Here is a 57,671-nt window from a genome sequence, read left to right as displayed (position 1 = left end):
ACCTCTGCGCCGATCACCAGGGCCACGCGGGCGCGTTTGGCTTGAATGAATGCGTCGGCAGTGGCCAGGGCATAGACAAAGCCGCTGCATACGGCCTGCACGTCGAAGGCAGCGCCGCCTTTAATCCCCAAACCCGCCTGCACCAGGCACGCGGTGCTTGGAAAGACGAAATCGGGCGTCGACGTCGCAACGATAATCAGGTCTATCTCATCGGCTGCGACACCCGCATCATCCAGCGCAGCCCGGGCGGCCCGGGTCGCCAGCAGGCTGGTTTTTTCTTCCGGCGCCGCGATATGGCGCTGCTTTATTCCGGTGCGCTCCACAATCCAGCTGTCCGAAGTCTCGATCTGTCGCGTCGCCAATTCAGCGGCAAGCTCATCATTGCTCACAACCCGCGAAGGCAGATAAGCCCCCGATCCAATTATCCTGGCATAAGACATACTCGATTCCATCTAGGCGCCCGGGTGAGGCGCAGGTTGGGGCGCGTCGTCAGAAACTTGCGTCGCTCGCACATCGGCCACCCGCAAGCTCTGGCGCAATTGATCAATTGCGCTGGTCGTACCCTGAAGCAGTCCATTTTGCACGGCTTCGTACGCGCGCTGCAAAGCACAGCCAAAGGCATAGACGTCGGCCGAGCCGTGGCTTTTAATGACAATCCCGCGCAAGCCCAGCAGGGCTGCGCCGTTATAGCGCCGATTATCGACACGCGCGCGAAAACGGTTCAGAACCGGCGTCGCCAGCAAACCGGTGGCCAGAGACAGCGGATCGCGCTTGAACTCCTGACGCATCATGCTGGCGACCATTTTGGCCAGGCCTTCGAGCGACTTGAGCACGACATTGCCTACGAATCCATCGCAGACCACGACATCAACCGTGCCCTTGCAAATATCGTCGCCTTCGACGTTGCCGTAGAAATTCAGGCCGCTGGCGCGCAAAAGCTCGGCCGCGTGCTTGACCACCTCGTTACCCTTGATGACCTCTTCGCCAATATTGAGCAGCCCTATGGTGGGCCTGTCGCGCCGGTCGACGGTCTGCGCCAGGGCGGCACCCATGATGGCGAACTGCAGCAAATGCTCGGCCGAGCAATCGACATTGGCCCCCAGATCGAGCATGATCGTGGCGCCACCGGTTTGATTGGGAATAGACGTGGCAATAGCCGGGCGGTCGATGCCGTCCAGCGTCTTCAAGACATAACGCGTAATGGCCATCCAGGCCCCGGTGTTGCCGGCCGAGATGCAGGCATCGGCCAGGCCGTCCTTGACCGCCCGTGCCGCCACCCGCATCGACGAATCTTTTTTGCGGCGCAACGCCACCTCGACCGAATCGTCCATGGCGACCACTTCGGACGCGGGCAGAATTTCACACCAATCACTCGCGCAACCCAGTTCCTTGAGTTTGGCGCCTATCGCCTGCGGGTCGCCCACCAGCAGAAAGCGGGTATCGGGACGCTTGACCGCGAATTGGCGGGCAGCCGGAATCGTGACCGCCAGGCCAATATCGCCACCCATGCAGTCGATAGCAATCCGAACCACAGATGTAGTCATTGAGGGCGTGCTTTACAGTCCAGACCGAACACGCAACGCAATTATTCGTCGTTCTTGGTCTTGAGAACTTTACGGCCGCGGTAAATTCCGTTGGGGCTGATGTGATGACGCAGATGCAGCTCGCCCGTGGTGGGCTCGACAGCCGTGGAAGGCGTAGTCAGAAAGTCGTGCGCACGATGCATGCCACGCTTAGACGGACTCTTTTTGTTTTGCTGGACGGCCATAATGACTCCTGAAAAGCGGGTCGCAATTGTAAGCGATAAATCCCGCCTGTTAGATTAAAAAACTCAATTCTTTTTTAGCTGACTCAGCACCGCGAACGGCGATGGCCTGCCGGCATCAGTATCGGACTCATCGTGCTGAACAATAAGGGGCGACACTGACGGACAAACATCGTGCTTGGGCACGTAGGGCAGGCTCAGGATGATTTCATCCTCAACCAGCGCCAGGACATCAAGGCGCGGCGAACCGACGATACGCTCGATGAAATCTTCGGGCTGTCCTTCAACAAGCACCGCATCATCTTCAAGGCCTGCCTCGGTATTCACCATCTGCAAGCGATTTTCGGCGTCTATCGGCCATGCAAAGGGCGCGAGGCAGCGCTGACACTCCAGCATGGGGCAAGCCTTGACACGTAAATGCAGATAACTGCGCCCAAACGAATCCTTTTCACCCCGCAGCGACCACGATACCGGGCTGTCATCCTGCTCGGGCAAATCCTCGGTCAGCCGCTCGCAATGCAGCAACGACGTCTGGCCGCTAACCTCCAGACCCGTTCGGGTCAGCTCAAACGTGTCCACATACTTGCCTGCATCCACGTTGGTCCCTCCGCAATTTTCACAACCGTTTCCCAAAACCCGTTTTCTACCAACCGCCTTTTCGCAGGCAGATGCCCGACCCCAAAAAGGACATATGCGGTTTCTTAAACAAGGAAAACATTAGATAATAACGCGTTCGGCAATTTTCAGTCAAACCAAACATCAGGTAAACACCTTAAACCATCAACCATGCGTCTTATTCTGGCCTCAAGCTCTTCCTACCGCCAAACCATGCTGGCGCGCCTGCGCATACCCTATACCGCCATTGCCCCCAATGTGGACGAAACGCCCTTCCCCGGGGAAAACCCCGCCGACCTTGCGCTACGGCTTTCAATTGCCAAGGCCAGCGCTGTCGCCGGCGACCATCCCAACGCCCTGGTCATTGGCTCGGACCAGGTCGCCACCATTAACGGCGAACCCATCGGCAAAGCCGGCAGCTTCGAGCGGGCGCAGATCCAATTGCGGCAGTTAAGCGGCCAGACCGTAGAATTCCACAGTGCCTTATGCGTTACCGACGGGCGACGCCGCGAAACCGCCGACGTGCTGACCTACTGCCAGTTCCGCACGCTGGACGACGTCGAAATCGACACCTATCTGCGCGTCGAGCAGCCCTACGATACCGCAGGCAGCGCCAAGGCCGAAAGTCTGGGGATCGCGCTGATGGAAAGCATGCATTCGGACGACCCGACGGCTATTATTGGCCTGCCGCTTATAGCCCTGTGCCGCATGTTGCGTTCGTTTGGGCTTAACCCTATAACTTCCTTAGAGATGCTGTGAAAACAAGCGGAATTTTACATTTGATCCCCGTCGGCATGGGCGACGCGGCACCGGATATCTGGCTGCCCCGCACGGTCCGCGAGCTGGCCGCACGCCTGGACACCTATATTGCGGAAAACGCCAAAACCGCGCGGGCCTTCCTGAAGCTGATCGGCACGCTGCGGCCGCTGCAGGAAATCACCATTCACACCCTTGACAGCCATGTCGATGCCCAGCAAATGCGCGCCTGGTTGACGCCGCTGCAAGAAGGTGGCGAAATCGGCCTGGTTTCCGAGGCCGGCTGCCCTGCCGTAGCCGATCCGGGCGCCAAAGTGGTGGCCATCGCCCATACCATGGGCCTGCAAGTCCACCCTTGGGTAGGCCCCTCGTCCATCCTTCTCGGACTCATGGCCAGCGGCCTGGACGGCCAGCGCTTTGCCTTCCATGGCTATGCCCCGGTCGAGCCGGCCGCGCGCGCCAGGCAACTCAAATCATGGGAGGTAGTCTCGCAGCAACAGACCCAAACCCAGATACTGATCGAAACGCCCTATCGCAACGCCGCCATGTTCGACACGCTCAGGCAAACGCTTAAAGGCAACACCCGTTTATGTGTAGCCCGTTCGCTCACGACAGCCGACGAATGGATACAGACTCATACCGTGGCCGAGTGGAAATCGCGGCCCGCCCCCGACCTGAACAAAATGCCCACCCTCTTCCTGTACCTGGCCGGCGTCTGACTGATATGCATAGGGATGTTGCCAGGGTCGATATGTGCGGCGATAGCGCCAGGGTTGAAAATGGCACCCACAAGGGGTGCCGCTACATTAACAACCGCATTCTTGCCCTCTTTACCGTCCTCGGCCTGACCACCCTGCTTGCGGCATGCAGCAGCTACGCCCCCGGCGGCTTGCGGATCGACCGCAGCATCCAGGCCAAGAGCCAGGACAGCCGGGTCGAACTGGTCGTGTTGCACTACACGGCCGCCGACCGCGCACAATCCCTGAAAATACTGTCCGAACAAAACGTCAGCAGCCACTACCTGATCACCGACGATGCCGTGCCTCACGTCTATCAACTGGTAGGTGAAGATCGCCGCGCCTGGCATGCGGGAATCAGCCAATGGTATGGCCGCAACAACCTCAACGCCGCCTCGATCGGCATCGAAATCGTCAATCAAGGCCCCGAGGGCGTACATTGGGCCGCGTACACACCGGCCCAGATCTCCACGGTTATCACCCTGCTGCGCGGCATTATCCAACGCCACCAGATCAAACCCTACAACGTCGTGGGCCACAGCGATATCGCCCCGCAACGCAAAACCGATCCAGGCCCCGCATTTCCCTGGAAACAACTCGCGCAAGCGGGCATCGGACGCTGGTACGACGAGGCCCAGGCGGGTCTGTACAAACGCCAATTCGAGCGCGAAGGCCTGCCTGACGTGTGCTGGTTTCAAAAAGAACTGGAACGCCTGGGCTACCAGACATCCACGAGCGGAGTGCTGGACCTAGCCACCAAAAATGTGATCGCGGCCTTTCAGATGCATTACCGACCCAGCCGTTACGATGGAATGCCCGACGCCGAAACAGCGGCTATTTTGAAGGCATTGCCTTAAGATTTGAAACGGCGTTGTTTAACCACATAAGCAACCCGGGCGAGCAATAGCGCCGCCACGATGACTCCATACACGTAGGGCTCGAAAAAATTGTTTTTGCCGGCCCGTATCAGCCAGAAATGCCATACCGACAGGGCCGCAACCGCGTATACGCTGCGGTGCAGAATCTGCCAGCGACGTCCCAGGCGCCGAATCCAGCCCTGCGTAGAGGTGAAGGCCAGCGCCAGCATGGGGATAAACGCCAGCATGCCGACGGTAACGAAGGTGCGCGCCAGCACGTCGTGCCACATCGAAACCAAAGACCAGTCGCGTTCCCAAAAGGCCCATCCCAAGAGGTGCAATACGGTGTAAAAAAAAGCAAACAAGCCCAGCATGCGGCGGCAACGCACCAGCGCGGGCTGGCCGATGAGCCGGCGCAAAGGTGTAACGGCCAAAGTCAGGCACAGCGCAACCAGGGCCCATACGCCCGATGAACGCACAAGGAATTCGGGAGGATTGGCGGTCAGCCCATCGTTCAGTCCCAAGGCTATCCATCGGAACACGGGATAAAGCGCCAGTAAAAAGATAAGAGGCTTGATGCGCCCGATCTGTTTGGCCGTCCAGGCAGGCGTCCGGGCGGGATTGGCACCCACAAGGGGCTGGACCGATTCTGCTCGGGTGGTGGTGGCACCCACAAGGGGTGCCGCTACATTAGCGGCCGGCACGTCTTTGTAGCGGCACCCCTTGTGGGTGCCATTTTCAGCATCGTGATCATGCGGCGGCACCCCTTGCGGGTGCCACACATCCGACGAAGAAGCCAACTGATCCGGTACGTTCATGGCATCGTTCAAAAGTATTTCTTCAGATCCATGCCCTGGTACATCGCAGCCACCTGTTCACCGTAGCCGTTGTACATCAAAGTATCGACCCGGGGAGCGAAAAAGCCGCTGCCTATGCGTCGCTCGGTCGCCTGGCTCCAGCGCGGATGAGGCACATTGGGGTTGACGTTGGCATAAAAGGCATATTCGGTGGGCGCGATCTTGGCCCAGCTCGTCATTGGCTGCTTTTCGGTCAGGCGAATCTTCACGATCGATTTACCCGACTTGAACCCGTACTTCCAGGGAATGGCCACACGCATGGGCGCCCCATTCTGATTCGGCAACACCTTGCCATACACCCCAAATACCAACATGGTGAGCGGGTTCATGGCCTCATCGATACGCAGGCCTTCTACATAAGGCCAATCGATGATCCGGTCTCCCAAGCCGGGCATATTGTCCGGCTGCACGGCCGTGACAAACTCAATATATTTGGCGCGGCTGGTAGGCTCGACCTGCTTGAGCAAGGTGGACAAGGAGTATCCCTCCCAGGGGATCACCATCGACCAGGCCTCGACACAACGCAGTCTGTAGACCCGCTCTTCCATAGGCGCGAGGCGGCGCAAATCGTCGATGTCGAAGGTACGGGGTTTAGCCACTTCGCCTTCGACGGCGACCGTCCACGGGCTGGTTTTCATGGCCCCCGCGTAGGTGGCAGGGTCGCTTTTGTCGGTGCCGAACTCGTAGAAATTATTGTAGGTAGAGATGTCTTTTTCGGCGGTAGGGTGTTCCATCACCTGATAGTCGGGATTGGGCTTGCCGGCAAACAGCCCCGACGCGGCCGGGGCCGCCATGGCAGGTAGCGACAAGCCACCTGCCCCCAGGGCTACCGCGCCCAGCCCAAGCTGCTGCATCCAGCGGCGGCGCGCCAGCCAGACCGACTCGGGAGTGATTTCTGAAGAGGCAATGGCGGGAGCTTTGAAATGGGACATGATATTCCTTGTAAACCCTTCCCTATTTGAGGTCTTCAGGACAGGGAAGTTCAAATCGTCTGTTGTTCAAATCTGTATCTTGTATCGATGGCAGCCACAAGGGCTGCCGCTACATGATTCACTGGCATGTATTTGTAGCGGCAGCCCTTGTGGCTGCCAAAATCATCGACAGCCGAGACGCCATCTACAAAATACCGTCCGAAATGTTATATAGACGTCAAATAGAACGTAATTATTCCCTCCCCAGGCAACAAACAGCACTTTTATTTCTTCTTGCTTCCTGTTTTTTCCCAACCAGTTCTATTTTTTACCCGATTTATTCCATATACGTTCGAAAGCGCCGATTGGATGCAGCCCGCCGATTACAGACAGCCCACCGCCTTAAACCCGATCGATCAGCCAGGTTCGCATTTCGCGGACACTGGACACCAATACAGTGGGCGCGGCCGCAACCAAGGTTTGTTTGTCATGCGCGCCATAGGTAACCGCCATGCTGTCAACGCCGGCATTGCTGGCCATCTGGACATCATGAACCGTATCGCCCACCATCACCAGTTGTTCCGGCGCCAGATCAAGCTCATGCATCAGCTCCAGCAACATGCCCGGATGCGGCTTGCTGAAGGACTCATCGGCGCAGCGGGTGGCGTCGAACTGATCGCGCAGGTTCAGGCTGTTTAGCGCTCGATCCAGCCCTGCACGACTTTTCCCCGTGGCCACCGCCAGCCGCACTCCGTGTGCCTTAAGCGCCACGAACAACGACGCAACGCCATCGAACAATTTAAGATCCGGATCGCGGCTAAGAAAGTGAATGCGATAACGCTGCAAAAATAGCGGCATTTTCTCCGGAGTTAGAGACGGAATGGCATGATACAGGGCGCCTTCCAGCGAAAGTCCTATTACCCAGCTCGCATCGGCCGCGGTCGGAACCGGCAGGCCCAGATCGGCGCACGAGGCCTGAATCGCGGCCACAATCGTGTGGGTGGAATCCATCACGGTCCCGTCCCAGTCAAATACAACGGCTGCATAACGCTTCACGAATGGTGCTCCAGCCAGTCCAGGATTTGCTCGCAGGCGGGCGGCAGTTCCGCCTGCAAAACCAGCCCTTCGCCTGACAGCGGGTGAGGTATTTCCAACAAGAAGGCGTGTAAAAACATACGATTGAACCCCAAACGCGTAAATCGGTCCCGCACCTCGTCGGTTCCATATTTATCGTCGCCCACAATAGGATGGCCGGCCGCGGCCAAATGTACACGAATCTGATGAGTGCGTCCGGTGCGCAGCTCCGCCTCCAGCAGGCTAAAGCGCCCATAGCGCTTTCGCAGGGTAATAATCGTATGGGCCTCTTTGCCCTCCCGATCGACCTTGACGCGCCGCTCGCCCGTGGCCGTCAGCCACTTGAGCAAAGGCTGGCGCAAATGCTGTTTGTCATTAACCCAGTCGCCCACGACCAGCGCCTGATAGTGCTTGCGGCCCCGCCCTTCCCGCATCATCTGGTGCAGGGCGAGCAAGGCGCGGCGCTGCTTGGCAACCATCAACAGGCCCGAGGTCTCACGATCCAGCCGATGCGCCAATTCCAGCGTGGCCCCGGGCCGGGCGGCGCGCAGTTGCTCTATGACCCCAAACGCCACGCCGCTGCCGCCATGAACCGCCACGCCGGCGGGTTTATTCACCACCAATAGGGACTCATCTTCGAAAATAATGGGAAATACGCCCGGCGGAACCGCCCGGGGCTCCCCGGCCTGCGGCAGACGCAAAGGCGGCACGCGTACCGTATCGCCCTGTGCAAGGCGGTAATCGGCACCGATGCGTCCCTTATTGACCCGTACTTCACCGCTACGCAGCGCCTTGTACAAATGGCTTTTAGGGACGCCTTTACACAGGCGCAGCAAGAAATTGTCGATCCGCTGCCCGGCCTGCTCGACGTCGATCTGTACAAAACGCACAGTGGGCGCAGGGTTTTTATTATTTTCAGGTTTGCGCATGGAGAAAAGCGGCATATAATCCGAAACAGCCTATAGAAGCTGGAAAATTGCCTGCGTAGAGATGCAGTGGATGCGCCTCCGTCTGGCATACAAGGACATATTGTACTGCCTGTATTTCAGCTTCTGGGTCATAAGGTCGCCGGGCTAATCCTGGTTTGCCAAAGCAGTGGTGTGGCACACAATTGCCCGCTGCTCACGCAAGCCGATTAACAACCGCGTGCGGCGCTAAAAGCTCTTGCAAGTCAAGTCATCGTTTAATTGCACCAGACGCGAACTTAATTTCCGCGTCTGCCGTTTCACAGCATCCCTTTCGTCAACCACTGATATTGTGCACCTGACCTCTCTGCTGACTGAACCGCGTGTCCACCGACACGTTGTGCCTACCTGACCTGTTGGTGGGTGCTACCTGACGTCGTCAGCCTAGTCCCCCTCGCATTGCTTGATCCAGCGCCACACACCGAGTGACCCGCGGTCGTGCGCCGATAAACGGCGCGCCATGACTACGGAGAAAAACACTCATGAAACGAATGTTGTTTAATGCAACGCATCAAGAAGAACTACGCGTTGCGATAGTCGACGGTCAAAAACTGATAGACCTCGACATCGAAGCCGCCGGCCGCGAACAGCGCAAAGGCAATATATATAAAGGGGTCATTACCCGCATCGAACCCGGGCTGGAAGCGTGTTTCGTCAATTACGGCGAAGACCGGCACGGCTTTTTGCCCTTCAAGGAAGTCGCCCGCAGCTACTTCAAAGAAGGCGTCGACGTGCGCACCGCACGCATACAGGACGCCTTGGCCGAAGGCCAGGAACTGATCATTCAGGTCGAAAAGGAAGAGCGCGGCAACAAAGGTGCGGCGCTCACCACCTTCATTTCACTGGCCGGCCGCTACCTGGTGCTGATGCCCAACAACCCTCGTGGAGGCGGCGTCTCGCGTCGGGTCGAAGGCGAAGAACGCCAGGAACTGCGCGACACGATGGACCAGCTTCAACTCCCCCCCGGGATGAGCATTATTGCCCGCACCGCCGGAATCGGGCGCAACGTGGAAGAGCTGCAATGGGACTTGTCCTATCTGATGCAACTCTGGAATGCGATTGACGCGGCCGCCCGCGAAAATTCGGCGCCCATCCTGATCTACCTTGAATCCAGCCTGGTCATACGCGCCATCCGCGATTACTACTCGCCCGAAATCGGCGAAATCCTGATCGACACCGACGATATCGCCGAGCAGGCCAAGGCCTTCATGAGCGTGGTCATGCCCGACAACGTTCAGTCCGTCAAGATTTACCGCGACGACGTCCCGCTGTTTTCACGCTTCCAGATCGAACACCAGATCGAAACGGCCTACTCCCGTACCGTAGAACTGCCTTCGGGCGGCTCGGTGGTCATCGACCATACCGAAGCCCTGGTGGCGGTGGACGTCAACTCGGCACGCTCTACCCGCGGCGCCGACATTGAAGAAACAGCGCTGCGCACCAACCTTGAAGCCGCCGACGAAGTGGCTCGCCAACTGCGCCTGCGCGACCTGGGCGGACTGATCGTCATCGATTTCATCGATATGGAAGAAGGCAAGAACCAGCGCGCCGTCGAACAGCGCCTGCGCGATGCCCTGCATTTCGACCGGGCGCGTGTCCAGATGGGCAAGATTTCCCGCTTCGGCCTTATGGAACTGTCCAGGCAGCGTCTACGCCCTGCGCTGAACGAAGGCTCGCACATTACCTGCCCTCGCTGCAACGGCACAGGTGTCATTCGCGACGCCGAGTCCAGCGCCCTGCACGTCCTGCGCCTGCTGCAGGAAGAGGCCATGAAAGAAAACACGGCGGCCCTGCATGCGCAAGTGCCGGTCGATGTGGCCACGTATCTGCTGAACGAAAAACGCGCCGATATCACCAAGATAGAGTCGCGCCTGAAGGTCAACCTGGTGCTGATACCCAACAAGTATCTGGAAACACCGCATCACCACATCGAGCGCCTGCGTCACGACGACCCGCGTCTGGAAGAAATCAAGACCAGCTTCGATCTGGCCCAAAGCCCCAGCACGGATGTCATCTGGGCACCCAAAGAGCACGAAGCCAAGGCACGCCCCGAAGCCCTGGTCAAAGGCATTACCCCCGCCCACCCGGCTCCGGTGTCACGCGCTGCAGCGCCCGCCGCAGCCGCGGCCACGACGGCCGCCGGCACAGGCTTGTTCCAGCGCTTCATGAACTGGATCACCCGTGGCTCGGAAAGCGCCGGCACGCCAGCCGCCCCCGAACCCGTGGCCGAAGCCACCGATAAACGCCCGCCAGCCGGTCGCAGCGGACGCAACCCGCGCCAGGGCGACAGACGCGAAGGGGGCGATCGCAATCGCCAGCGCCGCGGCCACAATCGCCGCCCCGAAAACCTTGAGGCCGGCAGCGAAGACACTCAACGCCCCCAGGCCAGGCACCAAACTCAACGCGTCCAGGCCAGCGAACCGGACACCGGCAGCCTCCGGCCCGAACAGAGCCCCGACGAATCTGCCGGCTCTGAAGCGCCCAGCAGCCATCGCAGCGGACGAAACCGCCGCGGGCGCAATCGCTCACGCGATGAACGGCCGACCGAAGACCAAGTGGTGAACAACGCGCTGGTCGACGGCGAGAGCCCAAGCGAGCAAGCTGCGCCGCCCGCAACCCAGCCCGTTGCGCGCACGGACGATGCCTCCGATGCCGCGACAACCTCGAGCGTTACGGCTCAAGCCGACGGCGAACAGCAAGATCCCGAGCGCAAACGCCGTCGCCGCCGCAGCCGTCGCGGTCGCCGCAATCCCGATACGGGCGTCGAATCGAGCAGCAACGACACGGCCGATACGGCGGATGACGCTGAACATCCGGCTACCTTCGTCTCGCACGAAACGCCCTCGTTCAATCCAGGCGCTCTACCGGCAGCCGCCACGACTCTTGGTGCATTTCCAGCCGTCGCCCAGGCGCCGGTCGATGTCGCAGCGGCCGAGCCTGCGGGAGAACCCGCCGACGAAAAAGAGTTGGCCCACGCGACTGTCGCCACACCGATTGAGTCGAACGAACGGCCCTCGCCAGCCATAGCCGAACCGGTAGCCGTATTCCACTCGGTCGAACCCGTGGCCGCCGTTTCGCACAACGCTCCTGACCAGGACAGCACCGTTAACGGCCATGTGCCAAGCAACGTCAATGCAGATCGCAATGCCCCAAGCCAAGCCGATAACGTCAACGTTGCCGCCACGGTCGAAGCAACCAGCGAGCTGCTCCACAATATCGTGGCCGGAGCCGGCATGGAATGGGTCGAAACAAAGGTCACTCATCAACCCCCAGCGCCCGTAGCCCCCGTTCACCTGGGACGCGCGCGCAAGCAATCAACCCGGGCCGCGGCAGAACCTTTGGAGCAGGTGGAAACGCACTAGGGGGTAGATGCCGGTAATGGCTGTAATGGCACCCACAAGGGGTGCCGCTACATGACAGGCACAAGGCCTGTCGCTACAAACTTCGCGGATCCGTATTTGTAGTGGCAGCCCTTGTGGCTGCCATTTGCATTTCCGAGACCCACGACGGCGCTTACACACACAAACCTTGCACGCGCCAACACTCGCTCATCCGCGCCGCGCCAGCCACACGAATCGCTCTGTCAGGCCCGCACCAAAGGCTCGGCCATATGGGCGGACAACGATATCGCCTGCCGGCCATCCCACCAGAATATGCGCCCGACCGGAACACGGCGGGCGATTTCTATGGCCTGCCCGGGATCGCTTTCAATGAAATGAGTATGGCCGTGCTCAAGCAGACAATCGGCCTTGTGCTCGGCTGTGCCCGCTGCGTCGTGGCGCCGTGGATCGCGCATAAGCAAAGGCCCCTGAAAACCATGGCGAGTCAGCCAGCCCTGAGTACGCGCCCGATCCTGTTCGGGCCGTCCGGTGATAACGGCCATCTGCGTCAGGTTGACCGGCGGCATCACGGCGCAAGGCGCCAAATCGTCGCGCAAAGCCAGCGCGATATCAAGCGTGGCCGGCTCATATAGCCGCGGCGGCAAATCCGGAGCAAGCACACCGTCCAGATCGACCGCCCAGGACGCATACTCAGACTCCGGACGATCGGGCCTGTTGCCGGTCGCCGCAAAGGCGGGCGTTACAGCCTCGCGTTCCCAGGGAAACCAGGCTCCGGCGCCCTTGGGCATCTCCTGGCCAAAATCGGGCCGGATTCGCGACTCGCTGTCGTAAGCCAAGGCGAATATCGCCACCTCGTACCCGGCCTTTAGCAAAAAGTCGCGGCAATCCACCAGCGTGGTGCCCCGCCCGGCCACATCCTCGACCAACAACACACGAACGCCGGCCGCGGGAGCCAGCGCAGTAAACCAATCCACGGCCCGCGCCGGCCGTGCATAACTGAGGGCGAACAAAGGCAAGGATAAAGCACCCGCCGCCATGATGGCGGGCGCAAGGCCGCCACGGGCAATGGCCACCACGGCATCAAAATGCATGGAGCGCCATTGAGGCACATGGCGCAGAACTTCAGCTTCAACGCGTGGGTAATCGTAGGGAAAAGCCGTACGCAAGGCTCAAGTCCTGCCTTTTAATTAATGTAGCGCCACCCCTTGTGGGTGGCAAAATTCCTGACAATCAAGACGGTATCTTGCATTGATGACAGACACAAGGCCTGTCACTACAGTCTGCCGCTACACCTGTCGCCACAAAAAAACAGACATCACGGCAATCCCGCCAATCAACGAACCTGCTAATTGGCCTTGGCGACGACATCCGCGGGCTGTTGGGTCAGGAGCGCCAGCAGATTCGCCAATTCGACGCGCATCTGGCGCCGATCGATCACCATGTCGATGGCACCCTTTTCGAGCAGAAACTCGGAACGCTGGAACCCCTCGGGCAGCTTTTCGCGCACGGTCTGCTCGATGACGCGCGGCCCGGCAAAGCCGATCAGCGCCTTGGGTTCGGCGATGATCACATCGCCCATAAAGGCAAAACTGGCAGATACCCCCCCCATAGTGGGGTCGGTCAAAATACTGATAAAGGGCAAACCCGCCGTCGACAGGCGGGTCAGCATGGCATTGGTCTTGGCCATTTGCAGCAATGAAAACAAACTTTCCTGCATGCGGGCTCCACCCGAGGCGGCCACACAAATAAACGGGGTGCGATTCTTGATGGCTTCTTGCGCTCCGCGCGCAAACCGCTCACCCACGACCGACCCCATCGACCCGCCCATGAAATCGAATTCGAAACAGGCCAGCACCACAGGTACCGCCAGAATGCTGCCGCTCATGACGACCATGGCTTCGGACTCTTCGGTGTGCTTGGACGCTTCGGCCACGCGCTCGGTATATTTGCGAGTGTCTTTGAACTTGAGCGGATCGCCCGGATAAATATCGCCCCCAATCTCGACCCGGCCTTCGGAATCGAGCAAAGAGGCAATACGCGCCCTGGAACCGATACGCATATGATGACTGCAATTGGGGCATACATGCAGCGAAGCGGCCAGATCTTCGTTATACAACACAGACTCGCAGGAGGGACACTTGACCCACAGGCCTTCGGGGACCCGGCGCGAGCTCGCATCCGTGCTGCGGTTGATGCGTGGAGGAAGAATTTTTTCGAGCCAGCTCATTGTTATAGTCCTTTGATAAGGTTCGACTTCTGATCGAAGCTGTTGTTCTTATGCCTTGGGGGCCTATCCTTAAGCCTGATCCAGCGCATGGCGTATGCCGGCAAGCCAGGCCTTCGCCGCCGTTATGGCGGCCGCGTCGCTGTATTCATTCAAGGCCTGGACGCTCTGCGCAGCCTGATGGGCGGGCGTAGCTGCCGCAACGGCGGCCTCGATGGTTTCAATCAGTTTGCTTCCTATGACGACGGCATCCGCCACCCCGACCAGACGCCGCGCGCTCTGTGCGTCGCGTATGCCAAAACCCACGCCAACCGGCAGCGACACGTGACGGCGGATTTCGGCCACATGGCGCGCCACGTCGTCGCAATCGAGATGGCCGGCGCCGGTGACGCCTTTCAGCGACACATAATACACATAGCCGCGCGCCACCCGGGCCACGTTCTTGATGCGCTCCTCGCTCGAGGTGGGTGCCAGCAGAAAAATCGGCGCTATGCCCGCCGCGTCCAGCGCGGTCGCGAACTCGCCGATCTCTTCGGGAGGGTAATCCACGACCAGCACGCCGTCCACACCGGCTTTCTGCGCCGCCGCGGCAAATTCCAACTGACCCATGCGCTCGATGGGGTTGGCATAGCCCATCAGCACCACGGGCGTGCGTGTATCGCCGCGCCGGAACTCGGCCACCATTTCCAGCACCTGGCGCAGGCCCACGCCGCGCGCGATCGCGCGGTCGCCGGCGCGTTGGATCACCGGACCGTCGGCCATAGGATCGGAAAACGGCACACCCAGCTCGACCACATCCGCCCCCGCCTCCACCAGGGCGTGCATCAGGCGCGGCGTGGCCACCACCGACGGGTCGCCGGCAGTAATGTACGGAATCAGGGCTGTATGCCCGGCCCGCCTGGCAAAGGCGGCTTGCAATCGATCAATCGGGGAATTCATTGTGTAGCGTCCTTCCTTCTTACAGGCTTATACCGCTAAAGTCGGCGACCGTATGCATGTCTTTGTCGCCACGCCCCGATAAATTAACCAAAATGATTTTGTCTTTGGCCAGCCCGGGCGCCATGCGCACAGCGTGGGCTATGGCGTGCGCCGACTCCAGCGCCGGCATAATGCCTTCGGTGCGGCAGCAATCGTGAAACGCCGCCAGCGCCTCATCGTCGGTCACGCCGACATACTGCGCACGGCCGCTATCTTTCAGCCAGGCGTGTTCGGGCCCTACGCCCGGGTAATCAAGCCCGGCCGAAATCGAATGGGTCTCCGTGATCTGGCCGTTCTCATCCTGCATGACATACGTTCGGTTGCCATGCAGTACGCCCACGACGCCGGCGTTCAGCGACGCGGCGTGGCGCCCCGTCTCCAAACCCTCGCCGGCGGCTTCAACGCCTATCAACTGGACGTCCTGGTGCTCGATGTAGGGATAAAAAATACCCATGGCGTTGGAGCCGCCGCCGACCGAGGCCACCACGTAATCGGGCTGCCGGCCCACATTGACCGGCATTTGCTCCAGGCACTCGGTGCCTATGACTGATTGGAAATCGCGCACCATCATGGGATAGGGATGAGGCCCGGCCACCGTGCCGATAATATAAAACGTGTTTTCGACATTGGTGACCCAGTCGCGCATGGCTTCATTGAGCGCATCTTTAAGCGTACGCGAGCCGGACTCGACCGGCACGACCGTGGCCCCCAGCAACTTCATGCGATACATATTGGACGCTTGACGGCGCACGTCTTCGCTACCCATGTAAACCACGCATTCGAGGCCGTAGCGCGCCGCAACGGTGGCGGTCGCCACGCCATGCTGGCCTGCGCCTGTCTCGGCAATGATGCGCGGCTTGCCCATGCGCCGCGCAAGCAGTATCTGCCCTATGCAATTGTTGATTTTGTGCGCGCCCGTGTGATTCAAGTCTTCGCGCTTGAACCAGATTTGCGCTCCCCCCAGCTTTTCGGACCAGCGCCGCGCATGGTAAACGGGGCTGGGGCGCCCCACAAAATGCTTCAGCTCGTAGGCGAATTCGTTCTGAAAATCGGGATCGACCCGATACTTGTCGTAGGCCTCGCGCAATTCGTCGAGGGCATGCACCAGGGTTTCAGCGACAAAAGAACCACCGTACCGGCCAAAGTGCCCCTGGCTATCGGGCAAACTGTATGATTTCAAAGGAGTGCTCTCTTATACGGCATGTTCCGGCGCAGGCCGGCCACAAGTCTCAAATTTAATCGACTATTTTAACAGCGCCGCACCGGCTGTCGCCGCCGGCCCTATTACAAGCCCCAAACCGGCCCGGGCGGCAGGCAGGAAATCTCAATGCCGGCTCGCCGTCACACCCGGGATCTCGTTCAAGGCGGTCAACGCGCGGGCAATCTGTTCGCCGTTTTTCACCTCAATGGTGAAAATCATATGAGCCAGCGAGCGGCGGCTCTGCGTATTGACGCCCACCACGCTTAGCCGCAGACGGGCGAAAACCTCCGACAGATCACGCAACAGCCCGGGAGACTCCTGCCCCCGTATGCTGATATCGACCGGGTACACCGCATCGCCCGTATCGCCCCAGTCCACGTCGATCACACGCTCGGGCTGGCCTACGGCCAACGCAGCGTAAGACGGACAATCATGCCGATGTATGGAAACGCCGCGCCCGCGCGTCACGAATCCGGCGATCCGGTCTGGAGGCGCAGGCCGGCAGCAGCGCGCCAATTGCGTCATGAGGGAATCGACCCCCACCACTAGGACTCCACTCTTGCCGGTTTTAATCGCACTGGCCGCACCGCTGGCCGCCACCACGCGTGCGGCGGGTACCGCAGGCTCAGTTGCCGGCGCCCTGAGCACATAGTCGATCTGGCGCAGGCTGAACTCTTCCTTGGCCACGGCAATATACAGATCGTCGGCCTGGGCGAAATCCAGCTGCTGCGCCAGATGCTCCAGATTGATGGCCGTCTTGCCCAGGCGCTGCAACTCCTTTTCAACCAGGGCCTGGCCGGCGGCGATACGCTGTTGCAGCTCGACGGCGTTGAACCAAGCGCGCACCTTGGCGCGCGAACGCGGGCTGGCCAGAAACCCCAACTGCGGATTGAGCCAATCGCGCGAAGGCCCCCCCGCCTTGGCGGCAATGATTTCCACGGTTTGCCCGGTGGACAGCCGTGTCAGCAAAGGCACCATTTGCCCGTCCACCCGGGCGCCGCGGCAGCGATGCCCCAGATCCGTATGCAGGTAATACGCAAAATCGACCGGCGTAGCGCCCACGGGCAACTCAATGACCCGCGCCTGCGGCGTCATGACATAGATGTGATCGGCCGACGCATCGGGTGCGGCGGACGTGGGTGCCGGCGCCGATGAGTCCTCTTTGTCCCAAGCCAGCAATTGACGCATCCAGGCCAGCTTTTTATCGTAGCCGCCGGCGGCCACCTGCTCGCCACCGCGGGCGCCCGCCTCTTTGTAGCGCCAGTGAGCCGCCATCCCGTATTCGGCAAACTGATGCATTTCGCGGGTGCGAATCTGGATTTCAAAAGGCTTGCCCTCCGCATCGGCCACGACCGTATGCAGGGAACGATAGCCATTGGGCTTGGGGCGCGAGATGTAATCGTCGAACTCGTCCGACACAGGTGCCCACAACGCATGGGCCATGGCCAGAACCGCATAGCAGTTGCGCTCATCCTCGACGATAACCCGCAGGGCGCGCAGGTCGAACAGGCGGTTGAACGTCAGATGCTTGTTCTGCATCTTGTTCCAGATACTATAAATATGCTTGGGCCGCCCCGACACCTGCGCGGCAATATGCGAGTCTTTCAGGGCAGCCTGCAACTGCGCCACCGCATCGGCAATAAAGGCTTCCCGCTGCACCCGTTTTTCTTCAAGCTGGCGGGCGATCGTTTTATAGGTATCGGGCTCCAGGAAGCGGAATGCCAGATCTTCCATCTCCCATTTAAGCTGCCATATCCCCAGACGATTGGCCAGCGGCGTATACAGCTCCATGGTTTCACGCGCAAACGCCGGCGGGCACGGCGTTTTCGAGCTGGCGTGCCAGCGCAGGGACTGCAAACGCGAGGCCAGGCGCATCAACACAATGCGCAGATCGGCCGCCATGGCCAACAGCATCTTGCGCTGCATTTCCTTCTGGTCGCCGCCCGCCGCCGAGGTGTCGCTCGATTGGCCGGCCAGATGGCCCAGGCGCAGCAGTGCGCGCGTACCCTGCACCAACGACACCACCTCGGCGCCGAAAGCCTTGAGTAAAGGATCCTGCCTGGCGCCGGCCGCCGGCGCCTCGACCGGCACGACAGTAAGCAGCGCGCTGGCGCGGGTCACCGCGTCGGTGCCCATTTCGGAAAGCAAACGCACCACAGCCGCGCTATGTTCAGCCAAGGGCTCGCCGGTGCTGGCGTGCAGCCCCTTGAGCGGCTCCCGCACCCAGGCCACGGCCCGCTCGATCAGCGCCCGCCCGGACTCGTCCAGATCGGCGCAAACCTGCCCCCGCCAGCCCGCGTCAAAAGGCGGCGTATCGTCAGCAAAAGAAGCAATCGTAGACATGGCAGGTACTGCGCACACCGATAAAAACCAGGAAGATCGTCCGTCGTCCGCAGTGAACGACGGCAATCCGGCCCATTACAACGCCGCTGTCACCACAATTTCGACCTTGTAGTCAGGGGTGGCCAGACGCGCCTCAATCGTCGCGCGCGCAGGGGTATGCCCGGCCGGCACCCACGCGTCCCAGGCCTTGTTCATCTCGGCGAATTCAGCAATATTGGCCACAAAAATCTGCGCACGCAAAATACGCGTCTTGTCGGTGCCCGCCTCGGCCAGCAAGCGATCGATCGTCGCCAGAATCTGCCGGGTCTGGCCCTGCGCATCCAGCGTGTGATCATCGGCCACTTGCCCGGCCAAATACGCAATCCCGTTGAAAATAGTCATGTCCGACATGCGTTTGCCGACATTTATGCGTTTGATATCGCTCATTGTGCACTCCGTTATAGGTTAAGAAATCGAATCAAGCGGGGGGCAGTTTAAACACTTGCCGCAAATAAGCCAGGTAAGCCGCATCGTCGCACATTGTTTTTTCCGGCGCATCCGACACCTTGGCAACAGGCTGGTCGTTGCAACGAACCATCTTCATGACGATCTGCAAGGGCTCGTGCCCCAAATCGTTGGTCAGGTTGGTGCCTATCCCGAACGACACCTTGCAACGGCCGGCAAAGCGGCGCGCCAGCTCGATCGCGCGCGGAATGGTCAGACTGTCGGAAAAGACCAGGGTCTTGGTGCGCGGATCGGCCCGATTCGCCGCATAATGGGCCAGCAGCCGTTCGCCCCAGACGAAAGGATCGCCCGAATCGTGGCGTGCGCCATCGAAGAGCTTGCAAAAATACATATCGAAATCGCGCAAAAACGCATCCATGCCATAAACATCCGACAGCGCAATGCCCAGATCGCCGCGATACTCCTTGGCCCATATCTCCAGCGCAAAAACCTGCGAGTCACGCAACCTGGGGCCCAGCGCCTGGCACGCCTGCAGATACTCATGACCCATCGTGCCAAGCGGCGTCACACCATGGAGCATCGCCAGCCAGACATTGCTGGTACCGGCAAAATTCGGCCCCATCTGCGCCCTCATGGTAGTCATGACCTCTTCGTGCCACTGCTTCGAGAAGCGGCGACGCGTACCGTATTCAGCCACGCGGAACTCCGCCATCGCCGGATCATCAGTCACCAGATGCATCTTGGACTGCAAGCGTTTACGCCCCTCCACCCAATCGGGCTGCCGGCATTCATTACGAAAATACACCTCGTTGACAATCGCCAGAACCGGTATTTCGAACAATATCGTGTGCAGCCACGGCCCTTTAACGCAGATATCGATCTCGCCAGGCACCGCGCTCTCGGACACCACAATGCACTTCTCAGGCAAATGGAACAACCCGAGAAAATCGACAAAATCGCTTTTGATAAAGCGCAGCCCACGCAGATATTTTTGCTCTTCGTCGGTAAAGCGAAGCTGGCACAAACTATGTATCTCGGCGCGGATTTCATCCAGATAGATCGCAAGATTAATGCCGGGATTGCGGCACTTGTAGCGATACTCGACCTGAGCAGCCGGAAAGTGATGCAACACCACCTGCATCATGGAAAACTTATAGAGATCGGTGTCGAGTAACGATGTGATTATCATTGGGATGCAAGAGACGTTTTAGCTACCATAGCACACCACAGCCCCCCATTGCCCGTAGGCGCCTGGCCGTTTGAGCTCCAGCGCCCACAAGAGGGCCGCCACATTATCGAATGGGCGACCACAAGGGTCGCCCCCACAAACGCGACAGGTACGTTCTGTTTCTGTAGTGGCAGCCCTTGTGGCTGCCATCGGTGTCCTAAAAATACCGCGACGGTTCTCAACGATTTGGCAGCCACAAGGGCTGCCACTACATGCCACGAACGTCAGCGACGAACATCCACCACTCGAGCGTCGTGGCCGGTTAAGGTGGGGCGGGCGACTTGGGCACGCCGCGCGCAGGGCCGGTTTCGGGGAGGCAAGGCGTGCGCTGTTTGAGCAGGACGCTTGCGAATAGCCCAGTGGGCTATTCGCCCTGCGAGTTCGCACGCCGCCCCGAAGCCGGCCCTGCGCGCGGGGAGTCATGGCGCAGCCATGACCGTGCCCGTCGGAGCCCGAACCGCCTTAATCGGCCACGGCGCGGGGCTAGAAGGTTTTATGCGGCATAGAGCGGCACAAAAGAATGCCACGTGCAGCGAATGCCACCCACAAGGGGTGGCGCTACAGGGTGGCGCTACAGGGTGGCGCTACAGGATGCCCGCCCGAGAGCCAAAGACCAGCCGCGCAGGCTGGTCAATCCCAGCCCTGTCCCGCTAATTGGGTAAAATCGTTCTGTAGCGCAATACGTTCACATTGCGAAGATCGAAGCGAGAGCCCTGAATGACCCATGTCGTCACCGAAAACTGTATCAAATGCAAATACACCGACTGCGTCGACGTATGTCCGGTAGACTGCTTTCGCGAAGGCCCCAACTACTTGATGATAGACCCCGACGAATGCATAGACTGCGCCGTCTGCGTACCCGAATGCCCCGCCAATGCCATCTTCGCAGAAGAAGACGTACCCCAGGACCAACTGGACTTCATCCAGATGAATGCCGACCTCTCTCCCGGCCTGCCCACCATCAACCGCTCCAAAAAACCACCCGAAGACGCCGACCAATGGAATGGCGTCGAAGCCAAATTGAAATATCTCGAGCGCTGATTCCAACATCCGGGCAACACTCCAAAAACAGAATGTTGCAGCGCCGCAACACATCCATTTAGCCAATCGCCCATTCGTGCACGGCCCCCTTCGAGGGATTTCCATACCAGGGAGCCACTAGCAATTCTGCCAATTCTGTGATTAGCTAATAACCATATGGCCTTTGTAACCTTATTTTAAGGAGGTCAGATTCTGTTTCCAGGTCAGATCCGCATCGATCCAGGCCGGCGGCAGATAAAAGCAAAATTCGCGAGAGGGGCCTCATTCATGTCCATGCTGTATCAGTTACACGAACTTCAACGATCCTTTCTGACGCCATTGGCAGCATTCACCAGCACCGGCTCGCAACTGTTTTCACACCCCTACAGCCCCTTTGCCTACATGCCGCTATCGCGGCAGCTTGCTGCAAGCTACGAGTTCGTGCACCGCTTGGGCAAAGATTACGAAAAACCACAATGGGGTATCGACTCGACGCAAATCGCGAATCGAACCGTACCCATCGCCATCCACACGGCGATCAACAAACCCTTTTGCCAGCTCGTGCACTTCCAGCGCCAGCTTCCCGCCAAAACCCGGCCAGACCCGACAGTGCTGCTGGTAGCGCCGCTTTCAGGACACCATTCCACACTGCTGCGCGACACCGTGCGCGCGCTGCTGCCCGAGCATAACGTATACATAACGGATTGGGTCGACGCCCGTATGGTGCCGACCACAGCAGGCCCCTTCCACCTGAACGACTACGTCAAGTATGTGCAGGAGTTCATCCGCTTCCTGGGGCCCGACGTTCACGTCATTTCAGTTTGCCAGCCCACCGTGCCCGTCCTGGCGGCCATTTCGCTTATGGCCACCAACAACGATCCTTGCCTGCCGCGCAGCATGGTCATGATGGGAGGCCCCATCGACCCACGCCAATCGCCCACGCAAGTCAATCGCCTGGCCACCACTCATCCTTACTCATGGTTCGAGGACAACCTGATTCAACATGTGCCCACCCGCTTCCCGGGCTCCGGACGGCTCGTTTATCCAGGATTCTTGCAACATGCCGGATTCATGGCCATGAACCCTGACCGGCATCTGCGCTCGCACTACGAGTTTTACCAGCATCTGGTCCGGGGCGACGACAGCGACGCCGAGGCGCACCGTCGCTTTTACGACGAATACAACGCCGTCATGGACATGCCCGCCGAGTTTTATCTGGACACCATCAAAACCGTTTTCCAGGAGCACCAATTACCATCGGGCACCTGGGAAATCGACGGCCAGCGCGTCAATCCGGCCGACATCGGCACCGTGGCCCTGCTGACCATCGAAGGCGAGCTCGACGACATCTCGGGCCAGGGGCAAACACGCGCCGCGCTGACCCTGTGCCGCGGCATCAGCCGCGATCGCAAGCAACACTACACGGCTCCAGCCTGCGGCCACTACGGTATTTTCTCGGGACGCCGCTGGCGCGAAACGATATGTCCTAAAATAGCAACGTTCATACGCCAATCGGCGTAGTCGCTTGCGTTTGGCTTCACCCCGTTCAGGAGCCTTTCGCGGCTCCTGATTTCATTTATGCCCGCATTGTCACTCACCGACCGTATCGACGCCCTCCTGCCCCAAACCCAGTGCACCAAGTGCGGCTACGATGCCTGCCGCCCGTACGCCGAGGCGATGGCGCGGGATCACGAAGCCATTAATCGCTGTCCGCCGGGCGGCGCTGCGGGCATCGCGGCCCTGGCGGAGCTGCTCGACCAGCCCATCGCCTTGCTCGATCCCGATTGCGGCACGCATCAGCCACTTCAGGTGGCGGTCATCGACGAAGCCCATTGCATAGGCTGCACGCTATGCATCCAGGCCTGCCCGGTCGATGCCATCGTAGGCGCCAACAAGCAGATGCATACGGTCATCCCCGACCTGTGCACCGGCTGCGACCTATGCGTGGCGCCCTGCCCGGTAGACTGCATCACCATGGTGCCGACCGGCCACGACTGGACTCCCGCGCTTGCGGGCGCGGCCCGCATCCACTACCGGCAACGACAGTCCCGCCTGATGACCCGGCACCACGAAAACTCAACACTGGCCGCCAGAACTCTGGCCAACAAGGCGGAGCTGGCAAGCGCCGCGCAAAACGATGCCCCTGCCAAACAGCGGCTTATCGCCGACGTGCTCGCCCGCGCCCGCGCCCGCCGCAACAAGGCCACATCATGAACGCAACCGCATGAACGCCACCAAACGCGCCGAAATCTTCGCCCGTCTGCAGGCGGCCAATCCGCAACCCACCACCGAGCTGCGTTACGGCACCACGTTTCAGCTACTGATTGCGGTGATGCTCTCGGCACAAGCCACCGACAAATCGGTGAACCTGGCAACGCAACGTTTTTTTCCCGATCATGGCACTCCTGCGGGCTTGCTGGCGCTGGGGCAAGAGGCATTGAGCGAGCACATCAAAACAATAGGCCTGTACCGCACTAAAGCCAGCAACGTCATCAAGACCTGCGAGATTCTGCTGGCGCAGCACCATGGCGAAGTCCCCCATGATCGCGCCGCGCTCCAGGCGCTGCCGGGGGTCGGACGCAAAACCGCCAACGTCGTGCTCAACACCGCTTTCGGCGAACCGATGATTGCCGTCGATACCCATATTTTCAGGGTCGCCAACCGAACCGGCCTGGCGCCGGGTAAAAATGTGCTCCAGGTAGAACTCAAGCTGCAGCGGGTTGTGCCGCAGGCCTATCTTGTCAACGCGCATCACTGGCTGATTTTGCACGGACGGTACATTTGTACCGCACGCAAGCCAAAGTGCCCGCAATGCGCCCTGGCCGACCTGTGCGAATACAAACACAAAACGCCCGCTTAGGGGTTTTCCATAATCCTATGTACTATGTAAAACCCGCATGGTGTTTTGCCTGAGACCGTCGCATACTTGCAGAATCTAAAAATAGCTTTCAACCAAACTGACGGGCATGAGCGAATACATTCTAGAAACCAAAAACCTGGTCAAAGAATTCCGGGGGTTTGTCGCGGTAAGCGACATCAATCTGCAGGTAAAGCGCGGCCATATCCATGCGCTTATCGGCCCCAACGGTGCCGGCAAAACCACGTGCTTCAACCTGCTGACCAAATTTCTTACCCCGACGTCGGGCAAAATCATTTTCTCCGATGTCGAAATCACACACGAGCATCCCGCCCAGATCGCGCGTCGCGGCATCATTCGTTCATTCCAGATTTCCGCCGTATTTCCGCAACTTACCTTGCTCGAGAACGTGCGCATCGGATTGCAGCGTGCAACCGGCCTGTCCTTTCACTTCTGGCGCAGCGACCGCGCGCTCGATCGTCTGAACGACCAGGCCATGGCGCTGCTCGAACAGGTCGACCTGGCCAAATACGCCGGCGAACACACCGTCAACCTGCCCTATGGCCGCAAACGGGCGCTTGAAATCGCCACCACCCTGGCCATGGAACCCGAACTGATGCTGCTCGACGAGCCCACGCAAGGAATGGGTCACGAAGATGTCGACCGCGTCACGCAACTCATCAAAAAAGTCAGTGCCGGGCGCACGATTCTTATGGTTGAACACAATATGAATGTCGTCGCTTCCATTGCCGACAAAATCACCGTGCTGGCGCGTGGCGCGGTATTGGCCGAAGGAAGCTATCAAGAGGTCTCGCACGATGCGGCGGTCATGCAAGCTTACATGGGCACGACCACGGGCGAGCTCGAAGGAGCCCACGCATGAGCACCCACGCGCTTGAAATTTCCGATCTACAAGCGTGGTATGGCGAGTCCCACGTTCTGCATGGCGTAAACCTTACGGTGTCCCAAGGCGAAGTCGTCACCCTGCTGGGCCGCAACGGCTCCGGGCGCACGACCACGCTGCGCGCCATGCTGGGCCTGACCGGCTCGCGCCAAGGCTCCATCCGCATCCACGGCACCGAATCCATTCATTTGCCCACCTACAAAATCGCCCATCTCGGTATCGGCTATTGCCCCGAAGAGCGCGGCATTTTCGCTGGCCTCTCGTGCGAAGAAAATCTGCTGCTGCCGCCCACAGTTGGAGACACGCTGGGCGGCGGGATGTCGCTGGCCGAGATCTACGAAATGTTTCCCAATCTGCAAGAGCGCAAGTATTCGCCCGGTACACGGCTTTCAGGCGGCGAACAACAAATGCTGGCCGTTGCCCGCATCCTGCGCACCGGCGCCAATATGCTGCTGCTCGACGAAATCTCCGAGGGGCTGGCGCCCGTCATCGTGCAGGCGCTTGCCCGCATGATCACAACCCTCAAGGCAAAAGGCTACACCATTATCATGGTCGAACAGAACTTCCACTTTGCAGCGCCTCTTGCCGACCGCTTTTACGTTATGGAACACGGCCAGATCGTGGAACAATTTAGCGCGGCTGAATTACCAGCCAAGCAAGAAGTGCTTAATACGCTGCTAGGCGTTTAAACACCTATTTCCACCGGAGAACCCGGTAAACCACACAAAGGAGAGCCATTAATGAAACTGCGCACACTATCCGCAGCCCTCGCCGTAGCCGGACTAAGCTTCACCGGGTTAAGTCACGCCGCCGGAATTTCCGACAACGTTATACGCATCGGCTTTATTACCGACATGTCGGGCGTTTATTCCGACATCGACGGCAAAGCCGGCGCCGACGCCATCCGCATGGCCATCGCCGATGCAGGCGGTGAAATCAACGGCAAAAAAATCGAACTGCTGGTCGCCGACCACCAGAACAAGGCTGATGTGGGTTCGGCTCGTGCACGCCAATGGTTCGACGAACAGCATCTCGACATGCTGGTGGGCGGCACCAATTCCGGCGTGAACCTGGCCATGGCCCCCGTTGCCGCCGAAAAGCACAAACCCATGTTCGCCGTCGGGCCAGGCTCGTCCAACATGACCAACTCCGGCTGCACTCCCTACAGCATCCACTACGGCTACGACACGGTGGCGCTCGCGCGCGGCACAGCGCCGACCATGGTCAAACAGGGCGGCAACACCTGGTACTTCCTGACTGCCGACTACGCTTTCGGCCACTCCCTGCAGCGTGACGCCACCAAAGTCGTCGATGCAGCGGGCGGCAAGGTCGTCGGCAGCGTCAACGTACCGCTAAGCGCCACCGACTTCTCGTCATTCCTGCTTCAGGCTCAAGCGTCCAAGGCAAAAGTACTGGCCCTCGCCAACGCCGGCGGCGACTTCATCAATTCGGTCAAGGCCGCCAAAGAATTCGGCATTACCAAAACCATGAAACTGGCCGGCTTGCTGGTGTTCATCAACGACATCCACGCCCTGGGCCTGCAGGCCACGCAAGGGCTGTACCTGACCAGCGCCTGGTACTGGAACAAAGACGACGCGTCGCGCAAATGGGCCCGGCGTTTCTTCGCACAACAAAAACGCATGCCTTCGTACCTGCAGGCCGGCGACTACTCCGCGGTATCGTTCTACCTGAAAGCCGTCAAGGCTACGGGCACCGACGACGGCGACACCATCATGAAATGGGTCAAGTCGCATAAAGTCAACGACTTCTTCGCCGGCAGCAATGGCTATGTGCGCGAAGACGGCACGCTGATGCACGATATGTATTTGATGCAAGTCAAAACACCCGCTGAATCCAAAGAACCCTGGGATTACGTCAAGCTGGTCAAAACCCTGCCCGCCGACCAAGTCTATAATTCGTTGGCTGACTCGACCTGCAAGTTCGTTAAAAAATAAAACCTTGTTATAAAAGATCTGCGACCTGCCAAGCAGGCTGCAGGTCTTTTATTACCTGAAGCACACTACATTTTGTCATGGATTTTCAAGAAATATGACTGAAATATTCGGCATGCCTATTCAAGCACTGATGGGTCAGCTGTTGCTGGGCTTGGTGAACGGCTCATTCTATGCAGTGCTTTCTTTGGGCCTCGCAGTCATATTCGGTCTGCTCAACGTCATCAATTTTGCACACGGCGCCTTCTACATGCTGGGCGCCTTCGTCGCGTGGATGGGCCTGCAATATTTCGGGCTCAATTACTGGGTCATGCTGATTCTGTCGCCCGTCGTGGTCGGACTCTTCGGCATTATCACCGAACGCCTGCTCCTCAAGCACCTGTACAAGCTCGATCCCCTGTACGGCCTTTTACTCACTTTTGGCTTGGTCCTGCTTATCGAAGGCTTGTTCCGCAGCCTTTATGGCGTATCGGGCCAACCCTACAACACGCCCGACATTCTGCAAGGCGCCGTCAACCTTGGTTTTATGTACCTGCCCATTTATCGCGGCTGGGTCGTCGTTGCCTCCGTAATCGTCTGCCTTGCCACCTGGTTCATGATCGAAAAAACCCGCCTCGGGGCTTTATTGCGAGCGGGAACCGAGAACCCGAAACTGGTGGAAGCCTTTGGCGTAAACGTCCCGTTGATGATCACGCTCACGTTCGGCTTTGGCGTGGGCCTGGCCGGCTTTGCGGGGGTGCTGGCTGCACCGATCCTGCAAGTGTCGCCACTTATGGGCTCGAACCTCATCATCGTCGTATTTGCGGTGGTGGTCATCGGCGGCATGGGGTCCATATTGGGCTCGATCGTCACCGGCCTGGGGCTGGGCGTCATTGAAGGCTTTACCAAAGTGTTCTGGCCACAGGCCTCGAACACCGTGGTATTTATCATCATGGTCATCGTTTTGTTGCTGCGTCCAGCCGGCTTATTCGGGAAAGAAAAATGAAGCGTCAAGTCATCGCCTACGTGCTGGCAGTCATTGTCATTGCGCTGCTGCCCGCAATGGGGGCCTATCCCATCTTCGTCATGAATGTCATGTGCTACGCCTTGTTCGCCTGCGCATTCAACCTCCTGATCGGCTATACCGGCCTGCTGTCGTTTGGCCATGCCGCGTTCCTGGGCGGAGCGGCCTACGCCACCGGCCTGTCTCTGGCCACATGGGGCTGGTCGACCTTGGGCGGCTTGTTATTCGGTACGGTCATAGCGGCCATCATGGGCCTGATCATGGGCGTGTTGGCCATTCGCCGCAGCGGCATCTACTTCGCCATGATTACGCTGGCCATGGCGCAAATGGTTTTCTTCTTCTTTCTGCAGGCGCATTTCACCGGCGGCGAAGACGGCCTGCAAGGCATCCCCAGAGGCCATATGTTCGGGCTCGATCTGAGCAACGACCTTAACCTCTATTATGTTGTCATGGTGATTTTCGTTGGCGGCTATGCCCTGATCTGGCGCACCGTCAACTCGCCGTTCGGCCAGGTGCTCAAAGCCATACGCGAAAACGAGCCGCGCGCTATCTCGCTGGGCTATAACGTTGATAATTTCAAGCTGCTGGCCTTCGTGCTGTCCGCTACGCTGGCCGGGCTGGCAGGCGCGACCAAATCGCTGGTATTCGTTTCGGCGACCCTTTCGGACGCAACCTGGCAGATGTCGGGCCTGGTCATCCTCATGACGCTGATAGGCGGCCTGGGCACGCTTACCGGCCCGGTCGTTGGGGCGTTCATCGTGGTGCTGCTTGAAAACAAGGTAGGTGAGTTGGGGCGCTTCCTGGCTCAAACCACCGGCATGACCGGGTTCCGCGTACTGGGCGAGTCGGTCACCATCGTCATCGGCCTGATCTTCATCATCTGCGTCATGTCTTTCCGGCGCGGCATCATAGGCGAGATCATCCACCATTTCCGGCCCAGAAAAGCCGACGCGACGTAACAGCGCCACGCTTTTGTAGCGGCACCCCTTGTGGGTGCCATCGTCACCGCGACCAAACAATCTTCGACAGAACTGCTCAATTTGACGCGGCGTGGGCGGTTAAGGTAGATCGGGCTCCGACGTGCACGGTTCTGGCTGCGCCAGAACTTCCCGCGCGGATGAACTGCTTTGGGGCGGTGCGCAAACTCGCAACATGACCCGTCCACTGGACGGGTCAAAACCGTTGCTCAAACAGTGCGCCCCTTGCCTCCCCAAAGCAGCTCATCCGCGCGGCGTGCCCAAGTCGCCCGCTCTACCTTAACCACCCACGCCGCTCGCGTAGTTGATGTTGCGACCATCGCCAATGTAGAGGCGCCACTCGTGGGCGCCGTTAGCGCGCTATAGACACCATCTTGACCTTAACGATTTTGGCAGCCACAAGGAGTGCCGCTACACACCCACCGGTTTCTTATCGGCGCGGCCCAGCCCCAGATAGCTTTCGATCACGCGGGGGTTGCCGATCAGTGCCGCCGAAGGGCCTTCGAGCACCACCTCGCCGGTCTCCAGGACATAGCCGTAATCGGCCACCTGCAAGGCCGTGCGGGCGTTTTGCTCGACCAGCAAAATAGACACGCCGGTGCGCCGCAGACGCGAAATAATCTGGAAAATTTCCCGCACAATACGCGGCGCCAGCCCCAGGCTGGGCTCGTCGAGCATCAAGAGTTGCGGCTGCGCCATCAACGCGCGACCCACCGCCAGCATCTGCCGCTCACCGCCCGACAAGGTGCCCGCCTCCTGCGTCCTGCGCTCGCGCAAACGCGGGAACAAATCGTAAACTTCCTCGATCTTCGCCTTCCAGCCGGATTTGCCGGCGCGGTAGAGCCTGAATCCGCCCAAGAGCAAATTATCTTCCACCGACATGCTGCCAAACAGCTCGCGCCGCTCGGGCACCAGAGACATGCCGCCTCCCACGCGCCGTTCTACCTGCCAGGAACCCACCTCCGATCCCAGGTACTGAATCGAACCCGTACAATGCCCCGTGAGCGGCAACGAACCCATAATTGAATTGAGTAAAGTCGACTTGCCCGCGCCATTGCCGCCAATGACCGTCACGATACTGCCCCGGGCAACCCGGATGCGCGCTCCCGCAACGGCCGTTACCTTGCCGTACTTGGCCGACAGATCGGCAACCTGCAACACCATTTCTTCAGACGGGTTCATGCCGCGGCCCCCGCCAAGGGCTCGCCCACTGGGCCATCGAGCTCCAGATCATCATCGATGCCCCCAAGATAGGCCTCGAGCACCGCCGGATTCTGCTGCACCTCGGCCGGCAGGCCTTCGGCCAGCTTGATGCCAAAATCCATGACCACCAGGTGGTCGGTCAGATTCATGACAAAATCCATATCGTGTTCCACCAGCAAAATACTCATGCCCTCGGAGCGCAGCTGGCCCAGCACTTTGGCCAGTTCCTGTTTCTCTTTGTAGCGTAAGCCGGCGGCGGGCTCATCAAGCAGCAACAGCACGGGATCGGCCGCCAGTGCGCGCGCAATTTCCAGAATGCGCTGCTGCCCCAGGGCCAGATTGCCGGCCTGCTCGTAGAGATAATCGCCCAACCCCACACGCTGCAGTTGAGTGGCCGCTTCGTGCAGCAACGCGGCTTCGCCACGACGCTCGAGATGCAACGCCGAGGATAGAACACCGATACGGCTGCGCAGATGCGCGCCCAGCGCCACGTTTTCAAGCACCGTCATGGTGGGCAGTATCTGCACGTGCTGGAACGTGCGCCCGACACCCAGCCGGGCGATTTCGCGCGACAGCAGATGGTCGATCCGGCCCCCCAGGAAATTGACCTTGCCGCTCGTCATCGGCAAGACTCCCGTAATCAGATTGAAGGTCGTACTTTTGCCGGCGCCGTTAGGCCCGATGAGGCCCATGATCTCACCCGCGCGCAGCGCGAAGCTGATGTCATTGACGGCGACCAGGCCGCCGAATTCCTTGCGTATCCCTTCCACTTCGAGCACCAAGGAGCCTCTATCTGGCCTGGCGCGCTGTACAAGCGGCTGCGTGGCGGGCGGCGGTGCTCTGCGGCGCAGCGGCGCCTTGCCCGTCAGCGAGTCCCACCAGGACGCCAGCACCGGCCAGACGCCGTTGCGGGCATACTGCAGCACCAGAATCATCAGCACGCCAAAAACAATCAGTTCGAAATTGGCGCTGGTGTTGAGCAGGTGCGGCAACACGTTCTGGATCTGATCTTTAAGCGTCAGGATCAGACCCGACCCCAGCACCGCGCCCCATACGCTGCCGGCTCCGCCGACCACGGCCATGAAGAGAAATTCAATGCCGTAATTCAGGCCAAACGGGCTGGGGCTGACGGCGCGTTGCATATGTGCGTACAACCATCCCGAAACGCTGGCCAACAACGCCGCGTAGACAAAGATGATTACCTTGTATGACACCATATTGATGCCGAACGACTCCGCCATCCCGCCGCCGCTTCGAAGCGCACGAATGGCGCGGCCGGGCCGCGAATCGAGCAAATTGCGGGTCGCCCACATCGACAAGAGCAAAATCACCCATATCAGGTAATAAATATGCCGGCCGCTGCCCAACGATATGCCCAGAAAATCGATCGGAGCAATGCCGACGATACCGTCGTACTGCCCTAGAAACCCAAGGTTGCCAAACAGGTAATACAGCGACAGGCACCAGGCAATCGTGCCCAAAGGCAGGTAGTGGCCCGAAAGCCTCATGGTGATCACTCCCAGCACATAGGCCACCAGGAATGTCAGCACTAGGCCGATAACCAACGTCAACCAGGGCGACAGCCCCAGCGCCGTGGACATCCACGCCGTCGTATAAGCGCCTATCCCCACAAACGCCGCCTGGCCAAACGACGTCAGGCCGCCCACGCCGGTCAACAGCACCAGCCCCAGCACAACCATGCTTGTCAGGCCAATATAGTTGAGCTGGGTAATCCAGAATTCCGGGGTGGCCGACAGCATAGGCAAAATCGCCAATACCAGCAAAACCACGGAAAGCGCAAGCCGGTTCATCATGGCCTTATTCCTCCTCGTCGACGTGATGTGCGCTAAACGAACGCCACATCAGCACAGGAATAATCAGCGTAAACACGAAAACCTCTTTGTAGGCGCTGGCCCAGAAAGACGAGAACGACTCAATAATTCCCACAAACAGGGCGCCCACTGCAGCCAGCGGGTAGCTGACCATCCCACCGACAATGGCCGCTACAAAGCCTTTCAGCCCGATGATGAACCCTGTGTCGTAGTAAATCGTCGTGACCGGCGCAATAAGCATGCCCGACAAGGCTCCGATCGCCGCAGCCAGCGTAAACGTGAGACTACCCGACATATTGGTGCTGATGCCCACCAAACGGGCACCGCGGCGATTGACGGCCGTTGCACGCAGCGCCCGGCCATACAGGGTTTTGCCGAAAAAAAGCCATAAAGCCACAATCAGCACGGCGCAAGTGCCCAGTACAAAAAAGGTTTGCGCCGACCAGCTCACTACGCCCAGGTGCACGTCGCCAGTGACAAAAGGCGGCGTGCGCCAGCCCTCGGGGCCGAAGAAAACCAGCGCCAGGCCCGTCATGGCGAAATGGACCGCGACCGCAATAATCAGCAGCACCAGCACGCTGGCCTCGGCCACCGGCTGATACACCAGACGATAGATCATGGGCCCCAGAGGAACCACCAGAATCATGGCAAAAATGACATTGACCCACAGCGGGGTCGTGGGGCTCACGATAAAGGGCGCGATGAAATACAAGGCCAGCGGCAGCGCCACCGCCCACAGCAAGGTCTTGGGCACGCTCGCCCAATTGTGGCTGCGCAGCGCAACAGCGAACTCCACCACAAAGGTCAGGATGCCTACGATCAGCAACAGGTTCACGGTGCCCGGCACCTTGCCGTTAACCAGGAAAGCCAGCGTCAAGGCTCCAAAGGCCACAAACTCGCCCTGTGGGATGAAAATGACGCGCGTCACCACAAACACCAGCACCAGCGCCAGCGCCAGCAGGCCATAAATCGCGCCATTCACCACGCCGTCCTGCAACAGGATCAGTACTATCGTCGAATCCATCTAGGAAAACACCATCGATTAGAGTTCAGGAAAAACGTGCGCCGCACACATCAAAATTGATGACAATAAATACCGGCCTCGGGGGCCGGTGCTCGTGGACCGAAAGCAACTGGCCGGCGCCACGGCCGGCCTGTGCTGCGAACATTACAGATCGGGCTGATAGGTCCATTTGCCGTTGACGACTTTCACCATGACACGGGCGCGATTGTCGAAGCCCGCATGATCGGTGGGACTCATGTTGAACACGCCTTGCGAAGCAGCCAAGTTCTTGATTTTTTCAAGCGAATCGCGCAGAGCCGCACGGAATTCAGGCGTGCCCGGCTTGGCGCCGGTCTTGAGTGCGCCCGGAATGGCGGCGGCAACCAAATGGCCAGCGTCCCACATATGGCCGCCAAAAGTGTTCATCGAACCGGCGCCGTACTTGCCGTCGTAGAGCTTCTCGTAGGTAAGCGCGCTTTTCTTGACCGGATTGCTGTCGGGCAGTTGATCGGCCACCAACAACGGGCCGGCGGGAAGAATCATGCCTTCGCAATCTTTACCGCAAACACGCAACACGTCATTATTGGCGGCGCCGTGCGTTTGATAAATAATGCCCTTATAGCCGCGACTTTTCAGCTCACGCTGCGGCAACGCGGTAGGAGTGCCCGCGCCCGCGATCAGGATGGCGTCGGGCTTGCCGGCCATCATTTTCAGAACCTGGCCGGTCACGCTGGTGTCGGAGCGGCCATATTTTTCAACGTTCGTAATCTTGATGCCCTTGGCCTGGGCTTCCGCCTTCATGACATTGAGCCAGCCTTCGCCATAAGCGTCGGAAAAACCGATGAAGCCCAAGGTTTTGACGTGCTGCTTGACCATCGCATCACCCAGGGCCGAAGCCATCAACTGATCGTTTTGCGGCGTCTTGAAAACCCATTTGCGAGCCCCCTCCTGGGGCTCGACGATTTTGGCGCTGGCCCCCAATCCGATCATGGGCGTTTTGGTTTCGCCCGCCACATCCACCATGGCCAGGCAGCTGGGGGTGACAGACGAACCAAGCACCACGTCGACTTTATCGTCGGTGATGAGTTTGCGCATGTTCTTGACGGCGCGAGTGGTGTCGGTGCCATCGTCGAGCACGATGTATTCGATTTTCTCGCCCGCGACTTCGGTCGGCAGCAAGGCGACCGTATTGCGCTCGGGGATGCCCAGCGAGGCTGCCGGACCGGTGCTGGAGACCGTAATCCCGACCTTGATCTGCGCCGAACTGATTAAAGGCAGAGCAAGCGCCACCGCCCCGACCAGAATCGAAAGCCGAAATGACTGACTGATGTTCATCGTTGTCTCCAGGTAAAACACCGTGCAGGCACGGCGCCAATGTTGGGTCGAAAAAAATTATACAAAAATCGATGAGTATAAGAAATTAATGTATCACATTAAATCTGCCGGAAAACCGATATTCCCCATCGATGGTTTAAGCTTCCAGCAATTTTACGACTAAGCAGACGATTATCGATAGAAATAGATACAAAGTCTTTAAGGGGATTCCCTGTATCGGGCCGCCGAAAACGCGTTGAGCTGTTAAAAAGGCGTTTGGGCCGCCTATTGCAGACCTTACCCGGTGAAAGCGTCGGCCGCGGAATGGCGGGGAACCATACCTGCATATAAAAGTCGATTAACATAGCAGATACCGGGAATGATGGGGTGGATGTAGTTATGCAGAAATGGCACCCACAAGGGGTGCCGCTACAGAAGAAACGGTCCCGCCGCTAAAACGGTCCCGCCGCTAATGTAGTGGCAGCCCTTGTGGCTGCCAGGTCGCACGTATAACGGACCTATAACGACGCCCCATACCGGCGCCAGATTGACAAAGGATGTCTATCGAACCATACAATTCGATATTCCTTTTTCTTGTACATAAACAGGAACTTGCCGTGAACACAGTAAACAAAACCGACGCGCAGTGGCGCGCGGAGCTTAGCCCGGAAGAATACCAGGTGGCCCGGCTAAAAAGCACCGAGCGTCCATTTACCGGGCGCTACTGGAACACCACCGAACCCGGCATATACCGTTGCGTGGGTTGCGGCACCGCTTTGTTCGCGTCCGACACGAAGTTCGACGCGGGCTGCGGGTGGCCCAGCTATTTCGAAGCGATCGATCCGGCGCAGGTGCGCGAAGAAGTCGATACCAGCCTGGGCATGGTGCGCACCGAAGTCTTGTGCAATGTCTGCAATTCGCACCTGGGCCATGTGTTTCCCGATGGCCCGCCGCCCACCGGCCGACGCTACTGCATTAACTCGGTCTCCCTTAAATTTGAACCTGCCGCATGAAGAAATTCCTGTTCGACCTGTTTCCGCTCATTCTTTTTTTTGTAGCGTTCAAATTTGCGGATATCTACACGGCCACGGCGGTAGCCATCATCGCTGCAGTCGTTCAATTCATTTGGCTCAAGGTCACGGGCAAGACAATTGAAGCGACCCACTGGATCAACTTGTCGGTTATCGTGATCTTCGGCGGCGCCACTCTGTTCTTCCACAACGACGTGTTCATCAAATGGAAGCCTACGGTTTTATATTGGCTATTTGGCGGTATCTTGTTGGTGGGCAAATGGGTCTTCAAGCGCAACCTCATGCGCAAGGTGCTGGGCGCGCAAATCCAAATGCCCGAAGCTATCTGGGACAAGCTCAACCTGAGCTGGGCCGGTTTTTTCGCTGTATCGGGAGCCTTGAACCTGTATGTGGCGTTTTCGGGCCAATTCACCGAGTCGCAATGGGTCAATTTCAAGGTATTCGGGCTTATGGCGCTGCTGCTCGTCTTTGCCATCGCCCAGTCCATCTGGCTTAGCCGCTACATGAAAGACGAGATTGGTCAGACGGGGGTTTTATCCAGCCCGGGGGAACCAAAGGAACCCAGTTAATGTCTATTGACCGTACGGAACTGATCCGGGAACGTTTGTCTGCCTTGTCGCCTACCCAGCTTGATATCATCGACGAATCCCATCTGCACGCGGGGCACGAAGGCGCCAAAGGCGGGGCTGGCCATTACCGGATTATTATCTCCTCGTCACAATTCAACGGCTTGGCACCGCTGGCCCGCCACCGGCTCGTGTATGATCGCTTGCACGATTTAATCCCCTACCCCATTCATGCGCTGGCAATTGTCGCCAGCGCAGTTAAATAAAGGAATTACATGAAACGAATCGCCGTATTAGCCGCAGCATGCGTTATTGCGGTCCCTGCTTTTGCGCAAAACGTAGCTACTGTCAATGGCCAGGCCATTACCCAAGGCAGTCTGGACCAGTTCGTCGCCCTGATGGTCAAGCAAGGCACCAAAGACACGCCCGAACTGCGCGCCCAAGTCAAGCAGGAAATGATCAACCGCGCCGTGGCCATCCAGGCTGCGGAAAAAGCAGGTATCGATAAACAGGCCGACATAAAGCAAGAAATCGACCTGTCGCGCCAAAGCATATTGGTGCGCGCACTGATGGCCGATTACCTCGCCAAGCACCCTATCACCGATGCCAATGTGCAGACCGAGTACGACAAGATCAAAAGCGAACAGGCCGGCAAGCAGGAATATAAGCTGCGCCACATCCTGGTCAAGGATGAAAAAACCGCGACCGATCTAACCGCTAAAATCAAAAGCAAGAAAATCAGCTTCGAGACCGCCGCCAAGCAAAAGTCCATCGACCCGGGTAGCGGCAAGAATGGCGGCGAACTGGGCTGGGCGCCGGCCACCAATTACGTGCCCGAGTTTGCGCAGGCCGTGGAAAGCCTGAAAAAAGGCCAGATGACCGACAAGCCGGTGCAAACACAATTCGGCTGGCACATCATCCAGGTCGAAGATACGCGCCCCATGAAGTTCCCTGAACTCAAGGACGTAAAGCCGCAAATCGAGCAAATGCTGCGTCAGCAGGCCTTGGCCACCTATCAGCAAGAATTGCTGAAATCGGCCGTCATCAAGTAAGGCTCCCCGCCGATGTAGCGGCAGCCCTTGTGGCTGCCATGTTCGATTTTCCACAAACCTATGGCACCCACAAGGGGTGCCGCTACAAATAACGTACCTCTCGCTCATGTAGCGGCACCCCTTGTGGGTGCCATTTTCACCTCAAAATTAACCAGCTTCCAGCAGGGCAATCAACCCGGCTTCGTCGATCACGGCAACGCCCAGTTCCTGCGCCTTGGTGAGTTTGCTGCCGGCGTCGGCGCCGGCCACCACATAGCTGGTTTTTTTCGATACCGAAGCGCTCACCTTGCCGCCCGCGGCCAATATACGTCGCGCCGCCTCGTCGCGCGACCAGTTGGGCAGGGCACCGGTGAGCACCAGCGTTTTGCCGTTAAGGCGCCGCCCTGTGGGCTCATCCACCGGCAGTGCCTCGACCCCGGCTGTAGCCAAGGCATCAATAATTTCACGATTGTGGGGTTCGGCAAAGAACCGTGCAATGGAATGCGCCACGACGGGTCCCACGTCGTGCACCGCCAGCAGACTGTCCTCATCGGCCGCCATAATCGCCTGCATCGAACCGAAATGACGCGCCGCATCGCGCGCAGTCGTCTCGCCCACATGGCGTATTCCCAAAGCAAACAGTAAACGGCCCAGTGCCGGTTTGCGCGCCCTGTCGATGGCCTCGACCAGATTCTGCGCCGACTTGCGGCCCATCCTGTCGTAGTCGGCCAGCTCATCGGCGTTCAGCGCAAACAAATCGGCCAGGGACTTGATGCGGCCGCTGTCAACCAATTGATCGACCAGTTTTTCGCCCAGGCCCTCAATGTCGAGCGCCTTGCGGCTGGCGGCGTGCAAAATGCTTTGCTTGCGCTGGGCCGCGCAAAACAGGCCGCCGGTGCAGCGCGACGCGGCTTCGTCCTCAAGGCGCTCGACGGCCGAGCCGCAAACCGGACAGTTTTTGGGCATGATAAAAGGCGTTGTTCCAGATGGGCGCTGCTCCAGCACCGGCCCCACCACCTCGGGTATCACATCGCCCGCACGCCGCACAACCACCGTGTCGCCCACTCGTACATCCTTGCGGCGCACCTCATCCTCGTTATGCAAAGTGGCATTGGCGACGGTTACGCCGCCTACAAACACAGGCTTTAAGCGAGCCACAGGCGTAATCGCTCCCGTGCGGCCGACCTGCACATCGATGCCCAGCAAAATCGTGGTTTCTTCCTGCGCCGGGAATTTATGGGCTACGGCAAAGCGCGGAGCCCGCGCTACATAGCCCAACACTTCCTGCGCCGCCAGCGAATTGACTTTGTACACGACCCCATCGATATCGAAAGGCAAATCGGCGCGCCGCACGCCCACATCCCGATAAAACTCCAGCAAGCCTTCGGCGCCTTTCAGAACCCGCCTGGACTGATTCACCGGCAGGCCCATGCGTTCGAACCAGTCAAGCATCTGGGCATGTGTCGCACAGGGAACCGCGTGCGAGGCCTCGCCGGACGGCTTCGTCAGGCTGCGCCCGGCGCCCTTGATTTCACCCCAGCCATACGCAAAAAACCGCAGTGGCCGGGTCGAGGTAATGCCCGAATCGAGTTGCCGCAGGCTGCCCGCGGCGGCATTGCGCGGATTCACAAAGATTTTCTCGCCGCGCTCTTGTTGCGCCTGATTAAGCCGCTCGAAATCGCGCCGATTGATCAGTACCTCGCCGCGCACCTCGAGCACCTCGGGATACGCCCCGGTCAGCATCAGGGGCACCGAACGAAGGGTGCGGATATTGTGGGTGACATCTTCGCCCGTGCGCCCATCGCCGCGCGTGGCGGCCTGAACGAATCTGCCCTCTTCATAGCGCAGGCTGATCGCCAAGCCATCGAACTTGAATTCCGCCTCGTACTCGGCCAGGTCGACCGCGCCCAGCAGGCCAGCCTCGCGCAGGGTATCGCACACGCGCTTGTCGAAGGCCAGGACATCTTCCGGCTCGAACGCGTTGCCCAGCGACAGCATCGGCTGCGCGTGCCGCACCGTCGCAAAGGCCGCCAGAGGCGCTGCCCCAACTCGCTGCGAGGGTGATTCCGGCACGAGAAGATCGGGGTGATCCCGTTCGATTTCCAGCAGCCTGGCCATCAGGCGATCATACTGAGCGTCCGAAACAATGGGGTCATCGAGCACATGGTAACGACGATTGTGCTCGGCAATGGACAAACGCAGGGCCGCAAGTTCTTCGCGCAGCGCTTCATCGGGACCCGAACCGGTCACGAAAACACCCTTAGCGTACGCTCGGCTCCTGCGGGAAAACCGGCTTGTTCAAGCTTGCGATAGAGTTCAAGCAATTGGGTATCGATCGCCTGATCGGACCCTTCGGCCACCGGCCGTCCCTGATCATCGACCAACACCGCCTGCAAGCGGCCGGACAAATCGCGCCCAACGCTCACCATCCGGCTAAACGCCTGTTCATCGGCCGGGCTATTGGGTAAATCGAGCAGTAAATCAATACGATCAACACCCGCCGATTGCACTTCCCCCGCATGCACGCCGTCGAGCAGCAGCGTGAAACGGGGAACGCCAGACTCGGCCATCCAGGCCAGCTGCGTTCCATAGGCGAGGAACCCCGCACTCTTGACCGCCTGGACCACCTCGGGCACCGGCTTGGTGCCGCCCAGACGCAGGGCCAGGCCCACCTGGGCATCCAGGCCCGCGCACAATTCATCCAATTGTTTGGCGCGGCTCATGACCGGCGCCTGTTCGGGCCCCTCGACCGAGCCTTCGAAGCGCTCGGCCAGGCTTTGCGCAATCGTCCACAAATGCGACCATTCGATATCGGTCAACGGCCCGCTGCGATTAGCCAGCAAAACCGCCAACTGCATGGACACATAGGATTCATCCAGCCGCAATTGGGCTCGATGCCCGCCGCCCTCGGCTTCGGCAAAAATCCGTACCGGCTTGCTGCCGACCTTGTGTATGTCCTGAACCGCCGCATACAGCTGATCGCTGGGCACCGGCTGGTGAAAACCGATATCGATGACGACCTCACAGGCGGGGTCGACTTCGGCCGCATCGTCGGCGGGCGCTGCACGATCGGCGCCTTCTGCGCTATACAACCCCAGCCCCGGCTCACGCCGCCCGCCGGCGCCCTGCACGCCCCCCATCAGCGGATCTTCCTGCGCCTCGGGAAAGTGTTCCTGCATTTTCTGCCGGATCCGGCGATCCTGCCACCAATTGAAGACCAGCACGACCAAAATCAGCACTATGCCCAGGGAGATCAATCCGATTTGCAAATCACTCATAGTTAACCCCGTTGCATCTGTTCATCTCTGTAGTGACACCCCTTGTGGGTGTCATTTTTATCTCTAGATACCTGTCTTGTTTATCTAGATTATGGCACCCACAAGGGGTGCCGCTACAATCATGGCGCCACAAAACTCCAACACTTATGCCTCGGCCAACTGCAGCGCCGATTCGATATCGACGGCGACAATTCGGGAGACGCCCTGTTCCTGCATGGTCACGCCCACCAATTGCTTGGCCATCTGCATGGCAATTTTATTGTGGGAAATAAATAAAAACTGAGTCTGCTCACTCATGTTACTCACCAAATTGGCATAGCGCTCGGTATTGGCATCGTCCAGCGGCGCATCGACCTCGTCGAGCAGGCAAAACGGCGCCGGGTTCAATTTGAACAAGGCAAACACCAGTGCCGTGGCGGTCAGGGCCTTTTCGCCTCCCGACAGCAAATGAATGGTGCTGTTGCGCTTGCCAGGCGGCTGCGCCATGATCAGCACGCCCGCATCGAGAATTTCGTCGCCCGTAATCGAAAGGCTGGCCTCGCCGCCGCCAAACAGGCTGGGGAACAGTTCGCCGAAATGCGTATTGACCGTATCGAACGTCGTCTGCAGCAGCGTGCGCGTTTCACGGTCGATTTTACGGATGGCGTCTTCCAGCGTTTCCATTGCCGTCTGCAGATCCAGATATTGGGAATCCAGAAAGCCCTTGCGCTCGCGCGCCGCATCGAGTTCGTCGAGCGCAGCCAGGTTGACCGAGCCCAAGCCTTCGATCTGCCGCGAAATCCGCTGTACCTCGGATTGCAGCCAGTTGGGACGGCGCCACTCTTCGGGCCGATCGGCCAAGGCAGCGCGCAACTGTTCGCGATCGGCCTCATGCGCATCGAGCTGCTCGGCGAACTGCGCGACAGCGAGCCGCGCGGCCTGCTCTTGCAACTGCAATTCGGTAATGCGCGCACGGCGCGGCTCGAGCAAACGTTCTTGGGTGATCCGGTCTTCATCGGCGGCGCGCAACAAGGCGGCCAGGTTATCCAGTTCCGTACGCGCCAGATTCAGCGCATTTTCGCGCTCGGCCCGCTGTTCCAGGGCCTCTTGCAAACCGGCCTGCGAGGCCGATGCGTCAAGCTCGAACAGCTCGCCCTGCAATCCTTCAAGCTCGTCCGTGCCGCGCCGCGCCTGTTCCGCCGCCAATTGCATATTGCGCGTCAGATCGGCAATGCGGCCCAGCAGCGTGCGCTCGGCGAATTCGGATTCCTGCACCGTGCGCTCCAGTTCGCGCAACTGTCCACGCGCCTGTTCGGCCTGGCGCGCCAATTCTTCGCCGGAAATTTCCGCGTCGGAAAATACGGACTGATGCTCCCCCAGTTCGATATCCAGTGTCTCGAAACGCGCCTCCGCCTCTTCCTTACCGGCGCGCACTTCTTCCTGCTGCAACACAACTTCGGCCAGATCTTCGCTCAGGCGCGCAGCCCGCTCGCCCGATTGCTGTGCGAGTTGCTGCAGGCGGGAGTGTTCAAGTTGTACATCGTGCAAACGCCGAGTCAGCTCGGCCACGCGCAGGCGCGCCGCGGGCATGGCTTGCGACACCTGCTGCCAGGCCGTTTCGGCGCGCGCCACATCGCCCAGAACCTGATCGGCAATCAACTGCCGGGCCTTGATTTCACGCTGCAGGTTTTCAATTTCCCGCTGCCGCGCCAGCATGCCGGCCTGTTCGGAATCGGGCGCATAAAAACGCACGCTGTGGCGATCCACAAGATGCCCCGCCTGCACAACAAAAAGCCCGCCCTCGGGCAGGGCGGCGCGCTGCGCCAGCGATGCGGCCAGATCGGCCACCACATAGACGCCGCGCAGCCAGTCGGCCAGCAAGGCGCGCAAATCGGGGTCGCTAATGCGCAACAAAGACGCCAAGGGGGTCAAGCCCGGCGCAGCGGACGGGCCAGGGCCCGCCGCCGGCATCTGGTAAAACGCCAGGCGCGCCGGCGGCGCATCGGCCGCAAAAGCACGCGCATGTTCAAGCTGGCGCACTTCCAGCGCCGTCATGCGTTCGCGCAATATCGCCTCAAGCGCGGTTTCCCAGCCCGATTCGATTTGCAACTTCTGCCACAAGCGCCCCAGGCTGGATAATTCGTGCTTGGCCAGCCAAGGCTCCAGAGCGCCCTGCCTTTGCACGTCTTGTTGCAAGGTGCCAAGCGCCGTCAGGCGCGCTTCGAGCCGCGCCAGATTCTGGGCCTCTTGCGCAGAGGCCGCATGGGCGGTCCGGCGTTCATCATCAAGCCCGGGCAAACGTTCCTCAAGCTCCAGCAACTGCGCCTGCGATTCCTCGACCTGCGCACCGATAATTCCCAACTCGGCCGCCAATTGCTCAAGCCTGGCGGGGTCGGGCGCATTCAGTTCGCGCATTTCCTGGGTCAGGCGTTCGTGACGCAACTCAAGCGCCTGCAATCGGTGATCGGCGTCACGCTGCGTCTGTGCCGTCAGGGCCAGATTCTGCTCGACTCGCGCCAGCGCAACGCGCATGGCGTCGCGCGCGCCGGCCGCGTCGCGCACCCGGGCTTCAATGTCGGGCAGATGCGCCTGCGCGTCCTCGGCGCGGGCTCGGGCCTCGGATATCTGTTGCGCATTCGCCTCGATATCGGCCTGCGCCTGGGCAATCTGACCGGCACAGTGGGTTTGCTGATCGCCCCATTCCTGTATTTGCTGCTGAAGCTGGGTACGGCGCAACTGCAGGCGGTTGCGCGAATCCACCACATGGCGTATTTCAGCCTCGAGCCGGCTGACCTGGGCCCCTGCTTCAAACAGCAGGCCCTGCGCGGCATGCACCGCATCGCCCGCCGCATAATGCGCCTGGCGGCGCGACTCGAGCGCAGATTCGCCCGCACGCAGGCCGGCCAAGGCTTCATCCAGTTCGGCTTGCGCCTGGGTAATGGCCAGTTGCTTTTTCTGCTGGTCTTCATCGGCGCTTTCTTCCCGCAACAGCCACAGGGCATGCTGCTTCTGTTCGCCGTCTTCCTGCAAGGCACGGTATTGCTGCGCCACCTCGGCTTGCGCGCCCAGTTTCTCCAACTGCGAACTCAGTTCGCGCAGGATGTCGTCCACGCGGGTCAGGTTCTCGCGGGTATCGCCCAGCCGGTTTTCGGTTTCGCGGCGCCGCTCTTTGTAGCGCGATACCCCGGCCGCCTCTTCCAGGAAAACCCGCAATTCCTCGGGGCGGGCCTCGATCAGCCGATTGATCATGCCCTGGCCAATAATGGCATAACCACGGACACCCAGGCCCGTACCCATGAAAATATCGTGAATATCCCGGCGCCGCACCTGTTGACCATTGATCAGGTAACTGCTCGCCCCATCACGCGTAAGCACCCGCCGCACGGCGATTTCCGCATAAGCGCTCCATTGGCCCGCCGCGCGCCCTTCGGAATTATCGAATACCAGCTCGACCGAGGCGCGGGCGGCCGCTTTGCGATGGCTCGACCCGTTAAAAATAACGTCCTGCATCGATTCGCCGCGCAGCTCCGACGCCTTGGATTCACCCAGCACCCAGCGCACAGCGTCGATGATGTTGGATTTGCCGCAGCCGTTGGGGCCCACCACCCCCACCAACCGGCTAGGCGTGGGGATAACGGTCGGTTCGACAAAGGATTTAAAACCGGAGAGCTTTATCTGGGTCAAACGCACGATAGACGAGGTATAAAAAGAGACGGACATATCCGCCACGCCTACAGCTATTGCGCGGCTACGAAAACAACCCGACCGGAGCCGTTAGTACAAACGGGCGGTCGGCTGCCTATGATAACGCAGCCCCGCGGGCATCCCTACCCGAAATAACCCAGAAATCGCTTCAACCACATAAAATTCCATATAAACCCAAGGCTGACGCTATACTCGCTAACAATTTTTGCGGTTACCGTTACTAATCCGTTGAACGAGACACTCGATTGAAAAAAGGCTTTTATCTGGTCATGGTAGCCCAGGCGCTATCGTCCGTCGCCGACAATGCATTGCTCATTGCAGCCATTGCGCTTATCAGCGATTTGCGTGGACCCGACTGGATGGCGCCCATGATGAAATGGTGGTTCGCCATGGCCTATGTGGCGCTGGCGGCCTTTGTCGGCGCCTTCGCCGACTCGTATCCCAAAGGCCGCGTCATGTTCATCACCAATGCCGTCAAGGTCCTGGGTTGCCTTTTACTCTTTTCATATCGAAGCTTTGGCCTGGATACGAACAGCCAACTGATTCTGGTGTTTTGCGCCTACACCCTGGTGGGCATAGGGGCCGCGGCCTATTCGCCCGCCAAATACGGCATCGTGACCGAAATGCTGCCGCCCGATCTGCTCGTCAAAGGCAATAGCTGGATCGAGGGCCTGACGGTTCTGTCGATCATTATCGGCACGGTGCTGGGCGGTGTGCTGGTCAACCCGACCGTATCCGCCGCACTGCTGTCGCACGACTGGGTTCAGCTACTGGCGCATACCCGCGCCGAAGCCGCCATTTTGCCTATCGGCGTCGTGTACATTCTGGCGGCTCTGTGCACCCTGCTGATACCGCGCACCGGGGTGAGCTACCCCAAGCAACAGACCAACCCCCTGCATCTGATTCATTCGTTCAAGGACTATGTCGTTATCCTGTGGCACGACAAGCTGGGCCAAATATCGCTCGCCGTCACCACGCTGTTCTGGGGCGCGGGCGCCACTCTGCAATTCATCGTCATCGAATGGGGGGCGCGCCATCTGGGCTATCGCCTGGACCAGGCCTCGATCCTGATGGGCGTGGCCGCCGTCGGCACGGTGATCGGCTCGGTCCTGGCCGGCCGCGTCCCGCTCAAGCGCGCTCTCTCGGTCTTGCCCGTCGGGATCGTCATGGGACTGGCGGTGCTGCTCATGCCGCTGGTGCACCAAACCTGGGCCGTCTACAGCGTCCTGTTGCTCATTGGCGGCCTGTCGGGGTTCTTTGTCGTGCCCATGAATGCGCTGCTGCAACACCGCGGCCATGTGCTGTTGTCGGCCGGCCATTCGATTGCCGTACAGAACTTCAACGAGCAATTGAACATCCTGCTGATGCTGGCCATTTACAGCCTGATGCTCTGGATGAACCTGCCCATCAACGTGATCATCGTTATCTTCGGCCTGCTCGTCGCCAGCCTGATGCTGGTCTTCATGCATTGGAACCGCCGCAATCATCGCGCCGACCCCACCCTGCAAAACAAAATCGGCCAGTACGGTCACGGCCAGGCGCTGCATTGATTCGTTTTGTAGCGACAGGCCTGTAGAGACAGCCCTTGTGGCTGTCATTTTTACGCAGGCACCATCTCGATTGCCAGCGATTTTGGCAGCCACAAGGGCTGCCACTACATTGATCGTTGAATTGACAGCCACAAGGGCTGTCGCTACAGAAGCATGCCTACGGATTCGATTCCACCGCCGCACGCGCCAGGTTCAAATCGCGCCAGGCATGAGCTTTGTCTTGCGGGCGCGAGAGCAAGGAGGCGGGATGGTAGGTGACGACAAGCGGGATGTCGACCCCGCTTTCACTTTTAAACCGATGCGCCGTTCCACGCAATGACTCAAAACTCGCCTCCTGGCCCAGCAGGAACTGGGCGGCCAGCCGCCCCAGAACCACAATGCGGCGGGGATTCAACAGCGCAATCTGGCGATGCAGATAAGGCAGGCACGCATTTATTTCCGCCGCCGCAGGGGTACGATTGCTCACCGGGCGGCATTTCACCAAATTGGTGAAAAAAACCTCGGACTCGGGATCCACCCCCACCGCGGCCAGCATCGCATTAAGTAAAACACCTGCCCGGCCCCGAAACGGCAACCCTTCGCGATCATCCTGTTCGCCCGGCGCTTCGCCAATCACCATCCAGGCGGGAGACTGCGCGAGGCCGGCTCCAAACACCGCCTGACGCCGATGCTCGCACAGAGAACAGGCCGTGCACTGCTCCACCTGAGTCTGCAAAGCCGCCCAATCGGGCGCGACGACAAGAGGCGGCTTATTCGGGGCCGCAGGCGCCGTGGCGGCCCCCCTGGCGCGCGGCGATTGAGGCGGCGCCGTTTTGGGCCGCCTGGGCGGCGCACCGGATGCCGCCGAAACGGCCAAAGCCTCCTTTTTTGCCTGCACGGGCGACGCCGCCGGCACGGAGCGCCCGGCATCCAGCCCCTGCGCAGCCACCTGCTCTTGCGCCGGCCCGGTGGCCGCCCGGCCCGCGGGATGCCCGACCACCGAAATACCCTGCGTAAAACGCGCCAGAAACTGCCGCTCCAAGCCCATTTCCTGCAAGGAGGCGACTTGCAGCGGATTCAGTTCGGGAGCGGCTGGCCGCGTCGGCTCATTCATGATGGGCCCGCGGCGCGGTCAGCGTTTTTTCCAACACCCAGGCGTCTTCACGCTCGCCCTGGCCGGAAGGGTAATAATTCTTGCGCACGCTCAGGCGCTCGAAACCACGATGCTTATAAAACGCGATGGCCCGCTCGTTGGAGGGCCGAACCTCGAGGATCAGCCTGCGCAGGCCATGCGCCAGCGCCACGCGCTCGCAGCAAGCCAGGAGACGCTCGCCCACGCCCTTTTGCTGGGCATCGGGCGCCACGGCAATCAACAGCAGATGCCCTACATCGGGCGCAAACAAAGCCAGGCAGCACCCCACGATCTTCTCGTCCAGATGCGCTACCCAGGCGCCATAGCCGGCTTTCAGGGCATCCTGAAAATTGCCTCGGGTCCAGGGGAATGCCTGAACCGCCCGCTCGATCTGCACCACCTCATCCAGATCGCCAGGGACCATGGCGCGTAGCGACACCGGCCGCGCGCCCCCGGCATCGGCGGCGTCCGCGACCAAACCGGCCTTGGGGTTGCCGCCCAGGCCCTGCTCGCGCTCCAGGGTGGTATAGGCTACCTTGTCCCGCACATAAAGCGGGGCCGCCCGCTCGGGCGGCACAGACTCGCCACGCCGCCACGCCTGATACGCCAGGCGCGCCACCGCCTCCACGTCGGGACGCAAAGGCTGGCCCAACACGACATCGCCACCCGCCAATCCGGCCAGATCCGGGTAGGCATCCAATGCATCGCCCACGACCCGCAGCGACCGCAATCCGTCCGGTAGCTCACGCCAATGAGGATTCTGCCGTGCCAGCCAAAGAGGCACATCGTCGGAATTCAATAAAATCGGTGGACAGAGCTCTTGCCATGCGTCGGGCGCACCCGGAGACTCGGCGACCGGACGGTACGCCGCCAGATAGACCTCGCCCATGCGGGCGTCCTGCACCACCAGTCGCCACGCGGATCGATCGGCGCCAGGCGCCGCGGCGTCCTGGGCCGCCACCGCCAGCAAGGAGGCGATCGGCAGCACCTGCAGCCCCAGGGCGTAGGAAATCCCCTGCGCCACACCGCAGGCCACACGCAGGCCGGTAAACCCGCCCGGCCCCTGGCCAAAGCCAACCGCCGACAATTGCTTGCGCGCAATGCCCGCTTCAAGCAAAATCTGATCAACCATGGGAAGCAGCCGCTCGGCGTGCTGGCCTGTGGCGTCGGCCCCGGCGCGAATCAGGCTCTGGTGGCCCTGGACAACGGACAACAACGCCACGCCGCAGCGGCTTGACGAGGTCTCCAAAGCAAGAATATAAGAATCCATGCGCTTATTTTAGTTGACAATACTTTATGACGACTTTGCGTCGCCGACGCAAAAATCCTTTTCGAATAGCTTAATATGTAATATCTTGCTACTTACCCCTATCCGGGTTCATTTTGCTCTGTTACATTTTCAACTATGAACACTCAAAATCAATCGCTATCACGCAAAATACTAATCGTCGACGATGATCCGCGTCTACGAGACTTGCTGCGGCGCTATCTTTCCGAACAAGGATTCAATGTATTCGTAGCCGAAGACTCCAAGGAAATGGGCAAGCTCTGGCAACGCGAACATTTTGATCTCCTGGTGCTCGACCTGATGCTGCCGGGCGAAGACGGCCTGTCCATCTGCCGCCGTTTGCGCGGCGGGCACGACAACACCCCCATCATCATGCTCACAGCCAAGGCCGAAGAAATCGATCGTATCGTCGGCCTTGAAATGGGTGCCGACGACTACCTCTCCAAGCCTTTCAATCCCCGCGAGCTCCTGGCCCGCGTCAATGCGATCCTGCGCCGCCGCGGCACCGAAGAACATCCGGGCGCACCCAGCCAGGAAAACGAGTCGATCGAGTTCGGCCCGTATGTGCTTAACCTGTCAACGCGCACGCTGACACGCAACAATGAACAGGTGCCCATCACAACCGGCGAGTTCTCAGTTCTTAAAGTGTTTGCGCGCCACCCCAAAATCCCGCTCTCGCGCGACAAGCTCATGGAGCTGGCTCGCGGGCGAGAGTACGAAGCGTTCGATCGCAGTCTGGACGTACAGATTTCGCGCTTGCGCAAATTGGTTGAACCCAATCCGTCCAAGCCCGTATTTATCCAGACAGTCTGGGGGCTGGGTTACGTTTTTGTGCCCGACGGCGGCAGTTGAACAGCCGCTACCCTGTACAGCAGGCATGCGGATAATGGCCTGCCTGCGTCATTAACGAATCAGGCTACCAGCCGCAGGCGGTGGCTGTCAGGACAGCGTCAGTGACACCCCCGACACGACAATTTAAAAGGCTGACATCGCGCCTGAAACTAGGCCTGTTTAGCCGGTCCTTCCTACTGCTGGCCGCGCTCATGCTGGTAAGCCTGGGCGCTTGGCTGCAGGTCTTTTTCAGTATGGAAGAGGGCCCGCGCGCCACTCAGATGGCGCAACGCGTCACCACCGCCGTCAGCATCACCCGTTCGGCGCTGGTTTATGCCCCCACCAGTGTGCGCCCCGCCCTGTTGCTCGACCTGGCGACCAAAGAAAGCCTGAGGGTTCAGCCACGCGAACCCACTGACGTGCTCGAGCCTTTGCCCGACTCCAACTACTGGAGCCATGTCGCCGCCGAAATCCACGACCGGCTCGGCATCAAGACAAAAATCATGTGGTCGGTCAACCAGGCGGCCGGCATCTGGGTCAGCTTCGACATCAACAAAGATCAGTACTGGCTGGTATTCGACCGCGAACAGCTCGGCCTGACGGCAGGCGTTGAATGGCTGGGCTGGGGCGCGACGGCGCTGCTGCTGGCCCTGATCGGCGCCGCGGCCAGCGTCAGTTTCGTCAACCGGCCGCTGGCGCAACTGGCCAAGGTCGCCCAACAGGTGGCGCGCGGCGAAACACCCTCGCTACTACCCGAAAAAGGCCCGCTGGAAATCCGCGATATGAATATCGCCTTTAACCGCATGGCGCGCGATCTGCGACAAACCGAAGCCGACCGCGAAATCATGCTGGCGGGGATCTCGCACGACTTGCGCACGCCCCTGGCACGCATGCGGCTGGAAATCGAACTGAGCGGAGTCAGCGACGAAGCGCGCCAGGCCATCGACGAGGACCTCGCTCAAATCGATCACAGCATCGGCCAGTTGATGGAATACGCACGGCCCGCCGGCATTGTGCCCGAACAGGGTATAGACGTCTCCACGGTCCTGCACGACCTGTACGAGCGCGAGCGCAGCCACACCGAATCGACAGGCAGCTTTCTGACAGCGAACATCGAGCCCGGCTTATACGCCAAAATCAGCGCCCACGACCTGAAGCGGGTCGTCAGCAACCTGATCGAAAACGCTCGCCGCTACGGCCGCACGCCCGGAGAAGACCGAGCCTATATCCGGTTGGCGGTACAGGAAGAAGGCAATATCCTCGCCATCGAAGTATCCGATCAAGGGGTCGGTATCCCGGAAGCGGACGTTGCGCGCCTGTTGCGCCCATTCTCCCGAGGGGAATCGGCGCGCACCGGAGTCAGCGGCGCGGGCCTGGGCCTGGCGATCGTTGAACGGCTGCTGGGCCAGGTTGGCGGGCAGCTCAAATTGATCACTCGGCCGTCCGCCGGTCTGGTGGCGCGAATAGAATTGCCCAAAATTCGTCTTAGGAATTTTCAATTAGACAACAATAGTTAATAGCGTAAAATTACATTCATCGGGCACGCGCCCTTCTCCAACCCTAACAGGAGCTCACATGAAAACTGTAGGCGATAAGCTAGAGCCATTCAAAGTAGCCGGCGTCAAGCCCGGCTTCAATCATCACGAAGAAAACGGCGTGTCGGCATTCGAAGACATTACCGAAAGCTCCTTCCCGGGCAAATGGAAAGTGATTTATTTTTACCCTAAAGACTTCACCTTCGTATGCCCCACCGAAATCGTCGGCTTCAACAAGCTGGCAAAAGATTTCGAAGATCGCGACGCGGTCTTGCTGGGCGGCTCGGTGGACAACGAATTCGTCAAATTGGCATGGCGCCGCGAACATCCCGACCTCAACAAACTGGGCCATTATCAATTCGGCGATACCGCGGGCTCCCTGGTCGATCAATTGGGCGTGCGCGAAAAAAGCGCCGGCGTTGCCTTGCGCGCCACGTTTATCGTCGACCCCGACAACGTCATCCAGCACGCCTCGGTCAACAACCTGAACGTCGGCCGCAATCCGGAAGAAGTCCTGCGCATACTTGACGGCCTGCAAACCGACGAACTCTGCCCTTGCAACCGCAGCGTCGGCGGAGACACGCTGTAAATTCCAGAAAATGGAATCTGGACATGGCCGCCCGGGTACCGGCATACTGGGTATAACTCAGGCCCGGCCAGCTCGTCCAGATCACATCAGCCCGGCCAGTCCGGGCTTTATCTGCACAATTTAATAGGTAAAAACTATGGAATTTCTATCTACTATCAAAGAGAACATCCCCGATTGGGCCAAGGATGTACGCCTGAATCTGGATGGCGTCATCGCCCGGTCCACCCTCAGCCCTGAAGACGCGGTAGGCGTGGCCCTGGCCGCGGCATTCGCCGCGCGCAGCCCCGGCCTGGTGAAGGCGTTCAAGTCCGGCTTGTCTGAAGCCGACGCGACCGGCGCTCTCACGGCAGCGGCCCTCATGGGCATCAACAACACCTGGTACCCCTATGTTGAAATGGCGGGCGATGCACAGCTTAAAACCATGCCGGCGCAACTGCGCATGAACGCGTACGCCACGCACGGCGGCGTCGACAAGAACCGCTTCGAGCTGTTTGCCCTGAGTGCCTCGATCGTCGGTAAATGCCATTTCTGCGTGAAATCGCACTTCGACAACCTGAAACAGGCCGGGTTCAGCACCGAGCAACTGCGCGACGCAGGGCGCATCGCCTCAGTCGTCAACGCCGCCGCCCAAGTGTATGCTGCGCAAGGCCTGTAAATAGTAACTTGGCACCCACAAGGGGCGCCGCTACATGAACCACCGGCACGTTTTGTAGCGGCAGCCCTTGTGGCTGCCATTCCCCCCGCGCCACGGGCACGGATGACTACAAAGATCGCCCCTACGTCTTCTCAATCAACACCACAACATCCGCCGCAATGCCTTCCTTGCGCCCGACAGGCCCCAGCCCTTCGCCGGTTTTGGCCTTGATGTTGACCGAATGCGCAGCAATCTCCAAATCGGCGGCAATATTGGCCACCATGGCCCCTACATGCGGCGCCATCTTCGGGGCCTGGGCATGAACCGTCGCATCGACATTGACCACTCCCCAGCCCGCCGCCCGCAACTTTTTGTACACCTCGCGCAGCAACACCCGGCTATCGGCCCCTTTATAAGCCGGATCGGTATCCGGAAAATGACGGCCAATATCACCCAGGCCCGCCGCGCCCAGCAAGGCATCGCTCAAGGCATGCAGCAGCACGTCGGCATCGGAATGGCCCAACAACCCGTAGGTGTGGGGAATCATCACGCCACCGACAACCAGCGAACGATCCGGCACCAGGGCATGTACGTCAAACCCCTGACCAACTCGAAACGGAACCGTCATGAACGCCCTCTCATAGCCATTTTTCCATCAACTCAAAATCTTCCGGCCAGGTGACTTTGAAATTGCGCACCGAACCCGGGATCAGGCAAGGATGGTAACCGATGCGTTCCAGCGCCTGCGCCTCGTCGGTCATCGTTATGCCGCTTTCCTCGGCCGCCTGCAAGGCCTGGATCAACCGGCCCGCCGGAAACATCTGGGGCGTCTGCGCCAGCCACAGCGCATCGCGCGGCACTGTCGCCGTCACGGCCGCAACCGTGCCAGACTGACCCATGCTTTGCTTGACCGTGTCCGCAACCGGTTGCGCCAACAACCCGCCCGTCCCGTGCTGCAAGCATGCGTCGATCAGCCGCCCAAGCGCCTCCGGCGGCAAACCCGGGCGGGCCGCGTCATGCACCAGCACCCAATCATCGGCCTGCAGCTGAGCATCGATCAACGCCGCGGTAACGGTGGCGGCGCGGGAAGGGCCGCCGCAAAAACGCCAGACCGTGCGCGGCAAGCCCACCAAGGCCCGCGCAACCCAGCCATCGTGCGCCGCCACGGCCACACGAACCTGCTCAATGCGCGGATCCGCCAACAGCGCCTTGACCGCCCAGCGCAGCATGGGCTCGCCCTTGAGCAGCCGATACTGCTTGGGCAAAGCCTCAGGCGCGCCAACACCGGCCGCAAGCTCGACCGCCGCAACGGCGCCGTGCGCCCCAGCGGCAGGGGCGGTGTTCATCCGGGCTCGTTCGCCCATCCCCGCAGCCGGTACAATCGCAATAATTTTTTTCGACATAGAAAGAGATTTTATAATCGAAAGCCTAATGGCGACACATACGACTTTTATCCCCCGGCTTTCTTCCACCAAATCCTTGCTTGCGGCATTAAAACCGGGGCGGCGCCATGCCCAGCCCACCCCTCCGGGGTCGGGCGACGCGCTGCTGCTGGCCGATCTGGCCTGCGCCGGCCAGCAAACGCTGGTCGTGCTTTGCGCCGACCCGCTGACCGCCCAGCGCCTGACCGAAGAAATACAGCTCTTTGCGCCGCTCTTGCGGGTACGGCAGCTGCCCGACTGGGAAACCCTGCCCTACGACAGCTTTTCTCCCCACCAGGATCTGATCTCGGAGCGCCTGCGCACGCTGCATGCGCTGATTGCCGAAACGGTCGACGTCCTGATGGTCCCCGTCACGACGGCGCTATATCGCCTGCCGCCGCCCTCCTTCCTGGCCGCCTACACATTCTCATTCAAGCAAGGCGACAAGCTCGACGAAAACAGCCTGCGCCGCCAACTGACGCTGGCCAACTACACCCACGTCACGCAAGTCACCGCGCCGGGCGAATTCTGCCTGCGTGGCGGCCTGATCGATCTGTTCCCGATGGGCTCCGTGCTGCCCTACCGCATCGATCTGTTCGACAACGAAATCGAATCGATACGCAGCTTCGATATCGACACCCAACGCAGCGTCTATCCCGTCAAGGAGATCCAGCTTCTACCGGGACGCGAGTTTCCCATGGACGAGGCGGCACGGAATAATTTCCGCGCCCGGTTCAGGGAGAAATTCGAAGGCGATCCCTCGCGCGCCGCACCGTACAAGGATATCGGCAACGGCATTGCCTTTGCGGGCGTCGAATACTATCTGCCGCTATTTTTCGAAACCACCGCCACGCTGTTTGACTACTTGCCCGCCAATACACTGACGGCTACCGAGGGCAATATCGAGGATGCCATCGGGCGCTTCCATCACGACACGCACAGCCGCTATCAATTCTTGAAAAGCGATCGTGAGCGTCCCGTGCTTGCGCCCTCCGAACTTTTTCTCGACAGCGAAACCTTATTCAACCAGATCAAACCCTTTGGCCGCCTGGCGCTGACCAGCGATTCGAACCATCCCGATTTCCTCGTTGCCCCCAACGTGGCCATTGCAAGGCGCGCGGACGACCCGCCCGCGCGCCTGCGCGCACTTCTGGACCAGAATCAGGGTCGGATCGCCTTGTGCGCCGACTCGGCCGGCAGACGGGAAACCTTGCTCCAAATGCTGGCCGAATTTGGCATTGCACCCGACACGCAGCCAGAATCCCTGCAAGAATTCCTGCAATCGGACAGTCGCTTTGGGCTCACCGTCGCGCCGCTGGGTGCGGGCTTCGAACTGACTGCCGAATCGATTCTGCTCCTCACCGAAAACGATCTCTACCCCAGCCAGGCGCGCAGCACGCGGCGCGGACGGCGCGCCCAGGAGCACAGCAGCAACGTCGAGGCCATGGTGCGCGATCTGTCGGAGCTGCGCGAAGGCAACCCGGTCGTGCATGCCCAGCACGGCATCGGCCGCTATCACGGCCTGATCAATATGGATCTGGGCGAAGGCGAGATGGAGTTCCTGCATCTTCAGTACGCCAACGGCAGCACCCTCTACGTCCCCGTCGCGCAATTGCACGTTATTTCACGCTACAGCGGTGCCGATCCCGAGGCGGCTCCCCTGCACATGCTCGGTTCGGGCCAATGGGACAAGGCACGCCGCAAGGCCGCGCGGCAAGTGCGCGATGCGGCCGCCGAACTGCTCGCCCTGTATGCACAGCGTGCGGCGCGCGAAGGCTACGCCTTCAAGATGCCCGCCAACGATTATCAGGCCTTCGTGGAAGGCTTCGAATTTGAAGAAACGCCCGATCAGGCAGCGGCCATCGAGGCTGTCATTGGCGACATGACTTCGGGCCGCCCCATGGACAGGCTGGTCTGTGGCGACGTTGGCTTCGGCAAAACCGAAGTCGCCTTGCGCGCCGCGTTTCTGGCTGTGCTCAACGGCAAACAAGTGGCTCTCCTTTGCCCCACGACGCTGCTGGCCGAACAGCACGCCCAAACGTTCTCCGACCGTTTTGCCGACTGGCCCGTCAAGGTGGTCGAGCTGTCCCGTTTTCGTTCCGGCAAGGAAATCAACGCCGCTATCGAAGGACTGCAGGCCGGGCAGGTCGACATCGTTATCGGCACTCACAAAATCCTGTCCAAAGACGTCAAATTCAAGCGCCTGGGCCTGGTGATCATCGACGAGGAACATCGTTTCGGCGTCCGGCAAAAAGAAGCACTCAAGGCTTTGCGCGCCGAAGTCGACGTACTGACCCTCACCGCCACGCCCATCCCCCGAACCCTGGGCATGTCGCTCGAAGGCATCCGCGATTTTTCAGTCATTGCCACCGCGCCGCAAAAACGCCTGGCCATCAAGACCTTTGTGCGCCGCGAAGACGGCAGCACCATACGCGAAGCACTGTTGCGCGAACTTAAACGCGGCGGCCAGGTTTACTTCCTTCACAACGAAGTCGAGACCATCCACAACCGCCGCGCCAAACTCGAAGAACTGGTGCCCGAAGCGCGCATCGCCGTCGCCCACGGGCAAATGCCCGAACGCGAGCTCGAAGACGTCATGAAAGGGTTTTACCAGCAGCGCTACAACGTTTTACTGTGCACCACGATTATCGAAACCGGCATCGACGTGCCAACGGCCAACACCATCGTGATCCATCGCGCCGATCGCCTCGGGCTCGCACAACTGCATCAACTGCGCGGCCGCGTCGGACGTTCGCACCACCAAGCCTACGCCTACCTGCTCACACCCGGCGAAGACGCCATCACCGGCAACGCCAAAAAACGTCTCGAAGCCATCCAGGCCATGGAAGAGCTGGGCTCCGGTTTTTACCTGGCCATGCACGACCTGGAAATACGCGGCACCGGCGAAGTGCTGGGCGAATCGCAGTCGGGCAATATCCACGAAATCGGTTTTTCCATGTACGCCGAAATGCTCAATACCGCCGTACGCGCTCTAAAGGCCGGCGAAGAGCCCGATCTGGAGTCCCCTTTCGATGTGACATGCGAAGTCAACCTGCATGCCTCGGCCTTGCTGCCCGCCGACTACTGCGCCGACGTCCACGCCCGCCTCGGCCTATACAAAAGACTATCGCACGCCCACCACGAAGATGAACTGATCCTCATCCAGGAAGAGCTGATCGATCGCTACGGCAAGCTCCCCGAAGCCGCACAAACACTGCTCGCCACGCACCGGCTGCGGTTGATTGCCGAACCCCTGGGCGTCATCAAAATCGACGCCAGTGAAAATCAGGCCATGATCCAGTTCTCGGCCAAACCGAATATCGACCCCTTGCGCATCATTGAACTGGTGCAAAAACAAAGACAGATAAAACTTGCCGGCCAGGACAAGCTTCGAATCCAGATCGCCCAAGGCCAACAAATCAGCGCCCGCATCGACGCCGTGCGCAACACATTGCGAGCGCTAAGCCCATGACCCACCTGATACTTCAAGCCCCCAACCTCGACGCATCCAACATCGAAAAGCTTGCCGCCATCGCGGGTGCCAGCGGGCTGCAAAACCTCGGCCAGACCGCAGCGCGACTCCTGAACGTCGACATCACCACGCGCGACGAGCTGGCCAAGTGCTGCAACGACCTGCGCGTAGACTTTGCCTACATCGAACATTTCGTTCGCCTGCGCGATTGCAAAGTGCTCGCCACCGACATGGATTCGACCTTGATCAACATCGAATGCATAGACGAAATCGCCGACATGGCCGGACGCAAGCCCCAAGTCGCCGCCATCACCGAAGCCGCCATGCGCGGCGAAATCACCGATTTCTCCGAAAGCCTCAGGCGCCGTGTCGCCCTGCTCAAGGGCGTTCCCATCGCAGCGCTCGAACGCGTCTACCAAGAACGCCTGCAGCTCAACCCAGGCGCCGAAAACCTGATCACCGCAGCCAAAGCGGCAGGCCTGAAAACCATGCTGGTATCCGGCGGCTTCACCTTCTTCACCGACCGCCTGCAACAACGCCTAGGGATTGATACCGCTCACGCCAATACATTAGGCATTGAAAACGGCGTCCTCACCGGCCAAGTACTGGGCGACATCGTCGACGCCCAGGCCAAGGCCAACCACCTGCAAGCCCTGGCGCAAAGCGTACAAGCCAGCGCCGAACAGATCATCGCCCTGGGCGACGGCGCCAACGACCTGAAAATGCTGGCCCTGGCACACTACGGCGTCGCCTACCGAGCCAAACCCATCGTGCGCGCACAAACCCCTTTCGCCCTGAACTTCAGCGGCCTGGATGCCGTATTGAATTGGTTCCGTGGCTGAATTCCGCTGGATGGGTCAACACAAGTCCAGCGCCAGCGGTGGATCAATAGCCTGTGCTGATGGCTTGCGCTGATGGCCTACGCCCAATAGCCTGCGCCGATGGCACCCACAAGGGGTGCCGCTACATTATTCACGAGAACGTTTCATAGACGCACCCGCTGCTCATGTAGCGGCAGCCCTTGTGGCTGCCATCAGCGTTATATAAATACCGCGACGATTATCAACGATTCCGGCACCCACAAGGGCTGCCACTACATGAGCGACACGAGCGTCGTGGGCGGTTAAGGTGGGGCGGGCGATTCGGGCACGCCGCGCGCAGGGCCGGCTTCGGGGATCCAAGGCGTGCGCTGTTTGCTGTGGTCTAATTTTGGAGGACACTTTTGAAGTGAATCATTATTAATTTATAAGGTGATTCCATGACAAAGAAACAAGAACCGGGCCATCCTC

Annotated in this window: 50 protein-coding genes (1 of these 50 running past the window's edge); 24 read left to right on the top strand and 26 right to left on the bottom strand. The window is 59.8% G+C overall.

Annotated elements, in window-relative coordinates; all coding sequences use genetic code 11:
• The 4 genes from EDC26_RS08610 to EDC26_RS08595 all read right to left on the bottom strand — a co-directional run.
• Positions 1-452 carry the start of a beta-ketoacyl-ACP synthase III gene (locus EDC26_RS08610; RefSeq protein WP_132581545.1) on the bottom strand. 535 nt of this gene lie to the left of the window's left edge, so only the first 452 of its 987 coding nucleotides appear in the window; its start codon is at positions 450-452; its stop codon lies beyond the left edge, outside the window.
• Positions 453-1,532 (bottom strand): phosphate acyltransferase PlsX, encoded by a 1,080-nt coding sequence (gene plsX / locus EDC26_RS08605; protein ID WP_132581900.1) that lies wholly within the window; start codon positions 1,530-1,532, stop codon positions 453-455.
• Between the two features lie 53 nt (positions 1,533-1,585).
• Entirely contained in the window at positions 1,586-1,768 is a 183-nt protein-coding gene (gene rpmF, locus EDC26_RS08600) for a 50S ribosomal protein L32 (protein WP_132581543.1), read from the bottom strand.
• A gap of 63 nt (positions 1,769-1,831) precedes the next feature.
• A complete protein-coding gene (locus EDC26_RS08595; protein ID WP_132581540.1) occupies positions 1,832-2,362 on the bottom strand; it encodes a YceD family protein in 531 nt (176 codons plus the stop codon).
• Positions 2,363-2,551: 189 nt separating this feature from the next.
• Between EDC26_RS08595 and EDC26_RS08590 the strand changes: the two genes are divergently transcribed.
• Genes EDC26_RS08590 through EDC26_RS08580 form a run of 3 tightly spaced genes read left to right on the top strand, consistent with a single transcriptional unit; the run spans position 2,552 to position 4,730 of the window.
• Complete coding sequence (locus tag EDC26_RS08590) at positions 2,552-3,139, top strand: Maf family nucleotide pyrophosphatase (protein WP_132581538.1); 588 nt, start codon at positions 2,552-2,554, stop codon at positions 3,137-3,139.
• Between the two features lie 35 nt (positions 3,140-3,174).
• Complete coding sequence (locus tag EDC26_RS08585; protein WP_132581898.1) at positions 3,175-3,855, top strand: SAM-dependent methyltransferase; 681 nt, start codon at positions 3,175-3,177, stop codon at positions 3,853-3,855.
• Between the two features lie 5 nt (positions 3,856-3,860).
• Positions 3,861-4,730, top strand: coding sequence for an N-acetylmuramoyl-L-alanine amidase (locus tag EDC26_RS08580; protein WP_243700844.1), 870 nt, complete (start codon positions 3,861-3,863; stop codon positions 4,728-4,730).
• Here EDC26_RS08580 and EDC26_RS08575 read toward each other — a convergent pair.
• The 4 genes from EDC26_RS08575 to EDC26_RS08560 form a co-directional block, all read right to left on the bottom strand.
• Positions 4,727-5,362, bottom strand: coding sequence for a protein-methionine-sulfoxide reductase heme-binding subunit MsrQ (locus EDC26_RS08575; RefSeq protein ID WP_243700852.1), 636 nt, complete (start codon positions 5,360-5,362; stop codon positions 4,727-4,729). The genes EDC26_RS08580 and EDC26_RS08575 overlap by 4 nt on opposite strands.
• A gap of 194 nt (positions 5,363-5,556) precedes the next feature.
• On the bottom strand, positions 5,557-6,519 hold the full coding sequence (msrP, locus tag EDC26_RS08570; protein WP_132581534.1) for a protein-methionine-sulfoxide reductase catalytic subunit MsrP: 963 nt from the start codon (positions 6,517-6,519) through the stop codon (positions 5,557-5,559).
• A gap of 381 nt (positions 6,520-6,900) precedes the next feature.
• On the bottom strand, positions 6,901-7,554 hold the full coding sequence (locus EDC26_RS08565) for an HAD-IA family hydrolase (RefSeq protein WP_132581532.1): 654 nt from the start codon (positions 7,552-7,554) through the stop codon (positions 6,901-6,903).
• On the bottom strand, positions 7,551-8,501 hold the full coding sequence (locus EDC26_RS08560; RefSeq protein ID WP_425012462.1) for an RluA family pseudouridine synthase: 951 nt from the start codon (positions 8,499-8,501) through the stop codon (positions 7,551-7,553). Before EDC26_RS08560 ends, EDC26_RS08565 begins: the two co-directional genes overlap by 4 nt.
• A gap of 518 nt (positions 8,502-9,019) precedes the next feature.
• On the opposite strand from EDC26_RS08560, the gene EDC26_RS08555 reads away from it, so the two are divergent.
• The gene (locus EDC26_RS08555; RefSeq protein ID WP_132581528.1) at positions 9,020-11,899 is read left to right on the top strand and encodes an Rne/Rng family ribonuclease; all 2,880 of its coding nucleotides are present in this window, start codon (positions 9,020-9,022) and stop codon (positions 11,897-11,899) included.
• A gap of 221 nt (positions 11,900-12,120) precedes the next feature.
• Here EDC26_RS08555 and EDC26_RS08550 read toward each other — a convergent pair whose 3' ends face one another.
• The 7 genes from EDC26_RS08550 to pncB all read right to left on the bottom strand — a co-directional run bounded on the left by EDC26_RS08550 (position 12,121) and on the right by pncB (position 20,257).
• On the bottom strand, positions 12,121-13,044 hold the full coding sequence (locus tag EDC26_RS08550; RefSeq protein WP_243700843.1) for a phosphoribosyltransferase family protein: 924 nt from the start codon (positions 13,042-13,044) through the stop codon (positions 12,121-12,123).
• A 179-nt stretch (positions 13,045-13,223) separates the two neighbouring features.
• A complete protein-coding gene (gene accD, locus EDC26_RS08545; protein WP_132581526.1) occupies positions 13,224-14,105 on the bottom strand; it encodes an acetyl-CoA carboxylase, carboxyltransferase subunit beta in 882 nt (293 codons plus the stop codon).
• A 69-nt stretch (positions 14,106-14,174) separates the two neighbouring features.
• Entirely contained in the window at positions 14,175-15,041 is an 867-nt protein-coding gene (gene trpA, locus EDC26_RS08540) for a tryptophan synthase subunit alpha (protein WP_132581525.1), read from the bottom strand.
• 19 nt (positions 15,042-15,060) lie between these two features.
• Positions 15,061-16,260 carry a tryptophan synthase subunit beta gene (gene trpB / locus EDC26_RS08535; protein ID WP_132581523.1) on the bottom strand — a complete coding sequence of 400 codons (1,200 nt, stop codon included), beginning with the start codon at positions 16,258-16,260 and terminating at the stop codon, positions 15,061-15,063.
• A gap of 144 nt (positions 16,261-16,404) precedes the next feature.
• Complete coding sequence (locus EDC26_RS08530) at positions 16,405-18,624, bottom strand: RelA/SpoT family protein (RefSeq protein ID WP_132581521.1); 2,220 nt, start codon at positions 18,622-18,624, stop codon at positions 16,405-16,407.
• 75 nt (positions 18,625-18,699) lie between these two features.
• Positions 18,700-19,050 (bottom strand): RidA family protein, encoded by a 351-nt coding sequence (locus EDC26_RS08525; protein ID WP_132581519.1) that lies wholly within the window; start codon positions 19,048-19,050, stop codon positions 18,700-18,702.
• A gap of 31 nt (positions 19,051-19,081) precedes the next feature.
• A complete protein-coding gene (gene pncB, locus EDC26_RS08520; protein ID WP_132581517.1) occupies positions 19,082-20,257 on the bottom strand; it encodes a nicotinate phosphoribosyltransferase in 1,176 nt (391 codons plus the stop codon).
• 756 nt (positions 20,258-21,013) lie between these two features.
• Between pncB and fdxA the strand changes: the two genes are divergently transcribed.
• From fdxA to EDC26_RS08475, 9 genes are all read left to right on the top strand, one after another.
• The gene (fdxA, locus tag EDC26_RS08515; protein WP_132581515.1) at positions 21,014-21,337 is read left to right on the top strand and encodes a ferredoxin FdxA; all 324 of its coding nucleotides are present in this window, start codon (positions 21,014-21,016) and stop codon (positions 21,335-21,337) included.
• Positions 21,338-21,610: 273 nt separating this feature from the next.
• Entirely contained in the window at positions 21,611-22,837 is a 1,227-nt protein-coding gene (locus tag EDC26_RS08510; RefSeq protein ID WP_132581892.1) for a polyhydroxyalkanoate depolymerase, read from the top strand.
• A gap of 57 nt (positions 22,838-22,894) precedes the next feature.
• Positions 22,895-23,530 (top strand): electron transport complex subunit RsxB, encoded by a 636-nt coding sequence (gene rsxB, locus EDC26_RS08505; RefSeq protein WP_132581513.1) that lies wholly within the window; start codon positions 22,895-22,897, stop codon positions 23,528-23,530.
• A 10-nt stretch (positions 23,531-23,540) separates the two neighbouring features.
• Positions 23,541-24,176 (top strand): endonuclease III, encoded by a 636-nt coding sequence (gene nth / locus EDC26_RS08500; RefSeq protein ID WP_132581511.1) that lies wholly within the window; start codon positions 23,541-23,543, stop codon positions 24,174-24,176.
• A gap of 106 nt (positions 24,177-24,282) precedes the next feature.
• The gene (locus tag EDC26_RS08495) at positions 24,283-25,056 is read left to right on the top strand and encodes an ABC transporter ATP-binding protein (RefSeq protein WP_132581509.1); all 774 of its coding nucleotides are present in this window, start codon (positions 24,283-24,285) and stop codon (positions 25,054-25,056) included.
• A complete protein-coding gene (locus EDC26_RS08490) occupies positions 25,053-25,766 on the top strand; it encodes an ABC transporter ATP-binding protein (protein WP_132581507.1) in 714 nt (237 codons plus the stop codon). The genes EDC26_RS08495 and EDC26_RS08490 overlap by 4 nt, the downstream gene beginning before the upstream one ends.
• 51 nt (positions 25,767-25,817) lie before the next feature.
• Entirely contained in the window at positions 25,818-27,032 is a 1,215-nt protein-coding gene (locus EDC26_RS08485; RefSeq protein WP_132581505.1) for an ABC transporter substrate-binding protein, read from the top strand.
• A 94-nt stretch (positions 27,033-27,126) separates the two neighbouring features.
• Positions 27,127-28,014, top strand: a complete 888-nt coding sequence (locus tag EDC26_RS08480; protein WP_132581503.1) for a branched-chain amino acid ABC transporter permease — start codon at positions 27,127-27,129, stop codon at positions 28,012-28,014.
• The gene (locus EDC26_RS08475) at positions 28,011-28,991 is read left to right on the top strand and encodes a branched-chain amino acid ABC transporter permease (protein WP_132581501.1); all 981 of its coding nucleotides are present in this window, start codon (positions 28,011-28,013) and stop codon (positions 28,989-28,991) included. Before EDC26_RS08480 ends, EDC26_RS08475 begins: the two co-directional genes overlap by 4 nt.
• A 429-nt stretch (positions 28,992-29,420) precedes the next feature.
• Here the strand turns inward: EDC26_RS08475 and EDC26_RS08470 are convergent, their stop codons facing one another.
• The 4 genes from EDC26_RS08470 to EDC26_RS08455 all read right to left on the bottom strand — a co-directional run bounded on the left by EDC26_RS08470 (position 29,421) and on the right by EDC26_RS08455 (position 34,382).
• Entirely contained in the window at positions 29,421-30,191 is a 771-nt protein-coding gene (locus EDC26_RS08470; RefSeq protein ID WP_132581499.1) for an ABC transporter ATP-binding protein, read from the bottom strand.
• Complete coding sequence (locus tag EDC26_RS08465; RefSeq protein WP_132581890.1) at positions 30,188-32,023, bottom strand: branched-chain amino acid ABC transporter ATP-binding protein/permease; 1,836 nt, start codon at positions 32,021-32,023, stop codon at positions 30,188-30,190. The genes EDC26_RS08470 and EDC26_RS08465 overlap by 4 nt, the downstream gene beginning before the upstream one ends.
• A gap of 7 nt (positions 32,024-32,030) precedes the next feature.
• On the bottom strand, positions 32,031-33,068 hold the full coding sequence (locus tag EDC26_RS08460; protein WP_132581497.1) for a branched-chain amino acid ABC transporter permease: 1,038 nt from the start codon (positions 33,066-33,068) through the stop codon (positions 32,031-32,033).
• A gap of 144 nt (positions 33,069-33,212) precedes the next feature.
• Positions 33,213-34,382 (bottom strand): ABC transporter substrate-binding protein, encoded by a 1,170-nt coding sequence (locus EDC26_RS08455; protein WP_165930965.1) that lies wholly within the window; start codon positions 34,380-34,382, stop codon positions 33,213-33,215.
• Positions 34,383-34,978: 596 nt separating this feature from the next.
• On the opposite strand from EDC26_RS08455, the gene msrB reads away from it, so the two are divergent.
• Genes msrB through EDC26_RS08435 form a run of 4 tightly spaced genes read left to right on the top strand, consistent with a single transcriptional unit; the run spans position 34,979 to position 37,010 of the window.
• Positions 34,979-35,374 (top strand): peptide-methionine (R)-S-oxide reductase MsrB, encoded by a 396-nt coding sequence (gene msrB / locus EDC26_RS08450; protein WP_132581495.1) that lies wholly within the window; start codon positions 34,979-34,981, stop codon positions 35,372-35,374.
• Positions 35,371-35,961, top strand: a complete 591-nt coding sequence (locus EDC26_RS08445) for a septation protein A (RefSeq protein ID WP_132581493.1) — start codon at positions 35,371-35,373, stop codon at positions 35,959-35,961. The genes msrB and EDC26_RS08445 overlap by 4 nt, the downstream gene beginning before the upstream one ends.
• Positions 35,961-36,224, top strand: coding sequence for a BolA family protein (locus EDC26_RS08440; RefSeq protein WP_132581491.1), 264 nt, complete (start codon positions 35,961-35,963; stop codon positions 36,222-36,224). The genes EDC26_RS08445 and EDC26_RS08440 overlap by 1 nt, the downstream gene beginning before the upstream one ends.
• 9 nt (positions 36,225-36,233) lie before the next feature.
• Positions 36,234-37,010 (top strand): peptidylprolyl isomerase, encoded by a 777-nt coding sequence (locus EDC26_RS08435; RefSeq protein ID WP_132581489.1) that lies wholly within the window; start codon positions 36,234-36,236, stop codon positions 37,008-37,010.
• Between the two features lie 147 nt (positions 37,011-37,157).
• On the opposite strand, the gene ligA is transcribed toward EDC26_RS08435, so the two are convergent.
• The 3 genes from ligA to smc form a co-directional block, all read right to left on the bottom strand.
• Positions 37,158-39,239 carry an NAD-dependent DNA ligase LigA gene (ligA, locus tag EDC26_RS08430; RefSeq protein WP_132581487.1) on the bottom strand — a complete coding sequence of 694 codons (2,082 nt, stop codon included), beginning with the start codon at positions 39,237-39,239 and terminating at the stop codon, positions 37,158-37,160.
• Positions 39,236-40,267, bottom strand: a complete 1,032-nt coding sequence (locus EDC26_RS08425; RefSeq protein WP_132581485.1) for a cell division protein ZipA C-terminal FtsZ-binding domain-containing protein — start codon at positions 40,265-40,267, stop codon at positions 39,236-39,238. The genes ligA and EDC26_RS08425 overlap by 4 nt, the downstream gene beginning before the upstream one ends.
• 144 nt (positions 40,268-40,411) lie before the next feature.
• Complete coding sequence (gene smc, locus EDC26_RS08420; RefSeq protein WP_165930978.1) at positions 40,412-43,936, bottom strand: chromosome segregation protein SMC; 3,525 nt, start codon at positions 43,934-43,936, stop codon at positions 40,412-40,414.
• Between the two features lie 260 nt (positions 43,937-44,196).
• Between smc and lplT the strand changes: the two genes are divergently transcribed.
• Complete coding sequence (gene lplT, locus EDC26_RS08415) at positions 44,197-45,501, top strand: lysophospholipid transporter LplT (protein ID WP_132581481.1); 1,305 nt, start codon at positions 44,197-44,199, stop codon at positions 45,499-45,501.
• Between the two features lie 157 nt (positions 45,502-45,658).
• On the opposite strand, the gene EDC26_RS08410 is transcribed toward lplT, so the two are convergent.
• Together EDC26_RS08410 and tsaB are read right to left on the bottom strand one after the other, a co-directional pair.
• Positions 45,659-46,594 carry a uracil-DNA glycosylase gene (locus EDC26_RS08410; protein ID WP_132581480.1) on the bottom strand — a complete coding sequence of 312 codons (936 nt, stop codon included), beginning with the start codon at positions 46,592-46,594 and terminating at the stop codon, positions 45,659-45,661.
• Positions 46,587-47,882, bottom strand: a complete 1,296-nt coding sequence (gene tsaB / locus EDC26_RS08405; RefSeq protein WP_132581478.1) for a tRNA (adenosine(37)-N6)-threonylcarbamoyltransferase complex dimerization subunit type 1 TsaB — start codon at positions 47,880-47,882, stop codon at positions 46,587-46,589. Before tsaB ends, EDC26_RS08410 begins: the two co-directional genes overlap by 8 nt.
• A 135-nt stretch (positions 47,883-48,017) precedes the next feature.
• On the opposite strand from tsaB, the gene ompR reads away from it, so the two are divergent.
• From ompR to EDC26_RS08385, 4 genes are all read left to right on the top strand, one after another.
• Positions 48,018-48,752, top strand: a complete 735-nt coding sequence (ompR, locus tag EDC26_RS08400) for an osmolarity response regulator transcription factor OmpR (protein ID WP_132581476.1) — start codon at positions 48,018-48,020, stop codon at positions 48,750-48,752.
• A gap of 101 nt (positions 48,753-48,853) precedes the next feature.
• Positions 48,854-50,248 carry a sensor histidine kinase gene (locus EDC26_RS08395; protein ID WP_132581474.1) on the top strand — a complete coding sequence of 465 codons (1,395 nt, stop codon included), beginning with the start codon at positions 48,854-48,856 and terminating at the stop codon, positions 50,246-50,248.
• A 58-nt stretch (positions 50,249-50,306) separates the two neighbouring features.
• Positions 50,307-50,855: a peroxiredoxin gene (locus tag EDC26_RS08390; RefSeq protein WP_132581472.1), complete on the top strand. Its 549-nt coding sequence runs from the start codon at positions 50,307-50,309 to the stop codon at positions 50,853-50,855.
• Between the two features lie 136 nt (positions 50,856-50,991).
• Entirely contained in the window at positions 50,992-51,510 is a 519-nt protein-coding gene (locus EDC26_RS08385; protein WP_132581470.1) for a carboxymuconolactone decarboxylase family protein, read from the top strand.
• Positions 51,511-51,631: 121 nt separating this feature from the next.
• Here EDC26_RS08385 and ispF read toward each other — a convergent pair whose 3' ends face one another.
• Positions 51,632-52,117, bottom strand: a complete 486-nt coding sequence (gene ispF, locus EDC26_RS08380) for a 2-C-methyl-D-erythritol 2,4-cyclodiphosphate synthase (RefSeq protein ID WP_132581468.1) — start codon at positions 52,115-52,117, stop codon at positions 51,632-51,634.
• A 10-nt stretch (positions 52,118-52,127) separates the two neighbouring features.
• Positions 52,128-52,892 carry a 2-C-methyl-D-erythritol 4-phosphate cytidylyltransferase gene (gene ispD / locus EDC26_RS08375; RefSeq protein WP_132581466.1) on the bottom strand — a complete coding sequence of 255 codons (765 nt, stop codon included), beginning with the start codon at positions 52,890-52,892 and terminating at the stop codon, positions 52,128-52,130.
• Between the two features lie 28 nt (positions 52,893-52,920).
• Between ispD and mfd the strand changes: the two genes are divergently transcribed.
• Together mfd and serB are read left to right on the top strand one after the other, a co-directional pair.
• Complete coding sequence (mfd, locus tag EDC26_RS08370) at positions 52,921-56,382, top strand: transcription-repair coupling factor (protein ID WP_132581464.1); 3,462 nt, start codon at positions 52,921-52,923, stop codon at positions 56,380-56,382.
• Positions 56,379-57,224, top strand: coding sequence for a phosphoserine phosphatase SerB (serB, locus tag EDC26_RS08365; RefSeq protein WP_132581462.1), 846 nt, complete (start codon positions 56,379-56,381; stop codon positions 57,222-57,224). Before mfd ends, serB begins: the two co-directional genes overlap by 4 nt.
• Positions 57,225-57,671 lie beyond the last annotated feature (447 nt).

The sequence above is a fragment of the Paralcaligenes ureilyticus genome (assembly GCF_004346225.1).
GTDB classification, from domain to species: domain Bacteria; phylum Pseudomonadota; class Gammaproteobacteria; order Burkholderiales; family Burkholderiaceae_B; genus Paralcaligenes; species Paralcaligenes ureilyticus.
This window is presented reverse-complemented; position numbering and strand designations above follow the sequence as displayed.

Coding starts and splice junctions, on each gene's coding strand:
- rpmF (WP_132581543.1), bottom strand. CDS start 1,768: ATGGCCGTCCAGCAAAACAAAAAGAGTCCGTCTAAGCGTGGCATGCAT.
- EDC26_RS08590 (WP_132581538.1), top strand. CDS start 2,552: ATGCGTCTTATTCTGGCCTCAAGCTCTTCCTACCGCCAAACCATGCTG.
- EDC26_RS08585 (WP_132581898.1), top strand. CDS start 3,175: ATGGGCGACGCGGCACCGGATATCTGGCTGCCCCGCACGGTCCGCGAG.
- EDC26_RS08580 (WP_243700844.1), top strand. CDS start 3,861: ATGCATAGGGATGTTGCCAGGGTCGATATGTGCGGCGATAGCGCCAGG.
- msrP (WP_132581534.1), bottom strand. CDS start 6,519: ATGTCCCATTTCAAAGCTCCCGCCATTGCCTCTTCAGAAATCACTCCC.
- EDC26_RS08560 (WP_425012462.1), bottom strand. CDS start 8,501: ATGCGCAAACCTGAAAATAATAAAAACCCTGCGCCCACTGTGCGTTTT.
- EDC26_RS08555 (WP_132581528.1), top strand. CDS start 9,020: ATGAAACGAATGTTGTTTAATGCAACGCATCAAGAAGAACTACGCGTT.
- accD (WP_132581526.1), bottom strand. CDS start 14,105: ATGAGCTGGCTCGAAAAAATTCTTCCTCCACGCATCAACCGCAGCACG.
- trpA (WP_132581525.1), bottom strand. CDS start 15,041: ATGAATTCCCCGATTGATCGATTGCAAGCCGCCTTTGCCAGGCGGGCC.
- EDC26_RS08530 (WP_132581521.1), bottom strand. CDS start 18,624: ATGTCTACGATTGCTTCTTTTGCTGACGATACGCCGCCTTTTGACGCG.
- EDC26_RS08525 (WP_132581519.1), bottom strand. CDS start 19,050: ATGAGCGATATCAAACGCATAAATGTCGGCAAACGCATGTCGGACATG.
- pncB (WP_132581517.1), bottom strand. CDS start 20,257: ATGATAATCACATCGTTACTCGACACCGATCTCTATAAGTTTTCCATG.
- fdxA (WP_132581515.1), top strand. CDS start 21,014: ATGACCCATGTCGTCACCGAAAACTGTATCAAATGCAAATACACCGAC.
- EDC26_RS08510 (WP_132581892.1), top strand. CDS start 21,611: ATGCTGTATCAGTTACACGAACTTCAACGATCCTTTCTGACGCCATTG.
- rsxB (WP_132581513.1), top strand. CDS start 22,895: ATGCCCGCATTGTCACTCACCGACCGTATCGACGCCCTCCTGCCCCAA.
- nth (WP_132581511.1), top strand. CDS start 23,541: ATGAACGCCACCAAACGCGCCGAAATCTTCGCCCGTCTGCAGGCGGCC.
- EDC26_RS08495 (WP_132581509.1), top strand. CDS start 24,283: ATGAGCGAATACATTCTAGAAACCAAAAACCTGGTCAAAGAATTCCGG.
- EDC26_RS08490 (WP_132581507.1), top strand. CDS start 25,053: ATGAGCACCCACGCGCTTGAAATTTCCGATCTACAAGCGTGGTATGGC.
- EDC26_RS08485 (WP_132581505.1), top strand. CDS start 25,818: ATGAAACTGCGCACACTATCCGCAGCCCTCGCCGTAGCCGGACTAAGC.
- EDC26_RS08480 (WP_132581503.1), top strand. CDS start 27,127: ATGACTGAAATATTCGGCATGCCTATTCAAGCACTGATGGGTCAGCTG.
- EDC26_RS08475 (WP_132581501.1), top strand. CDS start 28,011: ATGAAGCGTCAAGTCATCGCCTACGTGCTGGCAGTCATTGTCATTGCG.
- EDC26_RS08470 (WP_132581499.1), bottom strand. CDS start 30,191: ATGAACCCGTCTGAAGAAATGGTGTTGCAGGTTGCCGATCTGTCGGCC.
- EDC26_RS08465 (WP_132581890.1), bottom strand. CDS start 32,023: ATGAACCGGCTTGCGCTTTCCGTGGTTTTGCTGGTATTGGCGATTTTG.
- EDC26_RS08460 (WP_132581497.1), bottom strand. CDS start 33,068: ATGGATTCGACGATAGTACTGATCCTGTTGCAGGACGGCGTGGTGAAT.
- EDC26_RS08455 (WP_165930965.1), bottom strand. CDS start 34,382: ATGAACATCAGTCAGTCATTTCGGCTTTCGATTCTGGTCGGGGCGGTG.
- EDC26_RS08445 (WP_132581493.1), top strand. CDS start 35,371: ATGAAGAAATTCCTGTTCGACCTGTTTCCGCTCATTCTTTTTTTTGTA.
- EDC26_RS08440 (WP_132581491.1), top strand. CDS start 35,961: ATGTCTATTGACCGTACGGAACTGATCCGGGAACGTTTGTCTGCCTTG.
- EDC26_RS08435 (WP_132581489.1), top strand. CDS start 36,234: ATGAAACGAATCGCCGTATTAGCCGCAGCATGCGTTATTGCGGTCCCT.
- EDC26_RS08425 (WP_132581485.1), bottom strand. CDS start 40,267: ATGAGTGATTTGCAAATCGGATTGATCTCCCTGGGCATAGTGCTGATT.
- EDC26_RS08410 (WP_132581480.1), bottom strand. CDS start 46,594: ATGAATGAGCCGACGCGGCCAGCCGCTCCCGAACTGAATCCGCTGCAA.
- tsaB (WP_132581478.1), bottom strand. CDS start 47,882: ATGGATTCTTATATTCTTGCTTTGGAGACCTCGTCAAGCCGCTGCGGC.
- ompR (WP_132581476.1), top strand. CDS start 48,018: ATGAACACTCAAAATCAATCGCTATCACGCAAAATACTAATCGTCGAC.
- EDC26_RS08390 (WP_132581472.1), top strand. CDS start 50,307: ATGAAAACTGTAGGCGATAAGCTAGAGCCATTCAAAGTAGCCGGCGTC.
- EDC26_RS08385 (WP_132581470.1), top strand. CDS start 50,992: ATGGAATTTCTATCTACTATCAAAGAGAACATCCCCGATTGGGCCAAG.
- ispF (WP_132581468.1), bottom strand. CDS start 52,117: ATGACGGTTCCGTTTCGAGTTGGTCAGGGGTTTGACGTACATGCCCTG.
- ispD (WP_132581466.1), bottom strand. CDS start 52,892: ATGTCGAAAAAAATTATTGCGATTGTACCGGCTGCGGGGATGGGCGAA.
- mfd (WP_132581464.1), top strand. CDS start 52,921: ATGGCGACACATACGACTTTTATCCCCCGGCTTTCTTCCACCAAATCC.
- serB (WP_132581462.1), top strand. CDS start 56,379: ATGACCCACCTGATACTTCAAGCCCCCAACCTCGACGCATCCAACATC.